Source organism: Lederbergia citrea (assembly GCF_018343525.1).
Taxonomy (GTDB): Bacteria; Bacillota; Bacilli; order Bacillales; family Bacillaceae_C; genus Lederbergia; species Lederbergia citrea.
In genome coordinates, this window is the sequence record NZ_JAGYPH010000005.1 from 57,672 (window position 1) to 115,342 (window position 57,671).

Genomic DNA, 57,671 nt, shown 5'->3' on the forward strand with positions numbered 1-57,671 from the left:
GATACGCAAACAGGATTGCGAGGAATTCCTCATAATGAACTTAAATGGATTACAGAACTTAAAGGCGAACGATACGAGTACGAAATGAATATGTTAATCAATGCAGCGAAAAGAAAGATTAAGATCAACGAGATTCCTATACAAACGCTATACTTTAATAATAATGCAAGTTCTCATTATAACCCGATCATCGATTCTATCATCATTTTTCGTAAACTTATTACAGAATTTTTTCACTCTACCTATACACGTGGACTGCATTTCCAGAAACAATTGAGTGGGAAAAATTATGATAAATAATTATTATGGGCCTTTATTTATTTTTATACGGGGGATATTTAGAATTATTTATCCGAAATATTCAGTACAATTATCGCAGCATATTAACGGTCCCGTCGTGTATGTATCCCACCATCAAAATCTCTTTGGGCCTTTTGTGACAATGCTCTGGTTCCCGAAATTTATTCGAACGTGGATTTTTGATGCTTTACTTGACCAACATAGTTGTTATAAACAATATGTTAATTACACCTTTACGAAAAGATTTGGTTTGAATAAATTCGTGGCTAAAATAATCGCTTTACCATTATCATATATAATTTCCCATCTTCTGCAATCTGGGAGAGGTATCCCTGTATATAGAGGCTCAAGAAAGATCCTGCAAACATTCAATCTTAGCGTTGCAGTACTTTGCAAAGGCGAAAGTATTGTGATATTCCCAGATATTGATTACCGTGATCGTTCTTCACAAACGAAAGAGATGTACGGTGGTTTTCTATTTTTGGAAAAATATTATTTTCAGGCTACTGGCCAACATATTTACTTTGTACCTCTTTACGCCAGCAAAAATAAACGAATGCTAATTGCCGATAAACCCATTTGCTTCAGAAATGAAGCAGACTTTAATACCGAACGGAATGTTGTCTATGAAAAGATACGCGATTGTCTTAATCAGCTAGCTGCAAATTGTAAAGATAACTAATTTTCAAAAAACGGGGCAATTCACCCCCGTTTTTTTGTCTTTTTTACTATTTAATGATTGTCACTTCTCCTGCAAAAATCATAGTATACAGCAAGACCATTCAGCAACAGTATGTTCCTTAGACAAGTTGTAATTGTGTCGATTAAATAATATGGAGGAGTTGTTTAAGTATGAATAAATCGACAGGCATGTGGCTCGGTTGGTTAGGTATTCTTGCTGCTGTTGTAGGATTTTTCTATGCTCCTATTTGGCTAGGCGGTTTAGCTGCTGTTTTAGGGTTAATTGTTTTAGCTTCTCCGCAAAAAGCTCTTGCTTGGTGTTCATTGGTCCTTGGAGTTATTGTTATATTGCTTTCCCTCTTATCATAGCTATCTACCCAACAAACAAAGCCCAAGAGGGTTCCCCTTCCCTTGGGCTTTCATTTTTCCTATTGAACTACTAAAGGCTGTCTTTCCTCTTCCTTGCCTTTCACTCTATCGATTTTATCGACAAACATCTGAAAAACCTTCTTCTTTTCTTCCAAGTCCTTGATTCCCTCTTTTAACTGAATAAATCTTCGTTCAAAAGGCGTGTGGTATAGTTCACGGATGTTTCTAATAATTTCATCGTTTACCGTCGATTGGATCACTTGTTTCGTAATGCTAAATTTATAAGAATAAACTTGCAGTTCTCTTTTTATTTCTTCATATTCTTTATCTATTTCAATTAATAACTCACAAATTTCTTCTTTCCATTCTTCCAGAGATTTTTTTACATGCTCCTCCATACTTAGTCCCCTTTCATTATGTATGCAGTTTGATGGCTATCCTACATTTTACCGTATTCAGTTTTCAATACGATTACTGTTGGATTACAAAAACAACACAACTAAAATAGGAGTAATAATGGATACAATAATTGCGCAAAGGATCATTGCTATAGTACTTGCGGCCCCCTGCTGCACATTCATTTCCATCGATTTTGCCGTTCCAATTGCATGTGAAGCACTGCCCATTCCTAAGCCTTTCGCAAGATGATCATGAACTCCGGCCCATCTTAATATCGTTGGACCCATTACTGCACCACTGATTCCGGCAACCATAACCAAAACGACTGCGAGCGCTGGAGAAGCTCCAATGGAGTAGGCAATATCCATTGCTACTGGCGAAGTAACTGATTTAGGTAAAACTGACTTAATAATGAGCGGATCTAAATTCAGCCACTTCCCCATCATTAAACCACTAAATACCCCAATTACAGAGCCAATAAAAACCCCAACAAAAATGATAAAAGTATATTGTTTAATAATTTCTCTCTGTTGATAAAGAGGATAAGCAAGCGCGACAACCGCAGGACCAAGAAATCGGTCAATCCATTGACCACCTATAAAATACGTATCGTAAGAAATATCGAAAATTAGGAGTCCTGAAGCGATGGCAATTGTTGAAACTAAAACTGGCAAGGTTAAAGGATGAGGAAATTTTCTATTCAACCATCTAGAAGCAAAGAAAATGGTAATGGTAGCTAAGATTGCAAGTACTCCGATCATAAAATTATTCATTTTCTTGCCCCTTTTTCATCATCATCCACTGACTAATTACTCCTGTACATCCCATCACGAGAGCAGTACTAATAAGGACAATAACAATAATGAAAAAACCCTTCCCTGTAAATAAATCCAAAAAAGTAATGATCCCGACTGTTACTGGCAGAAAGAGCAACGGAAGGTATCTAACTAATAGAAGGGAACCCGTTTCGATCCATTCTTGTCTTATCGTCCGCGTAAATAATAAAATTAATAAAAGTAACATTCCAATAATACTGCCGGGAATGAAAAGCTCGAATGTCTTTTGGCTCCAGACACCAGCCATATACATGATAAATAAAAGTGTGATTTGCATGATGATCTTAACTATTTTCAACGTTCGCTCTCCTTATTTTCCCTAAATCTTTACATTCTCACTGTAGTTTACCCAAGCAGCTTTAAACCTACTGCACCAGAGATAATACAAAATAAAAATATAATTCGCTTCCACCCTGCCGACTCCTTAAAAAATAAAATACCCATTATGACTGCTCCTGCCGCACCTAATCCCGTCCATATCGCATAAGCCGTACCTAATGGTATCTCTTTCATCGCAAGTGCAAGAAAAACAAAACCTAGTCCAAATGTAACAACAATCAAAAGGAGCCTACTGAAAGACTTCTTTTGAAGATACAGATTTATACTCATCACTCCGAATATTTCACCAAAACTGGCAATGAACAGATATACCCATTCCATCCTATTTTCCTCCTTGCTCTGTAGACGGGGTGTCTTCTGTCGTCATTTTAATTCCAATCACACCCACAATGATTAAACCAATGAAGATAACTTTAAAAATGGAAAAATCAGCCCCGAAGAGAATGAAGTCAATGAACACAATCGCAGCCGCCCCTGAACCGGTAAATACAGCATAAACAGTTCCTGCAGGCAATTTCTCACATGCCTTGATAATAAAAAAGAAGCTAAACACAATCATTATAATTGTACCGAGCCACTCCCAGACTGTAGTTGAATAGCGTAACCCAATCACCCAAAAGATCTCTACAATAGTCGCAAAAAGAACATATAGCCAAGCCATGAAGATTCTCCTTCCACTAGAAAACATCCACTTAATCCTAACACATTGCGGGTAAAATGGCTTTTGTAAAAAATAAAAAAGCGCGGGATTTCTCCCACGCATCAGCTTGTATTATTATAAGTTAATCCAAAGGTTTAAATTTTGTAAAGACAAATCAATTTTTGGAATGCTTGTTATTTCTTTTTTAGACTTTAGAAAGAAAAGAAAGATTTTAATATCGTTAATCGCCTGGATAAAAGAAATCCTATTGAATTTTTTTGAACGGTGATACTGAAGATATTGAATTAACGTTTCTTGTCGTATAAAGACAAGATAATGAACATCAGTTTCTTCGTATAAAAACGTACGGATTCTTTCCAACGATTGTTTTGTTTTTTCATTTAAATATAAATCACTATATTGAAATTGAGCTAATAACAAATCATATCTAGATTGTTCCTTTAAAGCTCCCATTATTATCACTCCTAAAGCTTAAATTGATGAACTAATCCATTTAGATTTTCAGCTAATTTCGCAAGTTCATCAGAGCTAGCAGCCACCTCTTCCATTGAACTGCTTATTTGTTGAGATGATGCAGAAGTTTGTTCTACTCCTGCTGCTGACTCTTCAGAAATGGCCGCAATATCTGAGATTGCCCCATTCATTATTTCACTGTTGGAAGAAATGGAAGATAAGTTATCTGACACTGTATTAATACTATTCGCCATAGCCAATACCGCCGTACTTATTCCTTCAAAGGTTTGTCGTGTCGTTTTTATTTGGCTTGTTCCTTCTGATACCTCAACATATCCAGCTTGCAGTGATTCTGTAACCATTCCCGTTTCATCCTGAATACCGGATACAATGTTTGTAATATCAGCTACAGATGCTGACACTTGCTCTGCCAATTTTCTCACTTCATCTGCGACAACAGCAAAACCTCTGCCTTGTTCACCAGCTCTTGCAGCTTCAATGGCTGCATTTAGTGCCAAAAGGTTTGTTTGATCAGCAATCTCTTGAATAACAGATACCAAGGTAGATATCTCTTGTGATTTGATGTTTAGACCTTGCACTTTTTCTACTGCGTCTTGGACGATATGATCAATTTTAACCATTTGCTCATTGGAGGATTCCATTAACTGATTTCCCTCATTCGTCAATTGTAAAACTTCATTTGAAGCTAGGTGGATGATCTCTCCATTCGCATTAGCATCTTGAACGATCGTTGAAAAAGTTGACATCACTGAAGCGAGATCACTTGCACTAGTAGCTTGTGATTCGGTCCCAGTCGCTAATTCCTGCATCGTTGCAGCAATTTGTTGGGAACCGGAGTTGACTTCATTTGCTGATTGCGTTAACTCTTCACTTTGACCTGTAATTGATTCAGAAACGTGATTTATTTCACTTAATAATTCACGAATATTAAGATTCATTTCGTTTGTAGCAACAACAAGCTGTCCGATTTCATCACGTGATTTCGATATTAATGGCTCATGACTTAAATCTCCGCTTGCAATTAATTTCATTCGCTCCATTACTTTAATTAAAGGAACTGTAATCGCCCTAGAAGTAAGAAGTGCAGTAACAATACTAACGATAACAACCAAAATACTTACAATCAGCGCTATAATCATTGTTTTTTTTCCGTTTTCAATAATGACTTGCTCCGCTTCGTAAATTAAATTTTCTCTGTTAGTAGCCAATTCCTCATAACCATCCATTAAATCACGTGCGATGGGCGTCAACTCTTCTAGGTTTTTTAGTGCGACTTCTTTATTACCTTTGTCATACTCATCAAATACTTTGGTTGTAATAAACTCCCGCCATGCAACTGTTTGTTTAATGAGTTCATCGAATTTTTCAGAAGCACCTATCTTTCTAACCGTTTCCTCATATTCCTTACCAATTTCCGTATATGCATTAAACCGGTCTTTATAATCGCCCCCATATAGTACATAACCACGGGCTGTTCCAATTCTATTAGCCAAAGAATAAGCTAACTTTTCGTTAGCAATTAACAATGGGAGCTCCTCGTTCTTAATCTTTTCAGCTTCCTTATTGCTTGAGATTATATTTAAATAATTATAAACGCCCAACCCAAACACAAGTAAAATCACAATGGAAAATCCAAAGAGGATTTTCATTTTTATACTTTTAAAATTAAAAAGTTTCTTCATTTCCTAACCCCCGTTATTATCAATCTAAAAGTAAGTAAATCTCCATTTCACCAATATCTTCTAACTTTATTGTCAGTTGAATTGCCTTTTCATAACCTGATAATGTTGTTTCGCCTGACATGATTGTTGGAGAGGTAATATCTGTTTTGATTCCATTTTGGGCGATAACCGTTGAAAGAGATCCAGCAATCATATTGCCTAATTCACCACTAAAAGAGACAAGCATCTCCCCTTCTAACGGCATTCCGAACATAGAACGACCAATTGCTCCAAAAACGGTCGAATCTCCAGCCAAAATCAATTTTCCTTTTAGTTCACCCGTAACCCCAATCAGAACACCGTATTGAAGATATAAGGACTGCCCAAGTAATTTTGGTTTTAAGATATCATGTTTAATAGGAACGATATTTTTAAAAGCTGTAATTGTACCATTCAATAAATGTGTTATATAGTTACTTCTTTCTTCAATGGCAATTGACAAATTGACACCCTCCTTTGTTTTAAACAAAAAAAATAGGCTATTCTAGTGAAATAGAATATGCCAACAGATTTTTCGAACACAAAAAAAATCAAACAATTGGTAACCAGGCGATCATAGTTTAATAGTTATTTACACCTAATTAAACGTTAGACCCTAAGCTTTGCGTCCTATCCTTTCAGATAGTTTGCCTTTGTCTTTGAAATGATATGTATGAACTTTTAACCACTACCTTAGAATCATAAGTCATTTTTCTACTAATTTCAACAAGATTCTACACGTTTTTTCAAATATTGTCGTTTTTCAACTAAATATGTATAATAAGGGAATCTAATAAGCCAGAGCAAATTTAATAGGATAATTTTTAAAACAAACGCTAGATCAAGCAAAGATTAATCATTGATAGATCAATATCTGAAGCATATCTTTCTTCTAACACAGGATAGATCTTATATTAACCCCTTTCGTCCGGGAGATTTTTCCTATAAAATAATAGTAGTTTAGTAGGAGGTTATGTATATGCCTGAAATCGATGAAACGTTAATTTTCATTAAAGAGCTAGGTCGTTTATTGGATGATTATTATCGATCACCCAATGATATAAAGCCTGCTATTGTTGAGGATATTATGCTACTTGGCAGTGCAATAGAACCAACCTCTTCCCTTTTGAGTCCACAAGAGAAATAAGAGAGAGAAAATTAATATATATAAGGCCAAATAAGTTCACGGGTGAACCTGTGAACCTTTTTGGCCCTTGTTGCATTCTAATTGAAGTAGAAATTGTTTCATCTCTGTCCCTCCACGATAACCAGTTATTGCTCCATTTTTCCCAATTACCCGGTGACAGGGAACCTTGATCAAAACTGGATTGGCACCGATCGCCGATCCGACTGCCCGAACCGCTTTAGGCCTTTGAATGAGTTCGGCGATATCTGAATAAGTATATGTTTTTCCATAAGGAATTTGCTTTAATGCGTTCCAAATTTCTTCTTGAAATGGTGTTCCTTTTATATCAACTGGCAATGAGAAAGATTGCCTAGTCCCCCCGAAGTATTCTCGTAATTCGTTTATATATGGCTGCAAGGCTCCTTCACTTTCTATAAGAGTCGCTTTAGGAAAATGTTTATGAATCCAAGCCTGAAACTCCCCATACGACTGACCAGGTGAACCTACATAACAAAGTCCTTTTTCCGTTTTGGCTACATATAATTGCCACTGGTCGTATTCTAGAGTGGACCAGCTAATCATTTGTTCGTTAGTATCCATCCTGATTCCTCCTTTATTTTTGAAACGGGCTGCTATATTAATTGTACCCCACTTCTTTTAAACTTTTAACGAAAAATTACATTTATATTAATTCTCAGTAATATGCGCAAAATACGTTTTTGATAAATTGATAAGGGTAGTTTATTAATGTACAACAAAAAGTTATTGAAGGAGGAATTTAACATGGCAAAGAACAACTCAAACAATAACGGTAAAATGACTGTTGAAGAAGCAGGTCGTAAAGGCGGAGAAGAAACTGCCAGAACACATGGTAGGGAATTCTACGAAGAAATTGGTGAAAAAGGCGGAAAAGCAAGAGCTAAACAGCGCGATAACGACTAATTTCATAAAAAGAGGATATTAATTAATTATAAAAGATAAAAGTTAAAGCTTTTTAAAAAGTAGACGATACCGCTGGATAGCGATATCGTCTACTTTTTTCTTAAACAACCGGCTTCGGTGTTTCTTTATTCGTCACTTCAAGGACATCTAGCAGGAATACAAATACCGGAATCCCGATAATGAGACCCCATACGCCGAAGAAATTTTGTGAAAAAATCAAGACGATAAATGTATAAAAGACAGGTAGGTCAGTCTTGGATGACATTAATTTTGGGTTTAAAATATAGGCTTCTACTGCATGAATAATGGCAATTGCGATAACAACGTAAAGGACTTTTATAAAACCGCCAATTGTGTAAGCGATCAAACATAGAGGTATCATAGAAATAATCGCACCTGCAACCGGGATGAGTCCTAGGAAAAAAATCATGATCGCCAAACCAAATATTTGCGGAAAGCCCATAATAATTAAGGCAATCACTGATAAAACACAGTTGATAATCGCAATGATAAATTGTGCCTCGATTACTTTACCAAATGTGCGTGTAAATTTCCGACCGAAAAATTCAATTTCATAATAGAACGGTGCAATTTTGCTGTTTTTAAATTTAGCAGTGAATTCTTTTAAACGTGGTTTTTCGAGTAAAAAAAACAAGCTTAATATTAACGCAATCAGCACTTGAATACTTGTTTTACTAATGTCAGTAAATGATTTTACTAAAAAAGAAAGGCCATTATCTAAATAGGCAGAAATTTGTTTATTGGAGATAATTGTTTCAATATAATTAATGATGACATTTTCATGAGGTTGCGTATAAAAAGCTGTAATTCGTTTGATTAACTCGCTGATTTCCAGTGTAATGATTGGTAAATATTTCACAAGACCAAACGTCAATAAGCCGACAATAAGCGTATACATAAACAAAACTAGTACCCTTCGGTTTATCGGTACACGCTTAAAAGTAAATTCCACAAGCCGATCCATTAAAAATGCAAATATAAACGTAAGCAAAATTAAATTAATCATGCTTCTCATGCTATACAAAATCAAAACGATCAAACCAAAAATAATGATGCGTTTGACACCCTTTTTTTGAAAAATCCCTTCTATCCCCATTTTAATCATTTCCCCTTACATCTTATCGTCTAATCTCTTACTTTATTATCTCCATGAAATCCCTAGATTACAAGCGAAAATATTGTTTTTATTAAGAATTCCTGCGATGCGTGTATATCCCTTATTCTCCAGTAATAGCCACCCGAAATAGTCCATTGCCATTCAATGGAATGATTGGACTTTTATCCGGAATTAAGCCTGCCTCTGTGGCATTCATTGCTGAATCCACAATCCATTTCGTTAAGTCTGCGACATCCAATGTTCTCATTTCTTCCATACTGAAAAAGCCTGCAGCATCAACTTCAATTTCATCGGGTCTCGCTTCCCCATCTAAATATTCCATCGCAAAAACAAGATAGATGTTATGGATATTAGATGGTTGGTCCCGGATGGCTGTAATGCCTGTTACTCTTGCCTTGATGCCTGTTTCCTCCATGAGCTCTCGTACAATTGTATCTTCAATGAATTCATTCTGCTCGATATAACCGCCAGGATTAGTCCACTTCCCTTTACCGGGTTCTTGTGCTCTGCGCACTAAAAGTACCTTATTGTCTTTAATGACGATTGCACCGACACCAACACTATAGTTACCCCAGTGGACAAAACTACAACTCATGCATGCAAGCCGCTCTGTTCCATCTATATCTCTAATTTCTAATAAATGCCCACAGGACATACAATATTTGACTGACACGCGTTTCCATCCCCCAATATTCCAACTTTTCAATTTACTCAATTTGTATTTGCCTTCCCATTTTTCAATTTTATCATTAAATTTCGAATAAGAGATATGAAATTAACAAAAAGATATTTACCCATTGTATAATTACAATTGAAGCTTTAAAACATAGGAGTGAGGACTTTGAAGCAAAATATTCGAGACGTATACAATTTTAACGCTGGCCCTTCAGCTCTTCCGTTAGCAGTTCTTGAAAAAGCCCAGCAAGAACTTGTTGATTTCCGAGGTACTGGAATGTCGATTATGGAACTGAGCCACCGGAGCCCAGCCTATGAGGAAGTACATAACCAAGCAATTGCTCGTTTAAAAAGCCTTTATTCAATTCCTGAAAATTATGAGGTGCTTTTTCTGCAAGGCGGTGCAAGTCTTCAATTTTCAATGATTCCAATGAACTTTTTGCAACCGGAGAAAAAAGCCGGCTATGTAATGACAGGAGTTTGGTCAGAAAAGGCGTTTGCTGAAGCAAAATTATTTGGAGAACCATATCACGTTGCTAGCACAAAAGAGAGTAATTATCACATTATCCCGAGGATGGACGAACTGCAATATTACGAGAGGGATGCCTATCTTCACCTAACATCTAACAACACGATTTATGGTACCCAGTGGAAGGACTTTCCTGATACAGGCGATGTTCCATTAATTGCGGATATGTCCAGTGATATTATGTCCAAGCCGATAGACGTGAGCAAGTTTGCAATGATTTACGCAGGTGCACAAAAAAACCTTGGTCCTTCTGGGGTTACAGTCGTCATTATTCGCAAAGATATACTCGAAAAAGCGAACCCGAATATACCGACGATGTTAAAATATAGCACTCATGCGAAAAGTAATTCTCTGTACCATACCCCTCCGACTTTTGGTATTTACATGCTCGGAGAAGTGCTTAGTTGGATAGAAGAATCAGGCGGACTAGCGGCCATTGCGAAACAAAATGAAGAAAAAGCTAAGCTAATTTATGATGCAATCGACAACAGCAATGGCTTTTATCTTGGTCATGCTGATTCCGAAAGCCGTTCTCTTATGAACATCACATTCCGACTAGCTGATGAAGAGTTAGAGAAAAAGTTTTTAATGGAAGCGAAAAGTGCAGGATTTGTCGGCTTAAACGGCCATCGTTCTGTTGGTGGATGCCGTGCATCTACGTACAATGCCGTTCCATTGGAAGCTTGTAAGGCGCTTAGCGAATTTATGAAACAATTTCAGAAGAAAAATGGATAACAGAAAGCCCTCATTCTAAGAATGGGGGCCTTCTTCATCAACAACCTTCGACAGGTGACAGGCACGGCCCGAATTTTGTCGAATTTTTATGATAGTATTTCTTTTTTCATTGGCAGCTTGATACTGACTGCCATTTTGTTAACGGCACTAAATAGCGCTTTTATAGAGGAAGTCATGATATCCACGTCAATCCCGCACCCCCAATGGACCGTGCCGTCTGGAGCGGTTATCCCCACATAAGAGACAGCGTTTGATCCAGAGCCTATTTCTTGAGCGTGCTCCTTGTAGACCAAATCTGTATAATCTAAACCCAACTTATTTTGAAGTGCATGGCTAATTGCGTCTAATCTTCCGTTCCCTTCCCCCTTAATTTCATCCACTTCCTCATTGATTCGTATCGATATAGAGGTTTGAAAATCATCGGACTTAGTAAATTTGTAATTGATAAACTCGACGGGTTCTTTAATATTCACATATTCTTTTACAAAAATGTCATGGATTTCAGCAGGCATCAGCTCTTTTTGCAAACGATCTGACATATTTTTAACAATGTAACCGAAGCTTTCACGCATTTTCGGAGGTAGATCGAGCCCATATTGCTGCTCAAGCAGATAGCCAATTCCCCCTTTACCTGACTGACTGTTTATTCGAATGACATCCCCTTCATATTCTCTACCAATATCTTTCGGATCAATTAACAAATAAGGGACCGTCCATTTCTCACATTCTTTTTCCTCACGCCATTTCATTCCTTTGGCAATTGCATCTTGATGCGAACCCGAAAAGGCCGCAAATACAAGCTTACCGGCATATGGCTGTCTCTCATCAACCTTCATTTTCGTCATCCGTTCATAAACATCGATGATTTCAAGGATATTTTCGAACTGTAGCTTCGGATCTACTCCGTGAGAAAACATGTTCAAAGCAAGTGTCACAATGTCCACATTGCCTGTTCTTTCCCCATTTCCAAACAGCGTTCCTTCGATTCTCTGCCCACCAGCCAGCAATCCCAGTTCCGCGTCTGCAACACCGCTTCCTCTATCATTATGTGGATGAAGCGATAAAATAATATTTTCCCTGTAGTTCAGATGATTACTCATGTATTCAATTTGACTTGCATACACGTGCGGCATTGACATAGATACCGTAGCTGGCAAGTTAATAATGACCTTGTTCTCTTTCGTCGGCTGCCATATTTCAAGCACTTGATTACATATATCAAGCGCGAACTCTATTTCGGTTCCTGTAAAACTTTCAGGAGAATACTGAAACTTAAAGTTTCCTTCCGTTTCCGCTGCATACTTTTTAAGTAATTTTGCTCCCGTTACCGCAATATCAATAATCTCTGCTTTTGATTTTTTAAATACTTGCTCACGCTGGGCGACAGAAGTTGAATTGTAAAGATGAACCACTGCACTTTTCGCACCTTGAAGCGATTCAAACGTTTTTTGAATAATATGTTCTCTTGATTGTGTCAAAACTTGAATGGTCACATCATCGGGGATCAAATCTTCTTCGATCAACGTACGCAAAAAAGTATATTCTGTTTCCGATGCTGCTGGAAAGCCAACTTCTATCTCCTTGAAGCCGATCTTCACAAGCATCTGAAAATATTCAAGCTTCTCCTGTAGCGTCATCGGGACGACCAAAGCTTGATTTCCATCCCGAAGATCGACACTACACCATGTTGGAGCCTCAGTAATATACTCCTTTTGGGCCCAATTCATGCTTGTTACAGGAGGCATAAAATAACCTCTATCATACTTTTCGACGTTTTTCATTTTAATGACCGCCCTTCAAATTTGTTTTTTTACATAAAAAAGCCTTTCGTCTCTATATTACAAATAGAGACGAAAGGCTGTTGTCAGCATTCGCGGTACCACTCTAATTCATACCAAAACGGTATGCACTCTAACAGATACGGGTTTTTAAAAACCTTATATCCTCCTACTATAACGGTTAGGCTCCGTCTCCACCTACTCTTCTTTCATTTCAGTGAGCTGCTTCAAGGTGAGTTCAGATTTTATTTACGGCTGTTTCGCACCACCCAACAGCTCTCTGGTCGCTTTAAAACCCTACTATTCCTTTTCGACGCATTTAATATTTAGAATATTATATCAAGTGGGAATCAAGAAATCAAGGAAATTTTAAAAATCTCATTCATGACTGGATTATGATTGATGGGAAGGTCATAAGTATATGACCGAAAAAACGGGCACACAAATGTCTGCCCGTTGATTACATATTCAGCAATTTTCCGCTTTGTTATGATGAAGAGGTGGTGGAACCAACCATCCTTTTTCTTTGTTGAGTCTAAGGACTTTTGCTCCAAGTGCTGCCTTTTGAACATGAAACTGCCCAAACATCATAGCTATGTCTTCTCGAATTGATTGACCCATAATCGTACTACAGGCTACTAATCCAGCCGCGATGTTTGCCGCAAGAAAAGCGGCTATTTCTGGATCTTGAAAACGTGCTCCTACTGGAATATCTTCAATACAAGCTTTAGGTCGTTCAGGTGGAGTTGGAGGTAAGCCAATGCCATTTTCTTTTAATAAAGTTTCAATCTGTTTGGCTTCTTGCTGCCCACCTTGAATAGCTTCCTCCAGTAATTTTTGTAAGTCTTCATCACCCGCATGGTTTAGGTTGGTTTCGTAACCAGCAACTAATCCTTTGACTACCATCAGGAAAGACCATGTACTAAAGACTTCACCATAATGCATAGGTTCATCTGTTGGATTTCCACTTAAAATTCCCATTTTCATCCTCCTTATTATATTCATGTGTAGTGCCACCTTTCTTAACGCACACAGTGATTATGTTGCCTCATAATTTGTTATTTATTCTCAATGATATATCTCTTAATTTGTTATTTTTATTAGAGAAACCAAAAATAACGTCTCACGTTAAGAAAGCGTTGATGGAAAATGGCAGGAAAACCTTTATGTTATTTAGAAAAAGGATGTTAAATGAGGAGCTTGAACGTAGTTATCCTGGATATTTAAAGACGAGGACACAGGGAGTCATTTGTTGATCATATAAACATTCCCGATGGACAGTTTTTGGAACAAAGGCACACTGATTGGAATTAGGAACAGGTAAATAAGCTATCACCTGTTCCAGAAAATTCCTATCAAAAATCAAACATACTCAAGTAGCAATCCACGTTACCTCATTCTGTTCCAGTTTGGCAGACCAGGATGCAGGTAGTTTTTTGTCACTAATAATGACGTCTATCATATTTAAATCAGCAATATGTGAAAAAGATTGCACGCCTATTTTACTATGATCAGCGAGTACAATGACTTCTTTAGATTGGTTGGTTGCAATTTTTGATATCACAGATTCATTTAAGTCATAGTCACTTATACCAGTATGGATTGAGACTCCGCCGACAGAAAGGAAGGCCTTGTCCACATGAAAATTCTTCAACATTTCTTCGCATAAATATCCGCTTACTGACTGCTGATCCGGCGATATTTCACCGCCAAGGATGATTAACTTTCCTCTAAACAATCCTTGAGATAAGGACTCTTTTAACAGACTTGCTGTTGGAAGTGAATTAGTGACAATCGTGAGCCCTCTCTTCCCTTCAATAAATCTTGCGAACTCAAGGATTGTTGTCCCAGTATCCAAAAAAATCGTATTGCCATCTTCAATTAATAATGATGCTTGCTTTCCAATCGCCATTTTCGCGTCACGATTAATAATTTGACGCTCCTGATATGGTGGTTCTCCATCATCATATGATATTTTCACAGCTCCACCGTATACTCTCTTGATTTTCTCGGTTTTAACAAGCGTATCTAGGTCTCGACGAATCGTTTCGCTAGAAACTTGCAGCTGCTCTGCTAAAGCGAGAACTTGTACCTTGCCTTGAGTATCTAGTTCCTCCAATATAATTTTTTTTCTTTCTTCAGCTAACAGTGACAATCATATTCACCTCTCTTTGGAAAAGACGTGGACCAATGGGTCTCACGCCTAAATTTTTCTCAACAGACTATAAACTCAATTGGATGTTTTAGCTTTTTTCTTTGTTTAAAGGTTGTGACTTCATCAATCCCTAATTTCTTCAATATATCTAATTGCTCTGCAGCATAATTTCCGAGATCATCAGGAAAATGAGCGTCGGAGGAAATTGTCATCTCAACCTTATTTTCGGCTAAAATTTTTAAAAATGTAGGACTAGGACACATTTCTTTGATTGGATACCGATAATAGAGTCCAGCGTTGATTTCCGTTGCTAAATCCAGCTCGCTTAATTTTTTTGCGATTCGTTCATAAAAAGGAATTAATTCTTCCTCGTTAGGGCGATAGCCGAATAATTTTATATTATCCAGATGAGCAATAAAATCAAATAACCTAGATGAAATTGCGTTCTCGACCAGATTAAAAAATTCTTCATAAAGTGTATATAAGTCGTGATTTAAAAAGAGTTCTTGTGTTTGTGGATTATCGAATCCCCATCCATCAAGGAAATGAACGGAGCCGATGATATAATCATATTGATTTTCTTTAAGAATCCCAGCTAGTTCTTCCTCTCCATTTAGAAAATAATCTGCTTCCAAACCTAATCGAAGTTCGATTCCTTCTTCCATCCACTTTGGCTTTGCGTTTTCTATTAACTCGATAAAACTTTGAATTGATTCAACACAAACTTTATCTAGCCAGCTTCTTTGAAGCTTACCAAGCTCATCATTTCTTAAATACATATGTTTTTCATAATATGGTTTATATTCTTTGAAGCGGTACAGATGGTCAACAATACCTACTTCCTTAAGGTCCAAACGTTTAGCCTGTTCCAAATATAGATCCAGCCACTCTTCAGAAAACGGTCCATGTTCTATGCGTTTTCCTAATGTTGCCAACGCCTCTTTTAACCATTCACGAGTATGTGCTTCGTGCTGTGAATCATTAAAATGATCGATTGCATCGAATGTTCTTTTTAACCATCTTGAAGAGTATGGCCCTTCTTCAAGATGAAAATGATAATCTACCTTCAAATTACTTCACCCTTTGTAAAATATTTATCCTTTATTTTCACTATGGCTGTAATAAGAAATCTTTTCACCATTATCAAGACGGATCCAAGTATCGAACCTTCTTTCCCCCTCATAAAGTTGAATGATTCTTGCACCACGTTGAAGGTCACCATAGCAGTGATAACCACTGACACGACCGTAGCAAAGGGAGATATTATATAACTTTCCACAATAATCATTGTCATGGTCATGTCCTACAAAAGTTCCCATTACATCTTTCGCTTCCAGCATGGCTGTAAACAATCCACTATTTATTTTTGGCGAAGAAACATCTTCACCTTTATTCCCGGAAAACTTACCATCCTGGAGCAAATATTTATATTCCGGCAATGGAATATGAAAGAATGCTAACGCAGGAATTGGATTGTTTTTTATTGCTTCATATTTTTGTGACTCAGATACGAACCAATTCACCTGATCTTGATGAATCCATTCATAACCTCCAACGGAATCGGGAGCGAGGGCACCGGAATCTAAAAAATATAATATGGCCTCATTATGGTCCGATTCAGAAGATTGAATGGTAAGAGTATAATTGCCTACTCCATTTATTTCCTTTGGACCGCTCTCAGACAGGGACATAGGATAATCTTTTTCAATAGTATGTAATTCAAGTCTTGTGATATTTTCTTCGGAATCATGATTTCCAAATACTACTGCAAACGGTAAATCATATTGAGATACATGATCTAAAACCCTTCTATAAGTAATATCTGGCTCATCAATACCCTCACTCCAAATTTGATCGCCTGTAAAGACAATCAAATCAGGTTTTTCTGCTTGTATGGTATCGTCAATAAGTTTAAAGGTGCGTGCATCTTTTTCGTGATGAATGTCCGGTCCGACATGTAAATCAGTAAACTGGATGATTTTAAATGAATGGTCTTCGCGAAATTGTAGTTTTGATTTCATGTTTATTTTCTCCTTCTTATTCCTTAACAGACCCAATATTGACACCTTTGATGAAATGTTTTTGTAAGAATGGATATACAAGAATAATTGGCGTAACGACAATAACAATCGTCGCCATTTTTAGTGATTCACCTGTAATATGAACTTTTTCTACTAAATCATAGTGAGTAGATGATGAGCGCAGCAATGCTTTTTGCAATGCTTCTTGTCTCGTAAGCATTTCCTGAAGCAAGGTGGACAATGGTTTTAATGATTGGTCACGCACATAGAATGATCCAGAAAACCAGTCATTCCAATGTCCCACTGCATTAAATAAACTAATCGCTGCAATGACTGGGATACTCATCGGCAAGATAATCTTGAAAAAGATCGCTAAATCTGAACATCCATCAATTCTTGCTGCTTCTTCTACACTATCGGGAATTTGATTAAAAAATGTTCTCATAATAATGATATTCCAGACACTATACAACGAGGGAATAATATATACCCATATACTATTAGTTAGATGCAGTTCTTTTAAAACCATATAATAGGGTACGATCCCACCACTAAATAACATCGTGAAAAAGACGAAAAAGGTGATTTGTTTTCTTCCAGGCAATGTTTTGCTTTTTAAAGCATACGCAGCCATGGCCGTTAGAAATACACTTAAAAAGGTACCTAAAATTGTTCTGAATACGGATATATAAAAGCCACTTACGATATTTGACTGCGAAAATACTTCTTTAAAGTTTTCAAGCGTCCATTCTCTTGGCCAGAAATAAACTCCGCCTTTTTGCGCATCCACACCACTATTGAATGATAAGGCAAATATGTTGATGAATGGGAGTATAATCGTTAAACAAAAAACAATGACGATGAAGTAGTTAAAAAATGCAAAAAATCTTTCACCTTTAGACATTTGATAATATTTTTTTTTCACGATTTGTCTCTCCTTGGTTAAGAGAAATTATTTTTAAAGGAAGTTCCTTCTTTTGAGAAGGACGCTTCCCTTTCAAGAGAATAACTATTAATATTTTATTCTAGTTTCTTCATGTTTATCTTTTTCTTCTAAAGTCTGAATATATTCTTTGAGCCCAGCTCTTTCCAATTGTTTGGCAGCTTCCTTCATGATGTCTTTTGCATCTTCCAGGTTTTTGCTGTAAAATGCGCGCAGTAAGCTTTCATTATAATTCTTGAGTGCAATGTCTAAGTCCTCCCCACCTTCAACTTCGAATATAAAGGATCCTGGAGTATAGCCATCTACTATTTTTGCGTCTGCAAATTTTTCATCGTATTTCCACATTTTAATAATATCCGCGGCGGCTTTATTTACATTAGGTGAGACGGCTTCACCGTATTCCGCTTCTCCAAAATCAGCTTCCCGGTCAAGATCGGTATACCCTAAATGTTCAGCCCAATAAGAACGAACACCTCTAAAGCCAAGTTCTTTTGCTGCGTCAGGTTCTTTTTCAAGCAAATCAAGCACTTCCTGTTTCACCAATGGATTCCCATTCTCATCGAGTGTATAATCACGACCTTCTAAGCCATACCAAGATAATAATTTTCCTTCTCGGCTTGCCAAGTAATCCGCAAACTTTACAATATCTTCAGGATTTTTCGTGGTAGATGGAATGGACCAGCCGGAATATCCAGATTTAAAAGCTAATTCCATCTGGTACTCACCTTCGATCGAGTTTAAAGGCCCTAATGGAATATACTTCATATCGCTATTTTCCGGTACAAAATTATGCATATCTGCAACAATGCCAAACGATTTATTAATGACTCCTTCTTTGGCACGATTTTCTTCCATCGTGTAAAATTCAGGATGCATTAATTTTTCTTTCATCAGTTTCTGAACATACTCTATTCTTTTAATCCCATAATCGGTTTGACTCTCGTGCTTGATTTTTCCATCCTTGGGATCACGGAAGAATTTTTCACCACTATTGCCTGTCCAAATCATATCCCTATACCATTGGTCACGATCCGAGCCACCCCAAATTGTCGGACCAATCGGAGTGATATCCCTTCCATTTTCATCCTTAAAATTGCCCGCTTTGATTTTCTTTGCAAGTTCGTACATTTTTTCGGATGTATTGATTTCACTTGGAGTAATTCCCAATTCATCAGCAATATCTTTACGAATATATGGGCCGCCTACATATTTCCTAGATTCATAACCAGCTTCTCGAGGGATTGTCATGTGAACCATATATGTTGAGCCGTCAAATTCAGGACGGAACATAATATTGTTTTTTGTATCCAAAGGAAGATAATCATCTTCAAAATACTTGCTATATATTTTTGAATCTTTCATATACGGTGTTAAATCTGTGAACATTCCTTCTCTGGCAGCTTTCAAAAGGACTTGCATTTCCGGACGTCCACTATTATTTAAATAGTAAGCGATGAAATCCGGTAAATCCCCTGCCGCGATACCCGCCGTTAGTGCCTGCAATGAACTATCCGAAGAAACAGTTTGCAGTTCTAAAGTGATCCCTGTTCTTTTCTTTAACTCAGCAGCAATTTCTGGATTCATTTCTTTTGACGCATCATCATCACTCATAAATACCAAGCCAGTAATCGTCCGATCAGCAATCCAAGTATCAGGCTTATCCCCAGTGTCCTCTGAAGCCTTACTACTAGATTCCTTCTTAGGGCTACAACCCGAAATAAATAACACCGCAACCAACGAAAGAATAAACACCTTACCAAAATTCGACAAAAACCGAGGCGTGCCTGTCACCTGTCGAAATTTTTTCATTTTTTTGTCCCCCTTTTTGTTAAGTTCTCACCATAGTGAGGTATCAAATTTGCGTTTGGAAATTGCATTTACTGCTAATACAAGAATTAATCCAATAACACCCTGCAGCATCCCTACTGCTGTTGCATATCCAAATTGACCGCCTTGGAGACCTACGCGTATCACATAAGTATCAATAATCTCGGCCACCTCAGCATTTCCCGGCGTTTTTAATAAATAAATTTGATCAAATCCTGCAGATAGAATATTTCCTAAAGACAAGATAAACAAAATAATAATGGTCGGTCTTATACCTGGGAGAGTAATATGCCATATTTGTCTCAACTTATTTGCCCCATCCATTTTTGCTGCTTCATAATATTCCGGGTTTATTCCTGCTATCGCTGCAAAATAAATAATTGAGCTCCAGCCAATTTCCTTCCAAACATGACTCCAAAACATAACGGAATAGAAATAATCCTTTTCCATTAAGAAGAACTTATCACCCGCCCCTCCAAAATGTTTAATGACTTGGTTTAATAAACCAATATCAGGTGCTAAAACCCGTTGCAAAAGCCCTACAATAATAACCCAAGATAAAAAGTGAGGAAGATAAGTGATACTTTGAAAGAGGTTTCTCATTTTATTGCTTTTCATTTCATTGAACATTATTGCTAAAAATATTGGAAAGGGAAGTCCTAAAAATAATTTCATGGAACTAATAATTAGTGTATTTTTGATGAATACCCAGCTTTGAGGATCATTAAAAAATCTTTGAAAATATGTAAAACCAACCCATTCTCCTCCCCAAATGCCGGTGTTAAATTTGAATTCTTTAAATGCCAAAACTAGACCAGCCATTGGAAGATAGGAAAAGAGAATAAAAAAAGTGATACATGGGAGTAACATCAAATACAGTTGGTTATGACGCCAAATGCTTTTCCAGCCTAGTTTCATCTTACTTGGGACCTTTACATTAGATGTAAGAGGATACTTTTCTCTAATAGTCTTCACTTTCATCACCTTTCCGCAAACGCATACATGTTTTTAATTAATAAAAGTTCCCTTTTCATCTCTCCTTTGCGTTGTTGTGATATCTTCTTTTTTGTTGTTGTTTTTTGTTGTGTTTTTATTATATATATTTGTTTAATATTCTGTCAAACGGAATTTTAAAACTTTACAGACTCTTAACAATGGATCATTGTCCGTTAATACTAAATTAAACAAAATAAAACAATAGAAAAGTAAACGAATCCACAACAACCACATCATTTTTTATTTAAGAAATAAAAAAAGACTACCCAAGAAAAATTCTCGGGTAGTCTCTTATTTATTTCATTTACTCATTCGATTTGTTATCTTTCGTATTACTATAGTTGTATAGTGATCGATCGACTGGAATGAAGTCTTTAGGAGTGTAGAAGCGTAATAAATCGGCAGTCACTACTCTATCGGAAAGAGATAATTTATATTCTACCGCTTCCTGATATTTTTTAGCTTCTTCCATCCTGTCCTCTTCTAATTCCATTCCCGTCTCTGAATCATAGAATTTACCATCGACTGACGTAATTGTGGAACTGACAAAATCACCATTTCGGAATGGAATAAGTTCGTCGTGGTCTTCAGATAATAAATCTGTACCAAATTGCACATACTCTTTTGTATCTATTCCGAGTAAGTGAAGCAACGTTGGAAGAAGATCTATTTGTCCACCATATTCGTGATTCACGCCACCTTCCATACCTGGGACACGAATGAATAATGGTACTCGTTGTAAACCGGTACTTTCAAATGGTGTAATTTCTTTATCAAGAACTTGTTCCATTGCTTTATTATGATTTTTCGAAATTCCATAATGGTCACCGTACATAATAATAATGGAATTATCGTATAATCCGGATTCCTTCAAGTATACAAAGAATTGCTCTAACGCTTCGTCCGCATAACGAGCTGTCTGGAAATATCTATCTACAGAACCATCACCTGTTGTATGCGGTCCAATCGTTGCATCTTCTTCATCAATTGGATACGGAAAGTGATGCGATACCGTAATAAACTTTGTATAAAATGGTTGAGGCAATGTTTCCAAGAGTGGAATAGATTCCTCGAAAAACGGTTTATCTTTTAAGCCATAAGGTGCCATGTTTTCAGAGTTCATATCATAGTAGCTTGAATCGAAAAAATGGTTAAATCCAAACGATTTATAAATTTCATTACGATTCCAAAAGCTGCCTGAATTCCCATGGAACACTGCTGACGTATAGCCGTGTTGACCTAAAATAGCCGGAGCTGCTTGGTATGTGTTTAAACCTTTTGTTGTAAATGCTGCACCTTGTGGTAATCCATATAATGAATTTTCCAACATAAATTCGGCGTCAGCCGTTTTTCCTTGCGCTGTTTGATGGAAGAAATTATCGAAGTATAATGTATTTCCTTCCTTCGTCAATGAATTTAAGAACGGTGTAACTTCTTCTCCATGCAATTTATAATTAATCAAGAAGTTTTGAATGGATTCAAGATGTAAATAAATCACATTCATTCCTTTGCCGATGCCAAAGTACTCGGGATTAGGCTTAGCATAATTCGATTTTGTATAGTTAATGACTTCTGTCATATCGTCGCTACTTGCCGTAGCCCTTTGAGCGGATGCTTTCGTACTTTGAACCGCATCGTATATTGTGTAATTGTACATACCTAAATATTTCACAATATAATTTCGGTCAAATCCTCTTGTCAATAATTGAGGACGATCCGTTTCAGCTAAACCGAGATTTGCACTAGAAAAAGCCAGTGCCAATAAAAATACCGCTAAAACCTTTTGACGATTCATGTTTTTAACTTCAATTTTCACCACACGAAATGCTAGTAAAGCAATCAAAAGGACAGTATCCAAGAAGAATAAAAAGTCATAAGGCTTTAAAAGAGTAGCTACACTTCCGCTTACATCGCCAAAATTTTGTGTCTGACTTAAAGTTGGTAAAGTGATAAAATCATTAAAGAATCGGTAATACAAAACATTTGCAAATAAAAGGAATGATAAAAAGAAGTGAATGACGATTAAGTAAATATACTTCTTTCGACCTTTAAAAAACATAGAAAAACTTAAAAACAATAAGGAAGATCCTAAAGGATTTATAAACAATAGAAATTTTTGTAATGAATTTTCAACGCCTAAATTAAACTGTGTCAATTGAGTTAAGTATGTCTTCATCCAAAGAAAGAATACTGCAACAAAGAAAAAGCCAATATATTTATTAAAAATACTTTGACCTTTTTCGGACAAGTTATTCATTTTATACCTACCTCCTAGCACATTATTATAACATATTTGGCATTAGTTTTCTAATAGCCAATAAATCTAGTATTTATCTTAACTGTTAAATATGAACAAATTATGAATAAGCAACGAAAAAAAGATAACAAGGGAATTTTACTCCTTTTTATTGAAATGTCAAGCCCTTGAGTAATATTTTCATTGACGTTCATCACTCATTATTGTCTGTGATGAGTTTATTCATGTTCGAGGTGAGTTTGGTCACGTTCAGGCTAAGTATACCCAGTTTTGAGGTAGTTTACTCGCGTTCATATTAGTTTAATAGAAATTTTTATTTATATACCCCTTGCATTATTTTCCAATGTGTAATAGAGTAATAGACAATCAAGTTTTCAAAAAATTTCATATACTTTTATTCTTATCAAGAGAGACTGAGGGATTGGCCCGATGAAGTCTCAGCAACCAGCCTGTTTAAGGCCAAGGTGCTAATTCCAATAGGTTATCCATTGCCTAGAAGATAAGAAGAATGTTTTCGATATTAGGGACCTTCTTCTTTCTTGAGGGTCCCTAATTTTTTTTATCACAGAATTACTAAAACAAAAAAGAAAGAAGGAATTTAACATGACAACAACATTAACGAAAGCACCATTTAAAGCAGATCACGTTGGAAGTTTGTTACGACCAGAGAATTTACATACTGCGAGAAAAGATTTTAAAGAGGGCAAAATATCGGTAGAACAATTACGTGAAGTCGAGACGAAAGAAATTAAACGGATTGTTGACAAGCAAATTGAAGTTGGATTGGAATTAGTTACAGATGGAGAGTTTAGACGTAGATTTTGGCACACAGATTTCCTAGAACATTTGAATGGTATAGAAGGCTATGTTCCTGAAGTAGGATATATTTTTAATGGTAATGAAGAAACAGAAAGATATAACATTCGAAATACAGGAAAAGTATCATTTAATCCCGACCATCCACATGTAAAAGATTTTATTGAATTTAATGAAATCGTTGCTGGCCGTGCGGTTGCCAAACAAACAATCCCGAGCCCTAACCAATTATTTAATATTGGTATCCGCGATGAAAATATCTACCCTGACATTGAGGATTATGCAAATGATATTATCAATGCTTATCGAGATGCTATCAAGGCTTTCTACGATGCGGGAGTTCGTTATTTACAACTAGATGATGTTTATATTGCTGGACTTTCATCTCCTAACATTCCATTTAATGATGGAGCATACACAAGGGAGTATCTAATTGATTTGGCTCTTCGTGTCGTTAATAAAGTGTTGGAAGGAAAACCGGAAGATTTAGTTGTAACAACGCATTTGTGCCGTGGTAACTATCGTTCAAATTGGGCTTTTGAAGGAAGCTATGCACTCATCGCACCAACATTATTCGCAAAAGAAAAAGTAAATGGTTTCTTCTTGGAATATGATGATGAGCGTTCGGGTGACTTTAATCCGTTAGAACATATTCCAAATGGCGGAGCACAAGTAATATTAGGCGTTGTGACATCAAAAAATGGTGAATTAGAAGACAAAGAAGCCATCATCGCACGTATTAAAGAAGCTTCGCAATATGTACCGCTTGACCAACTATGCTTAAGCCCACAATGCGGATTCGCTTCTACTCACCACGGAAATAAACTAACTGAAGAACAACAATGGGAGAAATTGAAATTTATCGTTGATGTTGCGAAGGAGGTTTGGGGGTAATTCAACTTAATATTCATAAAGAGAAACCAGGCCAAAATTAATGCCTGGTTTTTTTGCGGTTATATGACCTTGTTCAGCACACAAGCTGCCATTCTACACTAAAGTCTTCTATATTATAAAATAAATGCATGATATTGAAGTGTACACCTCATTATGCTCGTATATGTTTTAATCCTTCTCTCGTAGCTAAATTCGATAAATCATGATTTTCTATAAAACGGGCAACCGCATCCGGATTCGTTTTAGAATACTCTCTTAACGACCAGCCAATCGCTTTTTGGATAAAAAACTCATTAATATGAGAAGTGCGCTCTATATATGAAAACAATAGTTGTTCTTTCGTTTGATCCTTATATTTTAATTGAAAAAGAATCATGGTCCGCTTTAACCACATATTTTCGGAGTTAAGCCATTTTTCACCACGTTCTTTTATAAAGTGTGGATATTTTAAAAACAGACTGCCAACTAAATGGCTTGCAATCAAATCAACCGTATCCCACCATGATTTTGTTACAATTAAATATTCCAACAAATCGATATCCGCTTCCACTAAATGCTTTTTCTTTTTAATGAGGTAATCCAGCGCTATGTATTGATATTCCCTTTCAGGCAATTCCCATAAATCAGTAATGAAGGGTCGTAAATTCTGATTAGGAATTAATCCAACACTTTTCAGCCACTTCGCGGAAATCTGCCTCCTCTCAGGCGCCCTAATACCGATAAAAGGAAATAAACCCTTCATATACTTCTCCATTGCTATAGCATTTTCCCGATTGCGATGCTCTGAAAATATAAAGGCCAATGATTTAATTGATGCTTTATCACTCATTTTTTTCAACTGCCTTTCAAATCCACATGTATGATCATTATTGTAGCTTGAGTCTTTGAGGCAGTATACTCATATCTTTGTATTATCCTCCGATTTCAGTACGTATGAACACTCCAAACCGATATTTACGGAACATCAATTGTTAAATGTAGAAATTGAGTCTTGTAAAATGCATTTACGGGACTCATCGATATCCCTCCTGTTAAACAAAACTGCCCACTAACTCGGGCGACCGTTTTCTCGTTTCAATCGCATCAATTAGTTCATTCAGTTGCCGCTGTAATCTTAATTCACAATCCACTTCAGCTATCGGGTTGTCGGGATTATTTTTATCAATTAAAGAATCAACGAAGTAAATCCCCTGTGTAGGAATTCCTTTCAAATTATAAATTAGCGGTTTTAATGAAAATTCTACTGCCAGTAAATGGGCTTTACTACCGCCAACCATAAATGGCAATACAGGTAAACCATTGAACGAATCCTCAGGCAACAAATCGAGCAGTGACTTCAGTACGCCAGTGTAAGAAGCTTTATAAACTGGAGATCCAATAATGATTCCGTCTGCACTTTTAATATGATTAATCACTTCTTGAATAGCCGGGCTGTTGAAACGGGCACCTATTAGATCTGCTGGTGGTAAATCGGGCACAGAAACATAAGCTATCGAGAAGCCTTTCTTTTGTAATAACGATTCAACATGCCTCAATACGAGATCCGTTCTTGATGGTGTAAGTGGACTTCCGGAAATAATGACTATTTTACTCATCCTTCAATTCGCTCCCTTTTCTTAATTTTTCTGCTCCAAAACAAGCCGCAAAAAATCCCCCTTCTCGAATGAAAAGAGGGATTAGCTTAAATAGGCCATTACTCTTATCTTCCAAGAAATAATTCTTGCTGGATTTAGCACCTTTCTGCAATGCAGAGGTTGCTGAAGCTTCATCGGGCCAGTCCCTTAGCTTCTCTTGATAAGGATTATGAAGTTGTTAGAATTACTGTAATATACAGATAAAAAAATGTCAAGAAAAAACTGAGTAACACTATCGGAATTGATTTACAATATAGAAAAGTCGATTAGCGCATACGATATCTAAAGTGATTGTTTTCTTATATTTAGGGAAGTATTATAGAGATAAATATTTTATTCATTTCGATTTGTAGTCATTACGAAGGCAAAGGGGATTATAAAAATGGATAAAAGATTAATTGAAATTCAACATAGGGTAACTAAGGAACATAGAGACATTGCAAAGTTCGTAAAACATGTTTTTGATGAGTATGACAAAAAAATAGAAGAACATCGCCGCCTGACTGCATCGAATGCTCTAGCGGGTATAAAGACATCTGGAGTAGAAGAAAAAATATTCTACGATACAATCAACGAAACTAAAAGATGGATGCTTGATGTGTTGGAGCGTACTACACAAGACTTGGAACATACCGGGGATAAAAACTGGAATAAAAATTTTCGTGATGGCGTAAATGAATAGCCAAATTAAAAAATCCGGGGTATCTCAATGAACCCCGGATTTCCATTTGGATGGGAATCTGTGGTATAAATTTTGTTAAATTCTCTATGGAAGTTAGAGGAAACTTTGACACCCCAAAATGAGTACCAAGCAATTATAAGAGACACCTTGAAAAATTTCCTTTCGTTAATTCGGGATCGGCAATTTGCAGGCTATGCGCTTACTCAAGGTTTCATCGTCATTTTATAATGATAAAATCAATAAAAAAACGGAGGTCTACCCATGGCCTCCTTTTTTCAATCACCCTGTAATAACTCTTTCTTTTGGATAATGATATTTTGATTTCTTTTGATTTCCTCCAATGATAAATAAGAACGAAGTTAAACCGATTCTTCCAACGAACATCAAAATCATGAGAACACATTTCCCAAAAATGCTTAGATCTGGGGTTATTCCCGTAGATAAGCCGACCGTTCCGAAGGCAGAGCAAACTTCTAAAAAAATGGCACTAAGCTGCTGCTGTTGATCAGAAACGCTCAAAGCGACAACCGAAATCAAACACATGACAATAGCTAAAAAAGAAATCGCCAGCGATTTCAATATATCATCGTGATGAAGCTCGCGATTAAAGACTTTGATATCACGATCTCCTTTTGCAAAATGATAAATAAATAACATATTTAAAGCAAATGTCGTCGTCCGGATTCCTCCGCCCACAGAATTCGGAGATCCGCCAATAAACATGAAAATACTCATAACTAAGAGTGTCGGCATCGTAAATTCGTTAATATCTAATGTAGTGAGACCAGCACTTCTCGTCGTTGCTGCTTGGAATAAGGCATAGAAAAAGCTTTTATGCCAAGACATATCTTTAAAATAATGTTGAAATTCAAATAGCAAAATAAGGATTGTCCCCAAAACAAGAAGAATTGCATAGGTTAATGTCGTCAACCTTGTAAATAACGAAAACCTCGTCTTTTTCCCATAAATAAATTCCTTCACTTCAATTAAAACAGGGAACCCTATTGCACCAAGAATGATGAGGATAATCGTTATCGTTTGCACAAAATAATCACCTGCATAAGGAGCAAGGGACTCTCCAGTGATATCCATTCCAGCGTTAGTTGTCGCACTGACTGATGCAAACAAGCCTTGAAGAAATGCTTCCTTCCATGTCGGATAATATTTCAAGAAATGAAATCCAAAAACGAGTGCGCCTATCAACTCAATAAGAAGAATAATCTTGATAATTTCTCTAATTAATCTAACGAGTCCTGATAATGCAAACTGGTTATTATCAACCATAATTAGACGACGCTCGCGTAAGCCAATTCTCCCGCCTATAATCATCCAGAAAAAAGTGCTGATGGCCATGATGCCAATACCGCCAAATTGCAATACGAGCATAATGACAAAATACCCAAATACACTAAATGTTTCCGAAATATTAAATACAGACAAACCTGTATCACTTACTACACTGACAGCTGTAAAGACGGTATCAAAAAAATCCACTTTAACCCCGGGTTTATGGACTGCCGGGATACTAAATAATAGAATGGATACAGTTATTGCTAATAAATAATAACCCGTAATAACCTGGGCAGGTGCCCGTTTTTGCAGCCATACTCGTATATTCCCCCACATGGATGACATATCCTTTCAATATTTTGATATTCTTTATCATAAAGAAAATCGGTTATATTGAAAAGAAATATTTTCATAATTTTGATGTCTATTTTATAGATGTACGGGATATGAGCTTATTTCTACGTTATAAAGGAGGCTATCTATAAAGTAATCGTTCATGAAAACTAGAAAGGAGAAAAATAGACAACTCTGTCTTTATGATCAGTTTAGGGGCTTTTTAGACAGCCCTTTGTTAGGCTACTTCCCGTTTCGATTGTTCTACTAGTATGGCCTGTGGAATTTTCCATAGCTGAATCCATTTTTTAATGGAAGTAACGATAATCACAAATCCAAGAATAAGCATGATAATGGAAAGAACACCGTTTAGTACGTTAAAACCTGGGTTTTCTGCATTAAAGTAGACGTTTTTAACCATCCAGTATCCTGCTACGTTTACAGTTGCGTATAGGTAAGCAAGAGGAACTAAACATGTCAGCATGTACCAACGCTTTTCAGCAATCTTGAGGACAACTGTCGCACCAACGATCAAGCCGATCGAAGCCATTAATTGGTTAGAAACTCCGAATAATGCCCATATGGAACTGATGTCACCGGAGTAAAGGAGATATCCCCAGATAAAGCAGGCTAATGCACTGGCAAAAATATTCGCTAGCAGAGAATCAGTACGTTTTAGCGGTTTAATAAAGTCACCAAAGAAATCTTGGATGAGATAACGGGCAACTCTTGTCCCCGAATCTATGGCTGTTAAGATAAAGACAGCCTCAAATAGAATAACAAATTGAAAGAAGTAGGATGCCAGTTTTTCAAAAAGCGGAATTTCTGTGAAGATGTACGTCATCCCTACAGCAAGTGTAACAGCTCCCCCTGTTCTTCCTTCTAGATCCATTCCTATCTCTTCACTTAGTTTTTCTAGATGTACAGTCTCCATTCCGAGAGTTGCGAATTTCTCTGGAGTTGAATTGATTGCAAAATAATCTCCTGGCTGCAAGGATACCGCTGCGATTAAAGCCATGATCGCAACTAAACATTCAACAAGCATTGCACCAAAAGCAACACCTTTCACATCGCTCCATCGATTAATCATCTTCGGTGTTGTACCGGAACCGACGAATGCGTGAAAACCTGAGATCGCCCCACATGCAATCGTAATGGAAATAAATGGCCAAACTGGGCCTGCAATAATTGGACCGCCGCCATTAATAAATTCTGTAAATGCCGGGAATTGAACAGACGGGTTTACAATGAAAACCCCAATGATCAATGCAACGAAAACCCCAATTTTCATGAATGTACTTAAATAATCTCGCGGTGCCAGCAATAACCAGACTGGTAACGCGGCAGCAAAAAACGCATATGTCGGGAGTAGAAGAGCAAGTGTACTTTTTTCAAGTGTTAATAAATCGCCGAACCATGTGCCTTGAATGTTTGGTCCAAAAATGATGGCCAACATAATTAAAGCGAAACCAACAGTTGTCGCAAGTTTTAAGTTTCCTGTTTTTTTATGATACAAACCAACTGCCATTGCGATCGGGATCGTAATTCCTACCGCGAATGTTCCCCATGGATTTCTTTCTAATGCGCTTAGTACCACTAATGACAACCCTGCCATTGTAATAGTGATGATGAATAACATGGCTAATCCTGTACAGAATCCTGCGACAGGACCGAGTTCTTCTTTCGCCACCTCAGATAAAGACTTTCCCTCTCTCCGCATAGATGCAAAAAGAACAACTATATCGTGGACTGCTCCACCGATGACCGCCCCTATTAAAAGCCAAAGCAATCCTGGTAAATAACCGAATTGAGCTGCTAAAATTGGACCAACTAACGGACCTGCTGCGGCGATTGCCGCAAAATGATGGCCAAATGTAACCCATTTGTTCGTAGGTACATAATCTTGCCCATCTTCTAATTTATGGGCCGGAGTCAACTTTGAATCATCAAGCTTCAAAACCTTTGCGGCCATGAAGGTACCATATAAACGATAAGCAATTAAGAGAATACAGATTGAACCAACAACGATTGAAATCGCATTCATTTATTCATTCACCAACCATTCTTTTGTATGTAATTTATCATACAAAATGAAAGCGGATTTATTTCATTTTCATCATAAAATACAAAAATGGAAAGGTGAAGTGCATAAATCGGCAGATGAAATACAAATGATTCAGAAGCCAAGAAGCTGTTTCAATTCCTTTACATAGGTCCGGCTAACCGAAACTTTAGAGCCGTCCTTCATGATTAAATTATATGTTGAGTTAAACCAAGGCTCTATTTCTATGATATGGTCCAAATTTACAATGAAACTACGATGAACACGGAAAAATTGGGCTTTATTTAACTTTTTCTCCAATACGACAAGTGCATCACTAACAATGTATTCTTGTTCTATCGTTTTGATGGTACATTTCCCTTCGCTAGATTCCAAATATAGAATATCTTCATATGTTAATAAAACTATTCTCTCATCTACTAAAATAGCTATTTTTCCATTCCGGTCGTTACTCATAACTGGGTGGCTAGGAGGATCCTCATTGCCGATCTTTTGCATTTTCTTGATTTTTTCTAATGTTTTTTGAATACGACTTTCATCGAATGGCTTTAAAATATAATCGACTGCATTTAATTCAAAAGCTTGCAGCGCATAATCATCATAGGCTGTTGCAAAGACAATGGCTGGATTCGGATCAAGTTTTACTAATTGCTTAGCCAGGCTCAGCCCATTATCCTCAGCCAGTTCAATATCCTCAGCCAGTTCAATATCCAAGAAAACAAGATCTGGTTCTAACGCAGTTATGTCTGCCATTGCATCCTCGATACAATCACTTTCGCCTAATATTTCTACTTCCTTGCTCCGGATAAGCAAGTATTTTAATTCATCTCTTGCTAATGGTTCATCATCCACTATATAAGCTTTCAACATCTCGATCAAAAACTCCCTTACTACCGAGCGGAATGGATATCGATATGGTTGTTCCAAAATCAACTTGACTTTTGATTGTTAAACTGGCTTGACCACTATAAATTCCATTTAGACGCTCGCTTATATTAAAAATTGCCGTTCCATTTCCTTTTTTCGAATTCACTACTTGCTTACCTAGCACTCTGATTCTTTCTTCCGGAATTCCCTTTCCGTTATCGACTACAATAATATGTAATTTATTATCTTTGGTAAAAATCCTGATTGTGATGTCCCCCTGATTTTTGCTGCCTGGAAAACCATAATGAATCGCATTTTCTACTAAGGGCTGTAAAGTAAACGGTGGAATAAGTACTTTATTTAGGTTAGGTTCGATTTGAAAAGTAATGAAGTACTTGTTTGGAAAACGAGTCTGTTCCAATGAGATGTAGGACCTAACATTCTCCAATTCTTTCTCCAAAGGGATGAGCATCTGCCTTGCACCTTGGAGATTTCCGCGAAAAAACGAACCTAACTCTAACAGTAATTTACGAGCTTTATCTACATCTGTGCGGCAAAGTGCTGAGATTGTATTGATACTATTGAATAAAAAGTGCGGATGGATTTGTGCTTGTAAAGCTTTAATTTCTGCATCCCGCAACAGCTTCGTCTGCCGTTCTGCTTCGGCAAGCTCTAGTTGCGTAGAGAATAGATTTCCAAGTCCTTCTGCTAATTGCTGCTGCACCTTATCTAGTTTTTCAGGCTGGGAATAGTACATTTTTAATGTACCGACGATTTTGTTCTTTACCTTTAAAGGTAGAACAATCGCGGCTTCTAAAGGACAGTGACTTTGAAAACAGAATATCTCTTCTTTTGTTTTTGCGACTAATATCTTGCCGCTTTCAAGTGCTCTCTTCGTCAAACCAGTCGCAAGGTTGGCTTTAGGTGTATGGTGATCAGAAGCGGCGCCAACATGTGCCAAGACTTGATGATCATCTGTTACTGCAACCGCATCAGCATCCGTTAGTTCCAGCATAATTTCTGATATTTCCTTGCAAGAATGAGTGTTTAATCCTTGTCGAAAAAAAGGCAGGGTCTGATCGGCAATTTGAAAGGCACGGTTCGTCTGGTTTGCACGTACGCGTACTTCATCCCGCATGATTGATTGAATGATGAACATGAACAGCAATGTTCCAAACCCATTGACGAAAATCATCGGAAAGCCAATGAGTTGGACAAGATTCCACGCTTGTTCATATGGTTTAGCTGTTAAAAGAATAATCAGCATTTGCAGGGCTTCCATTATCATTCCGATCAAGACAGCAAAGGTTGCCGTGATTTTTTTCCCATTCTGTTTTCGTCTTCTTCCCAAATATCCAGCCACAATTCCAGCTATGATTGTAGAAATCCCACAAGAAAACGCAGTGAATCCACCAAGCATATAACGATGGACTCCTGCAATTAGGCCGGCACCGACGCCTACCATGGGTCCTCCCAGCAAACCTCCTATGACGATTCCCATCACCCTTGTATTTGCTAATGCATTCTCAGGCTGTATTTCTGAAAGCCAGCCAGTTTTTGCAATTGTATTTTGAGCAATTTCTACCCCTGTATAATTACTGATGATCCCGAATGCACCAAAGAGGAAAATAAGCATCACTTTCTCTTTTGTATTGTGCTTGTTTTGAATGATTTTACGAAATGATTTCATTTGCGAAAACAAAAAAGCAACAATGACGATAATTCCTACTTTTTCAAGCATTAATGGCACTAAATTAAACATCTTCACCCATCCTTTATTACTCATTCAAAGGGAAATTGAATTGGCTCGGGCAAGTCCTTTATTCATAATTGTGTTCTTTTATATTCGTTAAGTTAAAATACTTCTGTGTAAAATTATATCATGTTTGTTAGAATATATTTTCACAAAACCTAAAAACGGATTGTCGTTAAAAAGTCCACCCACCAGGTCGCAGACTGATGGGTGGACTTCCTATTCTAAAAAATTGGTTATTTATATAGGCTCCACGATTATCAATGGTTAGAATACAATGATTAAAAATTACTCTGATGTTCCATACTCTAATATAGTGAAAAAGGAAAGGGCAAATTTCAGGAGGACAGGATGGAACTATCTTTATTATTAGAGTATGGCTGGGTTTTAATGATCTTGATTCTTTTAGAGGGTTTATTATCCGCCGATAATGCTTTAGTTCTAGCTATAATGGCAAAGCATTTACCAGAAGAACAGCAAAAAAAGGCTATTAATATTGGTTTGCTCTTAGCTTTTATATTTAGAATTGGTGCCATTTTTATTATTTCGTTCCTTTTCCACGTTTGGCAAGTTCAAGCGATTGGAGCTGCTTATTTAATTTTCATCGCTGTAAAACATTTACTAAAAAGGAACAATGAAGATAATAATAAAAAAGGAAAGAGCTATCGTATGACTGTTGCTCAAATTGCCATAGCAGACATCGCGTTCGCTGTTGATTCTATTTTAGCAGCAGTAGCTCTAGTCATTGACCTACCTGACACGCCTATGGGTAATATTGGTGGCATGGATGGCGCTAAATTTATTGTGATTGTAATAGGTGCAATTGCAGGTCTAATTGTTATTAGATTTGCAGCGGGACTCTTCGTTAGGTTATTGACAAAACGCCCAAGTCTTGAAAAAGCCGCCATGTTATTAGTTGGTTGGGTTGGGGTTAAGTTATTAATGCATACTCTTGCTCATCCTTCAGTGAACATTATTTCTCATGATTTTGTCGAAGGAATCATTTGGAAGTCAATCTTTTGGTCAGTGATGCTTCTTATTGCTTTAGGTGGTTGGTTTTTATCTAAAGAGAAAACAGAGGAAGCTAATGAGGAATAATAATTAGCCCGGTCAGCGCCGGGCTTTTTCTAATTAAGTCGATCGACTATAATTTGGGGTCTAATTTGGGGTCTGACCCCCGGTGCGGTAATGTGCTAAAGCATAGGGGACTGGCATATTAATTATTAATGAAAAACGGGTCTATAATTTCGATTAAACATCTCCCTTTTCTGGGCCGTGATCGGTTGTAGGCCTTTCCACTATTTTTTCTAATTCTCCTTTATCCCCTTTTGCGTTAATAATTTCTAATATTTGGTTTAACCCCTCGCTAGTTTGGTCGATGTCATTTTTCGCCATTTTATCCCTCCTTATTTTAAGCCTAATTGTTATGCTCTACTGGTTATTAAATTAACCTTCCCTGCAAGCATGCAAAAATGCACATTGAACGTAATTTTAGTGTAAAAACCACTGCTGATTGATGGAATAAACCTTCAAGTTGAAGATTTAAAACATTTTTTGGGGATTTTTGGAGGAAACAAAATAGCCGAGATAAAGGAACCTGACACCAGCCTTATATCCTATTCAATACCTCCAGCGTTTTTAGGACATGATTAAGAAAAGGAGTAATTTCCCACATGTTATCTTCATTAAGTTTGGACTCGAATTTAACTTCTATGTTATTCATGAGTCCGGAAGATTCTTGCTTATATACGAAGCTCACCGTTTGAGTTAACTGGATATCATTTTCCCAAACTTCGTATAGTGCTTGCCCGATCTGTTCGCACTGGGTGCTTACATTGTGAACGCGCTTGTTAAATCGCAATAATAGGGAACAACCCGGCTTTGCCTCAGGAATCTCTAATATCTCCTCTGCCAAATCCTTTAGGGAAGCTTCCAATACAACTTCGGCTGTTACATCTGGTTGGTCAACCAATGAGAATTGAATGGATAACTCCCTGGCCAGAATAGCAAAGTCCATTCGGTCGGCCCTGTTCACTATCGTAATTTTGCGATCGATATTATCAAGATCATAGATATGATTTTCAAATGCCACTTTTAAATTCTCAAAAATAGTTGGATCAAACATTTTCATTCCCCCGTTGTTTTGCTAAAACAGAAGAGAGCCTTCGCTTTTAAATCTGTTTCAAATATTTTAACCACCCGCGGCTACGTTAAACATGTCACTCTTTTATGAACATAAAAAACCCCTTCCGTCACTATTAGATTGGAAAGAGGTTTTTATAGTTATAGTGGGAGGTGTTAAATCACATCAAGCTATTAATAATTTCCCATGTCGCTGTACTCATGAACGCTCCATGAGTACTGTTTTGTCATGATTTCCCATATTACTGTACTCATGAGAACTTCATGAGTCATGTTTTGTCGTGATTTCGCAAATTACTGTACTCATGAACGCTTCATGAGTCACGTTTGGTCATGATTTCCCATATTACTGTACTCATGAACGCTCCATGAGTCCCGTTTTGTCTCTTTTCAATAGATAACCGTCCTTATAAACGAATCGGCTCCCAAGAAAAAGTGCGATAGTGTTTACTCTACCCCGAAGCCTTCAAATTGCGTAAGTACTGGGACAAGATTTCTATCCCCTCCCCCTTTAAGAAGTTTTTTCCTTCCTCTGCAAAAGCACAGCCGCAATCACAATGATCCCTTTAAATGCCTCCCGCAAAAACGGCGGCACTCCAAATAGATTCAAAAGATTGTTCATCACAGCGATGATCAACATACCATACATGGTTCCTAGGATGAATCCTCTTCCCCCCATCATACTAGTACCACCAACTACAGCTGCTGCAATGGCATCCATTTCCATTCCCCTGCCGGCATTAGAAAAATCCATTGAACCAATTCGAGAAACTTGAATGATCGCCGCAATTGAAACGAGTATTCCCATAAGTGCGTACACACGCAGCTTGACTTTTTCCACATTGACACCGGAAAGTTTTGCAGCTCTTCCATTCGATCCGACTGCAATGATGTGTCTTCCAAAGGTGGTTCGCTTAGATACATAGTAAAGAATATAAGCAATGACCGCCCAATAAATAATCGGCATGATCATGTAATTTCCAATTTTAAAACTAGCAATCTGTAAAAACTCCATTGGTATCTTCGGATTATACCCTTGCATAAAGTGCTGTGTCACACTTCTAAATATCATCATCGCACCCAATGTAGCAATAAAGGGGGGGACATTTCCCCTTGTAATGGTTACACCTATTAGTAACCCAAGCAAATATCCAAAAAGTAGAACTACCATGATGGTAATAACAAATGCTGAAAATCCCGTTATTCCCAAGCTTCCCAAGATTCCTTTCGTACCAGTATCAAGAAGGATCATGGTGAAAGCACCACTCGCAACTAAAGTAGAACCTACGGCTAAATCAATGCCCCCAGTCATGATCACAAAAGTCATGCCTAGAGCAATGATTCCAACCCCCGCATTATTTCTTAAAATGTTTATCCAGTTATTGATCCACGATTGAAACCAACTGCCAACTGAATCATAATCAAAGCCCAAGACCAATGTTTGTAAAATAATCATGATGATAAGTGCAATGGCCGTGCTAAACAGTGGTTCGCTCGTCCATTTATATTTAAACCATTCAAAGAAGCTTCGATGAGTTTTTACACTGACAGAATTCATCATTGGCACTCCTCTCCCATACTCAAGTTAGTTGCCCACCCGTAGCAAGACTCATGATATTATGCTCATTCATTACCTCGCCAGCAACTTCCCCTTGAATGACTCCATGATACATAACAAGTGCCCGATCACATACACGTATAATTTCAGACGCTTCACTGGATAGCACGACTATTGCAATGTTTTCACCCGCAAGTTGCAAAATGATATCGTAAATATCTTCTTTTGCTCCGACATCGACACCTTGGGTGGGGTTGTCTAAAATAAGCAGTTGAGGATTTGACGCTAACCATTTGGCTAGGATAACCTTTTGCTGATTTCCACCAGAAAGACTCGTAATGCTGTCGGTCAGCTTTTCCATCTTTATTCTTAAAGCTTGGCGTTGATTTTCAAATGTTTCCTGATGCTTTTTCGCATTTATAACCCCTCGCTTGGCAAATTTAGGCCAAGTGACAATCGACGCATTCTCTATGATATTCATATCCTTAATGATGGCATTTTCTTTCCTGTTACGTGGAAGATATGCAATTCCTTCATTTATAGCCTGTGTTGTACTTTTGATCGTTACTTTTTTTCCGTTTAACCATATTTCCCCTGATGAAACTTTATTTGCTCCAAAAATAGATTGAAAGAGTTCACTTCTACCATCGCCGAGAAGCCCGGTCACACCAACGATTTCACCCGCTTTGATAGAAATAAAAATATCCCTAAAAGTATATTTGTATGTAAGCCCCTCTACTCGTAAGATCTCAGATCCTAATTTTTTCTCTCTAATTAGCGCTATGTTTCTTACATCATAGCCCACCATAAAACGGGCTAGGGTTTTAGTCGTTACATCACTGACGTTCCCTTCTGCCACAAGATTGCCATCTCGGAGCACAACATATCGATTGCATACGTCCATCACTTCATTTAATTTATGGGAGATAAAAATGATCCCCACATTATGTTCTTTCAACGTTTTCATCATTGTAAAAACGCGTTCAATTTCCGGATCCGTTAATGAAGTGGTAGGCTCATCCATAATGATGATTGATGCATTCGTCATCATCGCCCGGCATATTTCAACGATTTGTTTATAGGAAGCATCAAGGTCGTGAACCATCGTTTTCGGATCCAAGTCCACGTTCATTTTTTTAAACATTTCTTCTGTTTCTTGAAACATCCTATCTAAGTCTAGACTTCCTCTTTTCGTTTTCAATTCCCTGCCTAGGAACATGTTTTCATAGATCGGTAAATCGTTAATCAAATTCAGTTCCTGATGGATGAATGCGATTCCCGTTTCCTGTGATTGTGCTGGGCTGCTAAAATCGACTGATTTTCCATCTATCATGATTGAGCCTGAATCCATTGAAAAAACTCCGCCAAGTATATGCATGAGTGTTGATTTCCCTGCCCCATTTTCACCTAGTAAAGCGCAGATTTCACCGCCTTTTATTGTAAAAGATATGTCTTTAAGTACATCATTGCTTCCGAAGGACTTTCTGATGTTTTTCATCTCAATGATCATGACATCACTTCCATCATTTTGTTAAAAGAGAGGGACTATAGCAGCCCCATAATCCCTCTTTCCTAAGGCTTAGTAAGGAGAATTTCCGTCAAGAAAATCCTGATAGTTATCTCTATCTACTACTGTTGTTGGAATAACCTTCACCTCTTCAACATCTTCACCGTTTAAAAGTTTAAGAGCAACATCGACAGCATCCTTTACCATAGCCGGGCTGTAAAGAGCTGACTCAATCCATATATCTTCATTTTCTGGCATCATGTTAAAATATTCCTGCATACCGCCACCACCAGTTACTACTTTAATATCATTTCTGCCTGCTTCACTGATGGCTTGTAGTACACCGATAGAAGTTTCATCGTCCATAGAGTAAACAGCGTCAATCCTATCATTGCTCGTTAAAATATCAGCGAAATCCTTCAAGCCATCTTCCCTTGTAAACTTAGTAGCGTACATTTCGATTCTCATATCGGGTGCAATTTCTGCCATCGTTTCAACAAAACCTTTTTTCCTTAACTCGGAAACAGAACCCGATGTTGGCACTTCCAATATCACAACATTTCCTTCTTTACCTATCTTGTCTACGATATATTTAGCCCCTTGAATTCCCATGTCCTCGTTGTCTCCGGAAACGCGGTACACACCATCTGCGTCAATCACAATATCAAAGTTCACAACCTTAATACCGGCATCAAGTGCCTTCTGAATAGGAACTTCCATACCCTCCCACTGTGGAAATGCAACAATCGCCTCTGCTCCCCATGTCATTAAATCATCTAATTGTGATGTCATCTCTTCAGCATTAGAACTAGTTTGAATCTGGTAGTCAATATCGTTGGCTAGATCTTTAGCACGAGCTTCTGCATGATATGCAACCGCAGCAACCCAACCGTGTGTAACAGCCGGTGCAAGAATGCCAATTTTGTGCTTTTTATTCCCCGAATCCTTCCCCGCATTATTACCTGTTTTTTCTGAACCACATGCACTAAGAAGTGGTACCATGAACAATAAGAGTAAAACAAATACATTTAAAGCTTTTTTCATAAAAATTAACCTCCTCTGAGGCCCCATGCCAAAAGGCACAAGTCCTAACTTGTTGACATGATTTTATGTATGATTTATTCGCAATATGACCAAGTATGCAATTTCATATTTAATATATGTTGGAGATTGAATTTGCAAATTGGGAAAAAGGGAAAATATTGGTTTGATTTATAAATATCTAAACTTCGAATTTCAATATGTATATGATAGACTAAAGGGAATATTATCGAAGGGAGCGGTTTCATGAATTACATAACATTAAACAATGGAATACGAACGCCACAACTAGGCTATGGTGTATGGAAAATACCTAATGAAGAAGCAGCTAATGCAGTAGAACAAGCACTTGAAACTGGTTATCGTTTGATCGATACGGCAAAAATTTATCGGAATGAACTTGGAGTTGGTGAGGCATTAGCAAATAGCAATGTACCTCGTGAGGAGCTATTCATTACAACCAAATTATGGAATGCGGATCAAGGTTATGAAAATACATTAAAAGCATTTGATGAAAGCCTTGAAAAACTAGGTCTCGATTATGTTGATCTCTATTTAATCCATTGGCCAACACCAAAGTTTGATACGTATGTAGAAACTTACAAAGCATTAGAAAAAATTTATAAGGATGGACGTGCAAAGGCAATTGGTGTTTGCAACTTCGAGATGGAACATTTACAGCGAATCCTGGATGAGTGTGAAGTGGTGCCGGCTGTTAACCAAGTAGAATGCCACCCTTATTTACAACAAAAGGAATTAAAGGAATTTTGTAAACAACATGGCATTTATTTAGAAGCTTATAGCCCATTAATGAATGGTACGAAAGTGATAGAGGATCAAGTGATCAAAGAAATGGCCGAACAATATGGAAAAACACCTGCCCAAGTCATCCTTCGTTGGCATCTTCAAACAGATGTCCTTGTCATTCCAAAAACGGTAACACCTTCACGCATGGAAGAAAATTTGAATGTTTTTGATTTTGAACTTAGTCAGGCAGATATGGATAAGATTGCAGCCTTGGATCGCAATGAACGCCATAATTCAGTGCCTAGTGAGATGAATAAGCGGTAAGAATAGTTCGGTACAAAAAGCTGTAGGTAATGGCCCAGAGTCAACATATAAAAATAAGACGGTTCTCATTCAATTTTTGAATGATAAGCCGTCTTATTTTTAAGAATCCTGTACCTCAAAAAAATGATAAAACGGTTCCTTCTCCAATTCCAGAAGCATCAATTCAAAATCAAACCACTCGCGCTCCTTATTACTCATCATTATTACTTCATATGGGATTTGCCTATTATACGCAATATCCTTAATTTGAAGGGCACTATCAAGTACATCTTCGGAGAGGCTACGGAATTGATAGATAATGTTCTTACCATTTTGGTCTATAAAAATTATTTTCCACATAAATTGTGTTTCATCAGATGGGTCACTTAATTTTCCAATATGCAGGGATGGTTGCACGTAAATTTTTTCAATTTCATCGAATGATTGAACACTCTTCTTACCATTCCAATTTTGAGTAACTAAGCCAAGCTCTTTGTGCACTCCCCGATAATCGGACCACATTATGTATTGAAAACCACCATAAATGAAAATAGTTCCAATAATAATCACACTCATTAGTCGTTTTCTCTTTAACTCAGGACTGAAGAGACGAATAGGTATTAATAAGAGCAGTACCATTAAAAAGCCGATCGAAAGCTCGCCTAAATCACCGGAACTCGGTTCATAAAAAATAAAATTTCCGTCTGATATTGTGGTCCGCTTGCTATCATAGTATTTTTCGTATGTATAGAATATTAACGGAAGAATAATGAAACCAAAGACATAGATTGCTAGCCAACGTTTGCCATTGCGTTTCATTTCCATTTTAGAAGTTCTAAGTAAATGACCGATTATGTACAATGGAAGACTTATGACAAATAATACGACAATGGAGGCGACCATATCCTCTTCGAAGTTTGTTAAACAACCGAGCGCAAGCAATAAGCTAAAAACTATAAAAGTAATTCCTACATATTTTCTCATCACCATCACCTCTTGTAGACTACTACGTGTTTATCTATCCAAAAGATTCAAAGGCCAATTTAAGTGAGATAGTTTTAAGAGTAAAAACAGGCAGAATTAATAAAATTTCTATCTGTTTTTCATTACTTTAAGTAAAAAAATTCACAATCTTTTCTAAAATTTTCATTTGCCATAAATCTTCTTTCGTTCACACCCTTTTTCAAGTTGGGCTAGATTTATATATCAGCCTTCTAATTTTCCAGCTCAATCTGCTGATTATTCATTCGGATAAGGCAGCTTTTGCTTTATCTGATTTGAACCAAATGTCCTTAAAGTCAACCCATCCCCTTGAATTCATATGGACACCTTGGACAGATGGATGAAAAGTGGCACCTAGTTTTTTATGAACGAGAAATAAGACCGCATGGTTTTCCTTTAATAGATTCTCAATGTCCAACAACTTATCCTCTCTCGATGCTGCATTAGGCTCCATTAATAATTCATTTATTTTCATATCCACTTGTCCGGAAATTTCTTCACCTAAATGAAGACGTATAAATCCATTGGAAAACTGATAATCATGTATTTGTGAAATCTCCTTTTCGCCCAATACAACTTCAAATAAAATACAATCTGCATTTTTTATCAACTGGATTTCAGCCATGTCTTCCCAATCTACTATGTTTACCACTAAATTGATGCCATGTTTTAAACATTCTTCTCTTAACCAAAGCGCATCTGGTTCATGTCTTTTGTAACTAAATAAATGAACCTCTTCACCAGAATAACCTGACTTCTGAAGCAGCGGACCAACCTCGGAGCTATTATATTCACGATCAATAACAGAAGGAAGCCCCTTTAATTGAAATCCATTAGATGGGTACATCCGAGGTTCTCCTAAAGTTGAAACCATTTTTGCTCTGTCTATTAATCTATGAAACGCCTTTCTAAAATAAAAGCTGTTTTGCGGTCCCGGTTTCGATAAGTTCAAAGTCAAAACACTGCTTCCAGCATAAATTTCCTCCTTTGTCTGCCACTTTGTATGACGATCATTAAAAGATTCATCATGGTTAACAAACAGGCGTTCAAAATTTTGTTTATCGAGTTTCCATAAATTTGCTTCGTTATCCACCCTTGCAATTTCAATCCTATCCAATTGAGGTCTACCTGCAAAATGCGAGGTAAATGCTTCGAGAAAACAAGTGTCGGAGTTATTTTTAACAACTTCAAATGGACCGGTACCGTTTGGACAAAGTGGAAAATCTTCATTTGTTTTACATAGATCAGCGGGGAGAATGGACATTGGTGTATAGGCTAAATAATTTGAAAACAGATAATTGGGACTATTTAAGTTAATTTGCAACGTATATTTATCATGAATCAGCATTTCCTTAATTGGCTGCACTAACCATCTATGTGGTGAATCGCCTAAACGGGTAAAAGAATACATAACATCTTCCACTGAAAGTTCTCTACCATGATGAAATTGTACACCTTTACGCAAATAAAAAACCCACTTCGTCAGATCTTTATTTGATTCCCAATGATGAGCAAGCCCCCCTCTAATTTCTTGGTAGTTCCTATCATATTCAATCAATGTATTATAAATTTGCTTCGTTATATGTGCATCAAATTCATAATAGATGCGCGCTGGATCAAGGGTAGTGATCGGGCGTGAAATGGGGAAACGAAGTATTTCAATCCGATGATCCTTTTCGTTTTCAACTTTATAACCAAAGTAATCAGATAACCACGACATAATTCTTTCTTTTACATTTGTCTCCTCACCGAATAATTGGATCTGATCAAGCGCCTCTTTTAATTCACCTTGCTTAACAAAATGAATGGCATGGTTAAAAAGAATTTCCTCAAGTGTTTCTTTAAATGTTAATAACGACCGGTTTCCCCGCCCTCTGCCAGAGACAAACTCTACCCATCCATGATTCACCATTTTGGTAACAATTATTTTTGCATTACGAGGTGTACAGAACCAAATATTAGATAGCATATCCATTGAAACAGGGATTGGCTCATTTTCTTTAACATCAATAAAAGCTTTTCGTAACAAGATATAATCATTCGATATTTGGAACATGTTTATCCCCCTTTTATTTGCAGTTGTTAAAAGCTGAAAATTTTTTACCGTTCATTTCAACTTTTCTATACAGTGACATCCTTAAATTCAATATATCATGCAAACAATTTTCAGAATACGAATTATGTATGTTTATTATCCAATTGTTTATTTGAAAAGTAGAAGTATCATGCATAATCTCTGCCATTTTTCAACTTCCATATACTCGTTACAATTATTACAAGAAGTATTGAAAAAGGAGAGATAAAACATGATAAACATTTATATAGAAGAGAAAAGGATGAAGCAAGAAGAACGAAGAAGACAGCACATCGCGAATCAAGCATGGATGCTGCCTAGAAAAAAACAAAGAAGACCTTTTAAAAATGCAATTCTTTCGTTGTTTAACGTTATTCGCCATATCACTTTTTATGTGAAATAGTCGATAATGGATTTTATTCCCGGGGAAATATGACAAAATCCAACAAATCAATATATAGCGTACTCTTCCTAAGCAAAAACCTGATTTGTCATGTTTTTCGTAAGTCTTAGCTAAAAAAACACTTGTGGCTCCTACCGCATTTGGCTGATATATTTAATATTCAAAACAAATATTCAGATACTTAAGTACCGTGAACTTCTTGTTTTTAGTAGGACTCTGTATCTGATTCACTTTCATCCCACAATAAAAGCGACAGACTTTCTTGTTTGGGAGGATTGAAATACAAAAGACGGACCTATTTTTTGAGCCGTCTTTTGTATTGATTATTAGCCGGGATACCAGCCTTGTCAAAAGAAAAAAAGCTAGTCCAAATGAGAAAGCTCATTTGGACTAGCTTCGGATAATATTATACATAATTGCGTTCAGCAGAATATGCTAGTGCATCGACAACGCTATAGAAGCACAACTCTACTAACTTATCGTCCTTTTTGTTTTTAACTAAACAGTAATGGTCATTCATTTTCTGAATAGTTATTTGGTCATTGATTTTAATTTGTTCCATACCGTTCACCCCTTATCTACTTATATATTAACATAAATACCACCTAATATCAAATATTTAATAATAATGATTATCATAAGGGTTAACCGGCACCTAAAATACTATATTTTATAATTAAGCTTTAAATGTGATTTTCATCACAACTATGGCTTTGTTTTTCCATTAAGATTGCATTAATGATACGAAATGGAGGATGAAAACAATGACTCAACTGACAATTGATACTCATGTTGCCGATATCGTTTCGGCACTACCACAAAGTACGGATCTCTTTAGAAAACTGCGCATCGACTTTTGCTGTGGTGGTAAGATTGCGCTAAAGGAAGCCGCCGAGGCGCGGCATCTTAATCCAGCAGAGGTGTTAAATCATATTAAAGAAATAGAAATAAAGCAGGAGCGCCGAGATTCGTTTGATCCTACTTCATTTGGGAATAAAACCCTCGTAGCATACATTCAGGAAAACTATCATGAAAGTTTGCGCGAAGAACTGCCAGCTCTTTCACCATATATTACAAAGGTTGCACGGGTGCACGGGGAGAAATCCCCACATCTCCTATGTGTGCAAGAAATTTTTAGGGAATTACGGACAGAGTTACTTGAACATACGGAAGATGAAGATAAAAACGTTTTCCCCCTCATTCTCGAATTTTTACGTAATCCAACGGACGAACTGAAAGAAGAGTTAAGGCCACGTGTATTTGAACTAGAGGAAGAGCATGAGAATGCTGGGAAATTATTGTTTGAACTACGTGACATCACTAATAATTTTGTTCCTCCAAATGATGCTTGTGGGACATATCGCGCTGTTTATGCACGACTAGAGCAACTTGAAAAAGAAACCTTCAACCATGTTCACCTTGAAAACAACGTCTTATTCGATCGTGTTCGTCAGGCGATTTAGATTTGGCCTTTTCCGACAATCTTACAGATGGCAATCCGGAAAAAGTTATGCAGCCTGAGGATATGGCAGAAGTTATGATCTCTCAATTAAAGCTACACAAGCGTATTCTTGTAAAATCATCAGCAGGATTATGGTCAACGAATCTATAATCTAGCATCTAAATGAAAAGCCTTCCGAATTATTCCCGGAAGGCTTTTTGTTATGATGCATACTCACGATACTGTCAAAAAATCCTACAGTGTTATTTATGCCACCTTGAAATTTCGATAATCCATGAGCGAAGAAAATAAGACCTAAACCTACACGTAAAATAATTTGGCCTATTTCATTTTTAATCATATTCATAATCTCCTTCCTTTGGTTACTTTATGTAAGTAAGTTCACTTAAGTAAATGATCTTTGTCAAGTAACTATAGAATTAAATATTCTATCATAAGGATACACACGTCAAAAAAGACATAAAAAAAGAGGCCCTCCCTAAGTTTGCTCGACGCTGGAAAACCCCTTATTTTATATTCTCTTGTATTTCTTTAATTTATTTTTCCTTGGAAATGGCATTATAATTTTTAAGTTTTGAAGGCAGTTTTTTCTTTTTTAAGTACTTTTCGTTAAGTACAATCACTTTCCCATTATCTGCATTTATATATTTTCGATAAACTGATTTATATTTCTCAAATGCAAAATGCCCTGAAATATAAATGGGTATGATAATGAACATGAGGATGACTAATTGTAGGATCAAATTGAATTCATTCCCAATGATATAAATAGTCATTACAGCATGTGCTCCACAAGAAACCATTAATGTAATAACCACATTACATATATGAAAAGGAACCACATCTTTTTTCTCTCGAAACATTTGCTCCAGTTCATACTTAACAAAAAGTGTAATAAATACTGATATTACAATGACAAAAAGGGAAACTGAATATGTAAGAAAAGTGTACATTTTTCACACCCCTTAATAACATTTATATATCCATTATAACCCAAAAGAAGCTTCCCACAAGTGTACTCAACTTATGAGAAACCTATGGAAAGCCACCGTTAAGTTCCTCTGACGGACAAAAGCCACTTCCTATCTTTTAGCGATCATTCTTAATTCATTTAACGCATTTACCATATGTTCCATTAATTGATTTGCATTGTTTTTGTTTTCTATATAACTTGAAATGTTGATAGTAATTGAATCTTCCAAAAGGATATAAGCAACTCCATGACCATCGTCAACGACAGGGGGAAACATACGATATTTAACATTTTGATATGTCATTCCACTTGTAGATAAGAAGTCGTGGCGCATCGCCAAATATCCTTTGTCTTGAAAGATTTCCGGTAATTCTTTCAAGCCTAGTTCAGTGCCAAATAAATGAGATATTTGTTTAAGACCGTACATATGTCTTTCAACACCGAAGCCTTTTTGACAATCCTTGATCCGCTCGGAATGGGCAGTGCTCACTTTTTGCATAAGAGCGTATAAAGTTTCGTTACTTTCGCTCTCACTTTCTAGCGCTTCCACTAAATTGCGTTTTTCCATACTTGTTGCTCGCGCGCACTCTGTTCTTCCCTCATAAAAGTAACGAACTGACACGGGTTCGTACACGCTTTTTAGCTGCCCATATGTACGATATTGAGCGATTTGTAAAGCCATATGGAAAAAAGCATCGGGACTGAAATTCATATTTTTAATTTCATCTGCCCCGAAGTCGGTAAAAATTTCTGATCGGAGATAATATTTATTTTTTTGCTGGAGATGATCTTCTTGGAATTGGTTTAATATGTCTAGTGTTTCCGTTGAGAGTTCCCATTTTTGCTTTTCAACTAGTGGTTGTTCAAACGTTTGAACAAATTGGGGAAGGTCTTCCTTTAGCCCTTTACTAACGTGGCTGATTACAGCAGAGATTGATGTCCCATCAACAGCGCAATGTTCAACATTAAAACCTAATTCACTCTGTTTTGTAATGATGATTTCGATCGTCTTGTCGAAATACTTATTATTAGCGTTTAACATAAGGTTCCTCAGTGCCTCTTCAGAATCCTTGCTTTCTTCATCGATTGAAATTATAACCAAAGAATCAGCGATTGTTCGGAGTATTTCCGCATTCTCTTTTGATGTATTTAGCATATCGTACACTTCAGCAGCCATGTTTCTCTCTGCCGTTGTAAATATGCCAACGTTTACACCTTCATCTTGCTCCGCTAAAATCGTCGCTTCAATCGCAGCGGCGATATCAAGACTGTGATAAATGACACCATCACGATTTGTTACTTGTACTTTATAAACATTGTTTTTAAAAAGAATGACAACATGATTATTCTTTTTATCAAAATCAGCTACGTGAAATGCATCTCTGTCTAATCTTGGGATACGAACCGAGCGGAAAAAGTTTTTATATTGACTCATATCGAGCGGCTTTCCTCTGACAGTTTCCGGCTCAACTTCCTCATCGATAATCGCGTGGTATAGTTCTGTGACTAAAAAGCTAACTCTTCCAGCCATTTCCGCGATTGTATAGCGATTTTTATAATGATCATTTTTTAATAAAATATTGAAATTCATACTATAAGGCAAGGAATCCCGATGTCTTAAATAAGAATCTTCCCAAAAGGGTGCAAGCCAGCTCCCAGTCCTCATTTGATCCCATTCTTGTAGTTTTGTTTGAAGCTTTTCAGCCTCTCCACCTATCTCAAAGAAACGCTCAATCACATCTGAAGTTTTATTAAATTGTTCCAAACTTACTATAGGCTCAATCCATTCAAGAAGCTTAGATTTTGTGCTGCTTAAAGGTGGAATCGGTAATGATGGTAATTCATTTTGAAAAGAAAATGTTCTGTTTATAGCCGTTATTCCCTTCTAATATTATTTTCTATTGCCGGCATAGTGAACGCCTAGGAACTTATTCCCCTGCCAGTTGAAATACACTTTTTCGTTTTTTATTCGGTGACAATCTTCGTTCAAGCCATGCCATTGCAACGTCTGCAACAACAGCCATTAATGCGGTTGGGATTGCACCTGCTAAAATAATCGCCGTCCCGTCAGTGGCGTTTGTCCCGCGCAATATAATATCGCCTAAACCGCCTGCCCCGATAAAGGTCCCGATTGTCGCAACACCGATGGAAATAACTAAAGCAGTTCGTATACCCGCCATAATGACTGATAACGCAAGCGGCAGCTCAACCATCCAAAGAATTTGGAATTTCGTCATCCCCATCGCTTTTCCAGACTCGATCAAGGCATGATCGACATTAAGAATACCTGTATACGTGTTGTTAATGATAGGAAGCAAGGAATATAAAAAGAGGGCGAGGACTACTGTATTCGTACCAAGCCCCATCACAAGCATTAAGATTGCTAGCATTGCTAGAGCGGGAATCGTTTGGATAATATTTGCGAGTGAAATAACCCAAGTGCTTAATCGATGATAACGCGCAATTAAAATGCCAACTGGAATCGCCACAATCGCTGCGAATAAGACACCATAGATGGACATTAAGAAATGCCGATAAAATTGTTCCCAAACATATGAAGCATTTTGCGAATAATACAATAAAACATCTTGTATTGTTTCCAACATAGTCACCTCCCTATTCAAAAAAATTAGCTGCTTCTAGAAACTCTTTCGCTATAATCGCTGGTTCTTTCATCTTTCCATCGACTTCATAATTCATTGCCCGCATTGTTTCGGTATCAATTTCCCCTGATAATTTCTGTAAAATCCCCTTAAGTTTTGGATGCTTTTCCAATACATCATTCCGGGCTACTAATGATGAATCATAAGGTGGGAAAAAGTGTTTATCGTCCTCTAATACTTGTAAATCAAAAGCCTTTATCCGTCCATCCGTTGTATAAGCAAGCACGACGTCCATCTTTCCGTTAGCCGCTGCTTGGTAAACTAAACCAATTTGCATCGGAAATGTTTCGCCAAATTGGAAACCATATTCTTCTATGAATCCTGGATACCCATCGCCTTTTCGTTTTAACCATGAATTATCAACGCCAAATTTTAAGTCTGCAGCAACTCGTTCTAAATCAGATACGGTTAGCAAGTTCTCTTTTTCAGCTACTTCTTTCCTCACTGTAAAAGCATAGGAATTTGCGAAGCCGTAAGAGTCAAACCACGTTTGATCAAACCTTTCTTGGAATTCACGCTGAACGATTTTTAGTGCTTCCTTAGGATCCTTGACCGGTTCCATCCCTAATGCTCCGGCTAAATCCGTTCCTGTATATCTAGTTGCGGTAATATCTACATCGCCGCTCACCATCGCTTTATGCTGAACGATTGATGATCCTAAATTATTCACCATTGATACCGGTATATCTGTGTAATGTTCAATTAAGGACTTTACGATATGCCCGATAATTTGTGATTCCGATGTGTCAAGCGTGCCAATTGCAATTGTATTTTTAGCAGGTCCGCCAAGTCCAGGAAGAGAGCAGCCGCTTATGATCAGCGACAAGGCAGAACATAAAATAATAAGTAATCGATTTAGTTTAAACATGAAAAATTGCTCCTCCTATTTGACTTCCTTCAAGTTTTTTATTCCATTTGGTGTTGCCCACCCTTCAATTCGCCCTAAAAGGAGGTCAGTTAATAGCGCAAGGATTGTAACTGGAATGGCCCCAGCGATAATAAATTCAGCCTGATATAAATTAAGTCCACTGAAAATATAGTCCCCTAAACCGCCAGCTCCAATATATGATGCGAGTGTTGCCCAGCCAATTAAATAAACGGTTGATAAACGGATCCCCGTCATGATGACTGGAACTGATAATGGTAATTCAACATAAATAATTCTTTCCCACCCAGTCATCCCCATTCCGCGGCCCGCTTCAAGCAAATCGCGACTCACTCCATTTACACCGATATACGTGTTCCTCAAAATAGGCAGGACTGAATAGAAAAATAATGCGATAATTGCCGGTATTTTTCCAACACCAAATATCGGAATAAAAAACGCTAATATCGCAAAGCTAGGGAATGTTTGCACGACACTTAAAATTCCCATTACAATGTTGGCGATTTTCGGAAGTCGTGTTAAAACAATTCCAAGCGGCACAGCGACAATAATTCCCAGTAATGCAGCGATCAATGAAATCCCTATATGTTCCCATGTTTTATATAACATTTCCAAACCATTGCTACTTAAAAAACTAACCATACTTTCCACCAATTTCCCTCCAGTATTACTGTAGTGAATGCTCATCCTCGCTCCAAATGGAGTCATAAACGATATCAACAAGGCTTGCTCTCGTTATTATCCCGATTAAACGTCTATCTTGATCAACCACAGGAATATATTTCATTCCCCTTTTCAAAATTCGGCGGATTGCATCACGAATGAGGGTTCCTTCAGTCACTGTAAACATTTCCGTTTCATATGCATCAGCGACCAAGCTTGTCTTTTTCCGCTTCTGATCAATCATTTCAACATCAATAAACCCTTCAAGTACCTGCTGCTCATCCACAACAAGCAATGCGTCAACTCTTCTTTCTTTCATTAATTGGATCGCTTCCAATAGTGAATGGTCTTTAGTAATTGATATTGGATTTGGATTCATGATTTGTTCAACTGTTTGAATGTTAGGTCTCGCTTGAACAAGCCGATCTTTTCCGATAAATTCCTCAACGAATTCATTGGCGGGATTGCGCAAAATTTCTTCAGGTGTATCACATTGAACTAACTCGCCATCACGTAAAATGACGATCCGGTCCGCAAGCTTAAGTGCTTCATCCATGTCATGGGAAACAAAAACGATTGTTTTTCCTAACTTTTGTTGAAGCTTTTTAAACTCTTCTTGTAAAGAATCACGTGTAATCGGATCGAGTGCGCTGAACGGTTCGTCCATTAAAATAAGCGGCTGATCAGCTGCTAACGCACGTAAAATGCCGATACGCTGCTGTTGCCCGCCACTTAGTTCATGTGGGAAACGATCCAAGTAATCTGGAGTTAGACCGACAAGGCTAATTAATTCCCTTGCCCTTGCCTTCCGCTTATCTTCAGGCCATTTTAATAATTTTAAAACAAGCCCTATGTTTTCCTGTATTGTCATGTGCGGGAACAGGCCTATTTGTTGGATTACATAGCCAATCTCTCGGCGCAGTTGCACCGGGTCCTTATCTAAAATGTTTTCTCCGTTAATATAAATACTTCCAGAAGAAGGCTCAATTAACCGATTAATCATTTTCATCGTTGTCGTTTTACCGCAACCGCTCGGCCCGATAAAACAAATAAATTCTCCTTTTTTAAAGTGTAAAGATAAATCATTAACTGCCTTTTCTCCGCCTTTATACACTTTCGAAACATGTTCAAATTTCAGCAATGATAAAGCACCTCCATTATTTTAAAAAAGCCGATAACTAAATCTTTTAAAATTATGTAAAAAGTAAAAATCATCTTTTGGCTTCGCATATTACATCGGGGTTATACAACCACATACATCCGCATCTTATTTTGCGACTTTAAAGGAATTACGATACATTGATGTTGTTTTAGTAAACATACCGGTCGAAGGCCAAAAGAAAAATCGGGCAATAGCTGCCCGATCCTTTTTTGGTAGAGATTATTCAAAAGCTTTGACTAAAAAGCCTTATACTCCTTAATAATACTCGGGTTTTAGTACTCAAAAAAACAATGGTTCAATTGACCGTAGTGTAGCCTCTTGTTCATCAATAATCCAAACTCATATCTATATTATACCACTATAATTTATTTGACTCTATTTTCATGATTTTTTTATGCCATTTTAACTTTGACTTTAAGGGTGTAGACCCATAAGATTGGTTTTAAAACTAAGAAAAGAGATGAGATCCTAGTTTAAGCCGAAGGAAATGTATTTTAGATTAGAATGGCTTCCTAGGATGCACCTACTCTATTAAACTCAAATGAAGTATCACTAGAAACACCAAAAACGGGAATATTAACATGTAAAATAATTGTGGATGAAGACATTGTAACACAAGAAATAAAAAAGAAGCTTCCCACAAGTTTAGTCAACTTATGGGAAGCTTCCGTTAAAATTCCTTATATGTCAAGGGCTGAGGGTGTTATTACATCATGCCGCCCGTAACGCAGTAAACTTTAAAGTTTTCTATGAAGTGATAAAAACTCAGGTTTTTGTTCCACTATTTGAAACCTTTTAACGTACTCGTAATTATATTGTTTCTTTTTCAGTTCTGAAAAGCTTATTATCCAAAGCGAACAACCGACTTCCACTAATTAAAAGTACAACCGCCATAGACAATAAAGCTAAATCTAATTCATAGCCTGCGGCTTCACTTCCCATAAATCCTGCAGATAATTTTGCTGTAAAGATAGCGCCGATCATCACGAAAGCAATTAATGTTGAGATAATTTTAGTGCCAAAGCCTAATATTAAGGCGATTCCTCCGATAAGTTCAATGAAAGCAACAACATAGCCTAAGAAGCCCATAATACCAATACTCTCAAACCAACCCGCTACATTACCAAGACCCATTTGAAATTTTGCTATTCCATGAACTAGGAACGTAATCCCTAAAACTAAGCGAAGTATTAATAAACTTAATTCATATTTTTGTACCATCTTCAATCTCCTCTATTTATGATTTTTTTATTACTACAATTAGCAAGGATTTCGGCTAAAAATCCGTAATCCTTCTAACTCTAGTTTCTACCTCAATGTTTTTAAGGCTTTACTCCACTCTACAACTTCACCAAGCATTGTATTAACATTATCTAGGTGTAATGATTGAGGTTTAAAATCTGACCCATTTTCAAAATCGGTAAATAAAGATAGAGTTGGATGTGTGCGAACATCAGCAATTTTTAATTCGCCACAGATTCCACGTAAATGTTCCGCTGCACGAGCCCCACCAGTTGAACCATAACTGACGATACCAGCTGCTTTGTTATTCCATGGTTCACGAGCAAAATCAAGTGCATTTTTTAATGCTCCTGTAATACTGTGATTATATTCTTGGACGATAAATACGAATCCATCCAAGTTAGCAAGTTTTTGATTCCAAGCTGCAATTCCTGGTTCTGTACCTTCTGTGGTTCCTAAAAACGGTAATTCAAAATCAGAAATATCTACAATTTCGTAATTTGCATCTCCACGTTGGTCAGCAATCCCTTTTACCCATTCTCCTACTTGAGGACTTACGCGCCCTTGACGTGTGCTTCCTAAAATAATTCCGATATTTATTTTTTCATTTGCCATTGTTACTTCCTCCTTATTTGTACTTCCAAATAATTTATTTAAAAATCCCATTACTAACACCCACCTATGCTTTTTCAATGATTGATTTTTACTTGTAAAAGTTTATTTTCTTGTATCTTTCCGAACGATTGGAGCAATCTCTGTAGCTAATAACTCAATACCTTCGACTACTTTTTTAAACGGTATACCCCCTATGTCAATCTGCGCCATGAAACGTTGATGCCCGAAGAGTTCATATTGTTGAAGGATTTTCTCTACTATTTGTTGCGGGCTGCCTACGAATAATGCAGTATCAGGGGCTGCCATTTGCTCAAAATCTGCTCGTGACATCCTTCCTCCTCCCATCCCCCGCTGGCGGTTAACGTATGACCAGTAATTCGAATAATAAGGATAGTACTCATCCTTGGCTTGTTGAGTTGTCTTTGAAAAATACCCATGACCAGTTATACCTAGCTTTAAATCTTCCAGAACATGTCCAGCTTCGATCCCAGCTTTACGGTATAAATCAACCAATGGCTTAAATCGCATAGGATCACCACCAAGGAGAGCTAAGGTCATCCCAACACCTAACCTGCCAGCACGGATTGCACTGTTTGGAGTTCCTCCAACACCAACCCATATCGGTAACTCCTTCTGAAAAGGGCGTGGTGCAATTTCAGCATTCCTTAATGGCGAACGAAAATGACCATCCCATGTGATTCTCTCGTTTTTGTTTAGCTTTAAAAATAAATCGATGTTTTCAGAGAACAATGCGTCATAGTCATTTGTGTCATAACCGAAAAGAGGGAAGGATTCTATGAACGCCCCACGGCCAGCGATAATTTCCGCACGTCCATCCGATAGTAAATCCAATGTAGCAAAGTCTTCAAACAAACGAACAGGATCAATGGTGCTTAAAACTGTAGTAGCACTTGTCAATTTGATTCGTTTAGTTATTTGGGCTATGGCGGCTAAGACAACAGAAGGCGAGGAAGTCGCATAGTCCAATCGATGATGCTCACCTACCCCAAAAACATCCAGTCCAGCCTCGTCAGCCAGTTTCGCTACTTCAATGATTTCCTTCATTCTTTGTCCTGCACTAATTGTTTTTCCAGTAACCGGATCTGCCTCAATATCTCCAAGTGTATATAGACCAATTTCAATTCCTGAATTTTCAATTTTAGGCATAATCGTATTTATCCCTCCTATACCTTTAAACTCTTAAATAAATACGATTTCCAGAAGGATCTGTAGCAACAATAGAACCTTTTTCTTCAAAGACGGAGGCACCAATTTTGTTCAACTGCGCAATAATTTTATTTTTCTTTTCCTCATTTGGAAGTATTAAAGTAAATGATTCAAGTCCAACACTATTAGGAGATGGTGTTGGAGCGCCAATACCATTCCACGTATTTAAACCAATATGATGATGGTATTTACCATCCGAAATAAACAGTGCCTGCGTTCCAAACCGGTTTACTACTTCAAACCCCAGTCCCTTAGTATAAAACTCTTCTGTCTTTTTTAATTCGGATACATGCAAATGGATATGTCCCATGACCGTGTCAGCTGGTAAACCTCTCCATGACTGTTGTTTTCCGCCAGAAAGGAGGTCAGGGAAGTTTAATGGATCCACTGCCATTTTAACTTCACCATTACTCCAAACCCATTCTGAAGGTTCACGGTCTATATAGATTTCAATTCCATTGCCATCTGGGTCTGTTAAATAAAGAGCTTCACTCACAAGATGATCAGATGAGCCAAATCGCACTCCAGTTTCCATAAAATGCTGCACTATTTTTGCTAAATCAGATCGTTTAGGTATAAGAAGTGCAAAGTGATAAAGTCCCGTTGTTCTTTCTTGCTTAGAGAGAACGTTATTTGGTTGCTCAATGGATAATAATACTGTCTTTCCATCCGCGGTCAAATTAGCTTTTCTTTCAGTTTGCTCCAATACTTTAAAGCCGATTATTTCTTGATAAAATGCTATTGAACGTTCTAAATTTTGTACCTTTAAGTTTACTTGACCTACGAATGTAATAGGCTCACGATGAAAACTCATTTAGTTACCTCCTGGTTATATTTACGTGAACAAAGTATTAGTTAGTTACTTTATGTAAGTTAGTATATACTCATAATTAAATGTAGTCAAGTAAGTTATTTTTAATATGTATTTTAATTACTAATAATAACTATATAAAATATAAGTAAGGAGCTGATTAAATTGGATAAGTCAATTTGTCCAAGATTTGAAATAGCTATGGGTTTATTAAGCCAAAAGTGGATGTTTTTGTGGAAAGTGTAAAGATTTGGAAGGAAATTCTACAATTTTATCAAACAAAAAAGCTTGTAGAGAAAATATGGTACTTTCTCTACAAGCTGTGGAAGGTGTCCTTCACCTTCCTATTTATCACTGTGAATATTATGGATGGCGCCTTGAATATCTAGCTGCTGCGTTTCGCCTTCAATCCTGGCTCTACCGGTAGATCTCTTGCCCGCTTTAATTTTCCACAGCCAACCCGGGTTCCTTTTAGTGCAGCAAAAAAAGGACTTTGGAGATATATGTCTCAATGTAAATGGAATCTTGCTTTACTAGTTCTTAATAATTTCGCGTTTGTTTAAATTCAGAACAGGACGATGGTTATCAGGGAAAATTTGCTGAAATGCTTGAATTTGTTCTTTTGACATTTCAATCGGCTTTTCAAAAACAATCCATTTTACTTCTTCCGTACAAGGTGGTGTCGTTAATGAACCATTATAATGGAAAGATCTTTGATCTGAAGGGAGCAAAGCTTGTAAATCAACAGGTTCTTTTATGAAAATATCTTTTTCTGTTTCATCCTTCGGCAATACATCCCAAACAGATGCTAGTTTTTCATTTTCTTTTCCTTCTTCAATCATCACACCAAGAACAGCAAGTTTACCGTTCGCATCTTGGTGTACAAGGTGCAGTTCCATATCAAAGTGTTGACCATTAAATTGATGCTCGCTTGGTGTATGGAAATGAAATTGAACAAGTTTGTATTCATTTCCCTCTACGACAATGCTATTACTTGGTGTTTCGGCATTAGCCAGCACTGTATAACCGTTATTGATTATTGAAAATGGTGTTGGTTTATATTGAATTTCAATGTTTTCTAATTTTTTACTTGTTTTTACCTGAGAGGATTCGATATTGATGGGTGATTGTTCATTTCCTTGGATACAGGCTGAGAATGAAGGTTCCAATTCCCCCCAATGTTCAGGACCTGTATCTCCTTCGTAAGACCATTGAGCAGTGGGTGTATCATCTGACTTTGCTGCATTATTTTCTTTAGTTTCAGTTACTTCTTTTTCTGGTATAGTTGTTTCCTTCGTCTGATCTGAGCAAGCTCCCAGTACAAAGATTAATGATACAACTAGAAATGGATAAATAAGATACTTTTTCAATTTGGTAAATTCACATCTCCTTATTTTTTCTATCACTTGCATATAAAACACTACTAAAACTCTCAAAAAACACAAAACATTATTTTCCAAAAACGCCTGTATTCCCCAATGTCGTTAATTTTTACTATATGTTTACACGAAAAGTGAATAAAAATATGAATTATCTCTTGGTGCTTAATGACTAGTTTTCACTCTAATTAAAAGCATTTTTGTTTCTCGATTTATAGAGTTAAGATAAACGCATGTAAATGAAAACCGCTTTTTCATACTTAATCCCCCGTTTTAAATAAATAAAAATCCTTAAAAATAAAAGAGAGTACATATTAGTCACTACGTATAATATGTACTCTCCTTTTATTAAATTAAAGTGAGCTATTGTTGAAAATTGCTCATTAAAAAACTCTAAGTAATCTTTATTATTTAATTGGTGCCTTATATTCCCTATAAAATCAACCTCTTACATTATTATCCTAAATTTCCATTTTATCCTCATATATTTTTAGACCGCTTTATGTCGACAATATACTAGTGGATAATTTTTTAGAGAAATATTGGAGGTAACAATGGAAAGAAATATAATAAAAAACGCGGGATTAGTCATTTTTGAT

59 protein-coding genes, 1 pseudogene, 3 riboswitches and 1 other annotated feature (2 of these 64 cut by a window edge) are annotated in these 57,671 nt (G+C 37.0%); of the genes and pseudogenes, 14 read left to right on the forward strand and 46 right to left on the reverse strand.

From position 1 onward, the window contains the following. From KHA88_RS19380 to KHA88_RS19390, 3 genes are all read left to right on the forward strand, one after another. A protein-coding gene (locus KHA88_RS19380) for a glycosyltransferase family 2 protein (RefSeq protein WP_213122671.1) crosses the window boundary here: on the forward strand, positions 1 to 300 show its 3' end. Its footprint begins 456 nt before the window's first position; 300 of the gene's 756 nt are visible here — the last part of the coding sequence; its start codon lies beyond the left edge, outside the window; the stop codon is at positions 298 to 300. Further along, entirely contained in the window at positions 290 to 982 is a 693-nt protein-coding gene (locus KHA88_RS19385; RefSeq protein WP_213122672.1) for a lysophospholipid acyltransferase family protein, read from the forward strand. Before KHA88_RS19380 ends, KHA88_RS19385 begins: the two co-directional genes overlap by 11 nt. Positions 983 to 1,152: 170 nt before the next feature. Continuing rightward, positions 1,153 to 1,350 carry a hypothetical protein gene (locus KHA88_RS19390; RefSeq protein WP_213099920.1) on the forward strand — a complete coding sequence of 66 codons (198 nt, stop codon included), beginning with the start codon at positions 1,153 to 1,155 and terminating at the stop codon, positions 1,348 to 1,350. Positions 1,351 to 1,409: 59 nt separating this feature from the next. Here KHA88_RS19390 and KHA88_RS19395 read toward each other — a convergent pair whose 3' ends face one another. From KHA88_RS19395 to KHA88_RS19430, 8 genes are all read right to left on the reverse strand, one after another. Further along, positions 1,410 to 1,748, reverse strand: coding sequence for a hypothetical protein (locus tag KHA88_RS19395; RefSeq protein WP_213099919.1), 339 nt, complete (start codon positions 1,746 to 1,748; stop codon positions 1,410 to 1,412). Positions 1,749 to 1,832: 84 nt separating this feature from the next. Further along, entirely contained in the window at positions 1,833 to 2,522 is a 690-nt protein-coding gene (locus tag KHA88_RS19400) for an LrgB family protein (protein WP_213099918.1), read from the reverse strand. After that, positions 2,515 to 2,883, reverse strand: a complete 369-nt coding sequence (locus KHA88_RS19405; RefSeq protein ID WP_249313337.1) for a CidA/LrgA family protein — start codon at positions 2,881 to 2,883, stop codon at positions 2,515 to 2,517. Before KHA88_RS19405 ends, KHA88_RS19400 begins: the two co-directional genes overlap by 8 nt. Before the next feature lie 47 nt (positions 2,884 to 2,930). After that, a complete protein-coding gene (locus tag KHA88_RS19410; protein ID WP_213099917.1) occupies positions 2,931 to 3,245 on the reverse strand; it encodes a DMT family transporter in 315 nt (104 codons plus the stop codon). Position 3,246: 1 nt separating this feature from the next. After that, positions 3,247 to 3,585 (reverse strand): DMT family transporter, encoded by a 339-nt coding sequence (locus KHA88_RS19415; RefSeq protein ID WP_213099916.1) that lies wholly within the window; start codon positions 3,583 to 3,585, stop codon positions 3,247 to 3,249. Between the two features lie 114 nt (positions 3,586 to 3,699). After that, positions 3,700 to 4,038 (reverse strand): hypothetical protein, encoded by a 339-nt coding sequence (locus tag KHA88_RS19420; protein WP_213108715.1) that lies wholly within the window; start codon positions 4,036 to 4,038, stop codon positions 3,700 to 3,702. A gap of 11 nt (positions 4,039 to 4,049) precedes the next feature. Continuing rightward, a complete protein-coding gene (locus KHA88_RS19425; RefSeq protein WP_213099914.1) occupies positions 4,050 to 5,741 on the reverse strand; it encodes a methyl-accepting chemotaxis protein in 1,692 nt (563 codons plus the stop codon). Between the two features lie 19 nt (positions 5,742 to 5,760). Further along, a complete protein-coding gene (locus KHA88_RS19430) occupies positions 5,761 to 6,222 on the reverse strand; it encodes a chemotaxis protein CheX (protein WP_213122673.1) in 462 nt (153 codons plus the stop codon). Between the two features lie 95 nt (positions 6,223 to 6,317). Continuing rightward, positions 6,318 to 6,421: riboswitch (cyclic di-GMP riboswitch) on the reverse strand. Positions 6,422 to 6,738: 317 nt separating this feature from the next. Here KHA88_RS19430 and KHA88_RS19435 point away from each other — a divergent pair. Continuing rightward, positions 6,739 to 6,906, forward strand: a complete 168-nt coding sequence (locus KHA88_RS19435; protein WP_213099912.1) for a hypothetical protein — start codon at positions 6,739 to 6,741, stop codon at positions 6,904 to 6,906. 36 nt (positions 6,907 to 6,942) lie between these two features. Here the strand turns inward: KHA88_RS19435 and KHA88_RS19440 are convergent, their stop codons facing one another. Beyond that, on the reverse strand, positions 6,943 to 7,485 hold the full coding sequence (locus KHA88_RS19440; protein ID WP_213122674.1) for a methylated-DNA--[protein]-cysteine S-methyltransferase: 543 nt from the start codon (positions 7,483 to 7,485) through the stop codon (positions 6,943 to 6,945). A gap of 183 nt (positions 7,486 to 7,668) precedes the next feature. On the opposite strand from KHA88_RS19440, the gene KHA88_RS19445 reads away from it, so the two are divergent. After that, positions 7,669 to 7,827 (forward strand): KGG domain-containing protein, encoded by a 159-nt coding sequence (locus KHA88_RS19445; RefSeq protein ID WP_213099910.1) that lies wholly within the window; start codon positions 7,669 to 7,671, stop codon positions 7,825 to 7,827. 100 nt (positions 7,828 to 7,927) lie between these two features. Here KHA88_RS19445 and KHA88_RS19450 read toward each other — a convergent pair whose 3' ends face one another. Together KHA88_RS19450 and KHA88_RS19455 are read right to left on the reverse strand one after the other, a co-directional pair. Beyond that, positions 7,928 to 8,944 carry an AI-2E family transporter gene (locus KHA88_RS19450; RefSeq protein ID WP_213099976.1) on the reverse strand — a complete coding sequence of 339 codons (1,017 nt, stop codon included), beginning with the start codon at positions 8,942 to 8,944 and terminating at the stop codon, positions 7,928 to 7,930. Positions 8,945 to 9,065: 121 nt separating this feature from the next. Further along, a complete protein-coding gene (locus tag KHA88_RS19455; protein ID WP_213099975.1) occupies positions 9,066 to 9,620 on the reverse strand; it encodes an NUDIX domain-containing protein in 555 nt (184 codons plus the stop codon). A gap of 186 nt (positions 9,621 to 9,806) precedes the next feature. Between KHA88_RS19455 and serC the strand changes: the two genes are divergently transcribed. Further along, entirely contained in the window at positions 9,807 to 10,904 is a 1,098-nt protein-coding gene (serC, locus tag KHA88_RS19460) for a 3-phosphoserine/phosphohydroxythreonine transaminase (RefSeq protein ID WP_249313339.1), read from the forward strand. A gap of 86 nt (positions 10,905 to 10,990) precedes the next feature. Here the strand turns inward: serC and KHA88_RS19465 are convergent, their stop codons facing one another. The 9 genes from KHA88_RS19465 to ltaS all read right to left on the reverse strand — a co-directional run bounded on the left by KHA88_RS19465 (position 10,991) and on the right by ltaS (position 22,881). After that, the gene (locus KHA88_RS19465; RefSeq protein ID WP_213122675.1) at positions 10,991 to 12,685 is read right to left on the reverse strand and encodes a 2-isopropylmalate synthase; all 1,695 of its coding nucleotides are present in this window, start codon (positions 12,683 to 12,685) and stop codon (positions 10,991 to 10,993) included. A 62-nt stretch (positions 12,686 to 12,747) separates the two neighbouring features. Further along, positions 12,748 to 13,005 (reverse strand) — a binding site (T-box leader). A 145-nt stretch (positions 13,006 to 13,150) separates the two neighbouring features. Continuing rightward, the gene (locus KHA88_RS19470; RefSeq protein WP_213099974.1) at positions 13,151 to 13,663 is read right to left on the reverse strand and encodes a DUF3231 family protein; all 513 of its coding nucleotides are present in this window, start codon (positions 13,661 to 13,663) and stop codon (positions 13,151 to 13,153) included. Positions 13,664 to 14,054: 391 nt separating this feature from the next. Beyond that, complete coding sequence (locus KHA88_RS19475) at positions 14,055 to 14,837, reverse strand: DeoR/GlpR family DNA-binding transcription regulator (RefSeq protein ID WP_213099907.1); 783 nt, start codon at positions 14,835 to 14,837, stop codon at positions 14,055 to 14,057. A 59-nt stretch (positions 14,838 to 14,896) separates the two neighbouring features. After that, a complete protein-coding gene (locus KHA88_RS19480) occupies positions 14,897 to 15,907 on the reverse strand; it encodes a histidinol phosphate phosphatase domain-containing protein (protein WP_213122676.1) in 1,011 nt (336 codons plus the stop codon). Between the two features lie 24 nt (positions 15,908 to 15,931). Continuing rightward, positions 15,932 to 16,858 carry a metallophosphoesterase family protein gene (locus KHA88_RS19485; protein ID WP_213122677.1) on the reverse strand — a complete coding sequence of 309 codons (927 nt, stop codon included), beginning with the start codon at positions 16,856 to 16,858 and terminating at the stop codon, positions 15,932 to 15,934. 16 nt (positions 16,859 to 16,874) lie between these two features. Then, positions 16,875 to 17,762, reverse strand: a complete 888-nt coding sequence (locus tag KHA88_RS19490; protein WP_213099973.1) for a carbohydrate ABC transporter permease — start codon at positions 17,760 to 17,762, stop codon at positions 16,875 to 16,877. A 108-nt stretch (positions 17,763 to 17,870) separates the two neighbouring features. Beyond that, positions 17,871 to 19,610 carry an extracellular solute-binding protein gene (locus KHA88_RS19495; RefSeq protein ID WP_213122678.1) on the reverse strand — a complete coding sequence of 580 codons (1,740 nt, stop codon included), beginning with the start codon at positions 19,608 to 19,610 and terminating at the stop codon, positions 17,871 to 17,873. Between the two features lie 27 nt (positions 19,611 to 19,637). Then, positions 19,638 to 20,546 (reverse strand): ABC transporter permease, encoded by a 909-nt coding sequence (locus tag KHA88_RS19500; protein ID WP_249313346.1) that lies wholly within the window; start codon positions 20,544 to 20,546, stop codon positions 19,638 to 19,640. A gap of 382 nt (positions 20,547 to 20,928) precedes the next feature. Further along, on the reverse strand, positions 20,929 to 22,881 hold the full coding sequence (gene ltaS, locus KHA88_RS19505) for a lipoteichoic acid synthase (protein ID WP_213099903.1): 1,953 nt from the start codon (positions 22,879 to 22,881) through the stop codon (positions 20,929 to 20,931). Between the two features lie 397 nt (positions 22,882 to 23,278). Then, positions 23,279 to 23,387: riboswitch (SAM riboswitch) on the forward strand. A gap of 97 nt (positions 23,388 to 23,484) precedes the next feature. Here ltaS and KHA88_RS19510 point away from each other — a divergent pair. Further along, the gene (locus KHA88_RS19510) at positions 23,485 to 24,591 is read left to right on the forward strand and encodes a 5-methyltetrahydropteroyltriglutamate--homocysteine S-methyltransferase (protein ID WP_213122679.1); all 1,107 of its coding nucleotides are present in this window, start codon (positions 23,485 to 23,487) and stop codon (positions 24,589 to 24,591) included. Positions 24,592 to 24,742: 151 nt separating this feature from the next. Here KHA88_RS19510 and KHA88_RS19515 read toward each other — a convergent pair whose 3' ends face one another. Both KHA88_RS19515 and ssuE read right to left on the reverse strand, forming a co-directional pair. After that, complete coding sequence (locus KHA88_RS19515; protein ID WP_213122680.1) at positions 24,743 to 25,420, reverse strand: DNA alkylation repair protein; 678 nt, start codon at positions 25,418 to 25,420, stop codon at positions 24,743 to 24,745. A gap of 202 nt (positions 25,421 to 25,622) precedes the next feature. Further along, positions 25,623 to 26,186, reverse strand: coding sequence for an NADPH-dependent FMN reductase (gene ssuE, locus KHA88_RS19520; RefSeq protein ID WP_213122681.1), 564 nt, complete (start codon positions 26,184 to 26,186; stop codon positions 25,623 to 25,625). Positions 26,187 to 26,287: 101 nt separating this feature from the next. After that, positions 26,288 to 26,392, reverse strand: a riboswitch (SAM riboswitch). A gap of 215 nt (positions 26,393 to 26,607) precedes the next feature. Between ssuE and KHA88_RS19525 the strand changes: the two genes are divergently transcribed. Next, complete coding sequence (locus tag KHA88_RS19525; RefSeq protein ID WP_213122682.1) at positions 26,608 to 26,907, forward strand: hypothetical protein; 300 nt, start codon at positions 26,608 to 26,610, stop codon at positions 26,905 to 26,907. Positions 26,908 to 27,186: 279 nt separating this feature from the next. On the opposite strand, the gene KHA88_RS19530 is transcribed toward KHA88_RS19525, so the two are convergent. The 4 genes from KHA88_RS19530 to KHA88_RS19545 all read right to left on the reverse strand — a co-directional run bounded on the left by KHA88_RS19530 (position 27,187) and on the right by KHA88_RS19545 (position 33,221). Continuing rightward, positions 27,187 to 28,533 (reverse strand): TrkH family potassium uptake protein, encoded by a 1,347-nt coding sequence (locus KHA88_RS19530; protein WP_213122683.1) that lies wholly within the window; start codon positions 28,531 to 28,533, stop codon positions 27,187 to 27,189. Positions 28,534 to 28,768: 235 nt separating this feature from the next. After that, the gene (cstA, locus tag KHA88_RS19535) at positions 28,769 to 30,574 is read right to left on the reverse strand and encodes a carbon starvation CstA family protein (RefSeq protein ID WP_213099896.1); all 1,806 of its coding nucleotides are present in this window, start codon (positions 30,572 to 30,574) and stop codon (positions 28,769 to 28,771) included. A 132-nt stretch (positions 30,575 to 30,706) separates the two neighbouring features. Beyond that, positions 30,707 to 31,462, reverse strand: a complete 756-nt coding sequence (locus tag KHA88_RS19540) for a LytR/AlgR family response regulator transcription factor (RefSeq protein ID WP_213122684.1) — start codon at positions 31,460 to 31,462, stop codon at positions 30,707 to 30,709. After that, the gene (locus KHA88_RS19545) at positions 31,437 to 33,221 is read right to left on the reverse strand and encodes a sensor histidine kinase (RefSeq protein WP_213108728.1); all 1,785 of its coding nucleotides are present in this window, start codon (positions 33,219 to 33,221) and stop codon (positions 31,437 to 31,439) included. Before KHA88_RS19545 ends, KHA88_RS19540 begins: the two co-directional genes overlap by 26 nt. A gap of 342 nt (positions 33,222 to 33,563) precedes the next feature. Between KHA88_RS19545 and KHA88_RS19550 the strand changes: the two genes are divergently transcribed. Then, positions 33,564 to 34,310, forward strand: coding sequence for a TerC family protein (locus KHA88_RS19550; RefSeq protein WP_213099893.1), 747 nt, complete (start codon positions 33,564 to 33,566; stop codon positions 34,308 to 34,310). Positions 34,311 to 34,463: 153 nt separating this feature from the next. Here the strand turns inward: KHA88_RS19550 and KHA88_RS19555 are convergent, their stop codons facing one another. From KHA88_RS19555 to KHA88_RS19575, 5 genes are all read right to left on the reverse strand, one after another. Continuing rightward, the gene (locus KHA88_RS19555) at positions 34,464 to 34,607 is read right to left on the reverse strand and encodes a hypothetical protein (protein WP_213108730.1); all 144 of its coding nucleotides are present in this window, start codon (positions 34,605 to 34,607) and stop codon (positions 34,464 to 34,466) included. A 214-nt stretch (positions 34,608 to 34,821) separates the two neighbouring features. Beyond that, on the reverse strand, positions 34,822 to 35,337 hold the full coding sequence (locus KHA88_RS19560) for a hypothetical protein (RefSeq protein ID WP_213122685.1): 516 nt from the start codon (positions 35,335 to 35,337) through the stop codon (positions 34,822 to 34,824). Positions 35,338 to 35,865: 528 nt separating this feature from the next. After that, positions 35,866 to 36,912, reverse strand: a complete 1,047-nt coding sequence (locus tag KHA88_RS19565) for an ABC transporter permease (protein ID WP_213122686.1) — start codon at positions 36,910 to 36,912, stop codon at positions 35,866 to 35,868. 22 nt (positions 36,913 to 36,934) lie between these two features. Beyond that, positions 36,935 to 38,410, reverse strand: coding sequence for a sugar ABC transporter ATP-binding protein (locus KHA88_RS19570; protein WP_249313341.1), 1,476 nt, complete (start codon positions 38,408 to 38,410; stop codon positions 36,935 to 36,937). An 81-nt stretch (positions 38,411 to 38,491) separates the two neighbouring features. Then, complete coding sequence (locus tag KHA88_RS19575; protein WP_213108734.1) at positions 38,492 to 39,463, reverse strand: ABC transporter substrate-binding protein; 972 nt, start codon at positions 39,461 to 39,463, stop codon at positions 38,492 to 38,494. A 243-nt stretch (positions 39,464 to 39,706) separates the two neighbouring features. On the opposite strand from KHA88_RS19575, the gene KHA88_RS19580 reads away from it, so the two are divergent. Then, positions 39,707 to 40,531: an aldo/keto reductase gene (locus tag KHA88_RS19580; RefSeq protein WP_213122688.1), complete on the forward strand. Its 825-nt coding sequence runs from the start codon at positions 39,707 to 39,709 to the stop codon at positions 40,529 to 40,531. Positions 40,532 to 40,630: 99 nt separating this feature from the next. On the opposite strand, the gene KHA88_RS19585 is transcribed toward KHA88_RS19580, so the two are convergent. Both KHA88_RS19585 and KHA88_RS19590 read right to left on the reverse strand, forming a co-directional pair. Further along, positions 40,631 to 41,494: a hypothetical protein gene (locus tag KHA88_RS19585; RefSeq protein ID WP_213122689.1), complete on the reverse strand. Its 864-nt coding sequence runs from the start codon at positions 41,492 to 41,494 to the stop codon at positions 40,631 to 40,633. Between the two features lie 259 nt (positions 41,495 to 41,753). After that, positions 41,754 to 43,568: an ABC transporter substrate-binding protein gene (locus tag KHA88_RS19590; protein ID WP_213122690.1), complete on the reverse strand. Its 1,815-nt coding sequence runs from the start codon at positions 43,566 to 43,568 to the stop codon at positions 41,754 to 41,756. A 250-nt stretch (positions 43,569 to 43,818) separates the two neighbouring features. Here KHA88_RS19590 and KHA88_RS19595 point away from each other — a divergent pair, with 250 nt between their 5' ends. Further along, positions 43,819 to 43,989, forward strand: coding sequence for a hypothetical protein (locus KHA88_RS19595; RefSeq protein ID WP_213108738.1), 171 nt, complete (start codon positions 43,819 to 43,821; stop codon positions 43,987 to 43,989). 406 nt (positions 43,990 to 44,395) lie between these two features. Here KHA88_RS19595 and KHA88_RS19600 read toward each other — a convergent pair whose 3' ends face one another. After that, the gene (locus tag KHA88_RS19600) at positions 44,396 to 44,551 is read right to left on the reverse strand and encodes a hypothetical protein (RefSeq protein WP_213122691.1); all 156 of its coding nucleotides are present in this window, start codon (positions 44,549 to 44,551) and stop codon (positions 44,396 to 44,398) included. A 202-nt stretch (positions 44,552 to 44,753) separates the two neighbouring features. On the opposite strand from KHA88_RS19600, the gene ric reads away from it, so the two are divergent. Together ric and KHA88_RS19610 are read left to right on the forward strand one after the other, a co-directional pair. Next, positions 44,754 to 45,452: an iron-sulfur cluster repair di-iron protein gene (ric, locus tag KHA88_RS19605; protein WP_213122692.1), complete on the forward strand. Its 699-nt coding sequence runs from the start codon at positions 44,754 to 44,756 to the stop codon at positions 45,450 to 45,452. After that, positions 45,452 to 45,601 (forward strand): annotated as a pseudogene (locus KHA88_RS19610) (short chain dehydrogenase); the annotation flags it as partial. The gene ric and the pseudogene KHA88_RS19610, both read left to right, overlap by 1 nt. A gap of 1 nt (position 45,602) precedes the next feature. Here KHA88_RS19610 and KHA88_RS19615 read toward each other — a convergent pair. The 12 genes from KHA88_RS19615 to KHA88_RS19670 all read right to left on the reverse strand — a co-directional run bounded on the left by KHA88_RS19615 (position 45,603) and on the right by KHA88_RS19670 (position 57,063). Beyond that, complete coding sequence (locus KHA88_RS19615; protein WP_213099882.1) at positions 45,603 to 45,791, reverse strand: DoxX family protein; 189 nt, start codon at positions 45,789 to 45,791, stop codon at positions 45,603 to 45,605. Positions 45,792 to 45,987: 196 nt separating this feature from the next. Beyond that, positions 45,988 to 46,404 carry a hypothetical protein gene (locus KHA88_RS19620; protein WP_213099881.1) on the reverse strand — a complete coding sequence of 139 codons (417 nt, stop codon included), beginning with the start codon at positions 46,402 to 46,404 and terminating at the stop codon, positions 45,988 to 45,990. A 129-nt stretch (positions 46,405 to 46,533) separates the two neighbouring features. Next, positions 46,534 to 48,303 (reverse strand): choline/carnitine O-acyltransferase, encoded by a 1,770-nt coding sequence (locus tag KHA88_RS19625; protein ID WP_213122707.1) that lies wholly within the window; start codon positions 48,301 to 48,303, stop codon positions 46,534 to 46,536. A gap of 49 nt (positions 48,304 to 48,352) precedes the next feature. Then, entirely contained in the window at positions 48,353 to 49,030 is a 678-nt protein-coding gene (locus KHA88_RS19630; protein WP_430413722.1) for an ABC transporter permease, read from the reverse strand. A 10-nt stretch (positions 49,031 to 49,040) separates the two neighbouring features. Then, positions 49,041 to 49,955: an osmoprotectant ABC transporter substrate-binding protein gene (locus KHA88_RS19635; protein ID WP_213122694.1), complete on the reverse strand. Its 915-nt coding sequence runs from the start codon at positions 49,953 to 49,955 to the stop codon at positions 49,041 to 49,043. 15 nt (positions 49,956 to 49,970) lie between these two features. After that, positions 49,971 to 50,624, reverse strand: coding sequence for an ABC transporter permease (locus KHA88_RS19640; protein ID WP_213099878.1), 654 nt, complete (start codon positions 50,622 to 50,624; stop codon positions 49,971 to 49,973). A 16-nt stretch (positions 50,625 to 50,640) separates the two neighbouring features. After that, the gene (locus tag KHA88_RS19645) at positions 50,641 to 51,777 is read right to left on the reverse strand and encodes a betaine/proline/choline family ABC transporter ATP-binding protein (protein ID WP_213122695.1); all 1,137 of its coding nucleotides are present in this window, start codon (positions 51,775 to 51,777) and stop codon (positions 50,641 to 50,643) included. Positions 51,778 to 52,608: 831 nt separating this feature from the next. Next, a complete protein-coding gene (locus KHA88_RS19650) occupies positions 52,609 to 53,019 on the reverse strand; it encodes a DoxX family protein (RefSeq protein WP_213108745.1) in 411 nt (136 codons plus the stop codon). A gap of 87 nt (positions 53,020 to 53,106) precedes the next feature. Next, the gene (locus KHA88_RS19655; protein ID WP_213108746.1) at positions 53,107 to 53,706 is read right to left on the reverse strand and encodes an NADPH-dependent FMN reductase; all 600 of its coding nucleotides are present in this window, start codon (positions 53,704 to 53,706) and stop codon (positions 53,107 to 53,109) included. Positions 53,707 to 53,757: 51 nt separating this feature from the next. Then, complete coding sequence (locus KHA88_RS19660; protein WP_213108747.1) at positions 53,758 to 54,822, reverse strand: LLM class flavin-dependent oxidoreductase; 1,065 nt, start codon at positions 54,820 to 54,822, stop codon at positions 53,758 to 53,760. A gap of 25 nt (positions 54,823 to 54,847) precedes the next feature. Then, positions 54,848 to 55,696 carry a VOC family protein gene (locus KHA88_RS19665; protein WP_213122696.1) on the reverse strand — a complete coding sequence of 283 codons (849 nt, stop codon included), beginning with the start codon at positions 55,694 to 55,696 and terminating at the stop codon, positions 54,848 to 54,850. Positions 55,697 to 56,226: 530 nt separating this feature from the next. Beyond that, positions 56,227 to 57,063 (reverse strand): carbonic anhydrase, encoded by an 837-nt coding sequence (locus KHA88_RS19670; RefSeq protein ID WP_249306318.1) that lies wholly within the window; start codon positions 57,061 to 57,063, stop codon positions 56,227 to 56,229. 563 nt (positions 57,064 to 57,626) lie between these two features. Here KHA88_RS19670 and KHA88_RS19675 point away from each other — a divergent pair. Further along, on the forward strand, positions 57,627 to 57,671 hold the beginning of the coding sequence (locus tag KHA88_RS19675; RefSeq protein ID WP_213108749.1) for an HAD family hydrolase. Its footprint extends 798 nt past the window's final position; 45 of the gene's 843 nt are visible here — the first part of the coding sequence; it begins with the start codon at positions 57,627 to 57,629; its stop codon lies beyond the right edge, outside the window.

Bases quoted from the DNA above. Each gene is read 5' to 3' on its own strand.
- KHA88_RS19440 (WP_213122674.1), bottom strand. From the start codon at position 7,485: ATGGATACTAACGAACAAATGATTAGCTGGTCCACTCTAGAATACGAC.
- KHA88_RS19450 (WP_213099976.1), bottom strand. From the start codon at position 8,944: ATGGGGATAGAAGGGATTTTTCAAAAAAAGGGTGTCAAACGCATCATT.
- KHA88_RS19445 (WP_213099910.1), top strand. From the start codon at position 7,669: ATGGCAAAGAACAACTCAAACAATAACGGTAAAATGACTGTTGAAGAA.
- KHA88_RS19630 (WP_430413722.1), bottom strand. From the start codon at position 49,030: ATGTTGGAAACAATACAAGATGTTTTATTGTATTATTCGCAAAATGCT.
- KHA88_RS19500 (WP_249313346.1), bottom strand. From the start codon at position 20,546: ATGAAACTAGGCTGGAAAAGCATTTGGCGTCATAACCAACTGTATTTG.
- KHA88_RS19435 (WP_213099912.1), top strand. From the start codon at position 6,739: ATGCCTGAAATCGATGAAACGTTAATTTTCATTAAAGAGCTAGGTCGT.
- KHA88_RS19470 (WP_213099974.1), bottom strand. From the start codon at position 13,663: ATGGGAATTTTAAGTGGAAATCCAACAGATGAACCTATGCATTATGGT.
- KHA88_RS19540 (WP_213122684.1), bottom strand. From the start codon at position 31,462: ATGTTGAAAGCTTATATAGTGGATGATGAACCATTAGCAAGAGATGAA.
- KHA88_RS19545 (WP_213108728.1), bottom strand. From the start codon at position 33,221: ATGTTTAATTTAGTGCCATTAATGCTTGAAAAAGTAGGAATTATCGTC.
- KHA88_RS19550 (WP_213099893.1), top strand. From the start codon at position 33,564: ATGGAACTATCTTTATTATTAGAGTATGGCTGGGTTTTAATGATCTTG.
- KHA88_RS19420 (WP_213108715.1), bottom strand. From the start codon at position 4,038: ATGGGAGCTTTAAAGGAACAATCTAGATATGATTTGTTATTAGCTCAA.
- KHA88_RS19530 (WP_213122683.1), bottom strand. From the start codon at position 28,533: ATGTGGGGGAATATACGAGTATGGCTGCAAAAACGGGCACCTGCCCAG.
- KHA88_RS19510 (WP_213122679.1), top strand. From the start codon at position 23,485: ATGACAACAACATTAACGAAAGCACCATTTAAAGCAGATCACGTTGGA.
- KHA88_RS19595 (WP_213108738.1), top strand. From the start codon at position 43,819: ATGATAAACATTTATATAGAAGAGAAAAGGATGAAGCAAGAAGAACGA.
- KHA88_RS19490 (WP_213099973.1), bottom strand. From the start codon at position 17,762: ATGTCTAAAGGTGAAAGATTTTTTGCATTTTTTAACTACTTCATCGTC.
- KHA88_RS19635 (WP_213122694.1), bottom strand. From the start codon at position 49,955: ATGTTTAAACTAAATCGATTACTTATTATTTTATGTTCTGCCTTGTCG.
- KHA88_RS19515 (WP_213122680.1), bottom strand. From the start codon at position 25,420: ATGAGTGATAAAGCATCAATTAAATCATTGGCCTTTATATTTTCAGAG.
- KHA88_RS19410 (WP_213099917.1), bottom strand. From the start codon at position 3,245: ATGGAATGGGTATATCTGTTCATTGCCAGTTTTGGTGAAATATTCGGA.
- KHA88_RS19655 (WP_213108746.1), bottom strand. From the start codon at position 53,706: ATGGGATTTTTAAATAAATTATTTGGAAGTACAAATAAGGAGGAAGTA.
- KHA88_RS19455 (WP_213099975.1), bottom strand. From the start codon at position 9,620: ATGTCCTGTGGGCATTTATTAGAAATTAGAGATATAGATGGAACAGAG.
- KHA88_RS19585 (WP_213122689.1), bottom strand. From the start codon at position 41,494: ATGAGAAAATATGTAGGAATTACTTTTATAGTTTTTAGCTTATTGCTT.
- KHA88_RS19570 (WP_249313341.1), bottom strand. From the start codon at position 38,410: ATGAAAAACATCAGAAAGTCCTTCGGAAGCAATGATGTACTTAAAGAC.
- KHA88_RS19555 (WP_213108730.1), bottom strand. From the start codon at position 34,607: ATGGCGAAAAATGACATCGACCAAACTAGCGAGGGGTTAAACCAAATA.
- KHA88_RS19495 (WP_213122678.1), bottom strand. From the start codon at position 19,610: ATGAAAAAATTTCGACAGGTGACAGGCACGCCTCGGTTTTTGTCGAAT.
- KHA88_RS19620 (WP_213099881.1), bottom strand. From the start codon at position 46,404: ATGTACACTTTTCTTACATATTCAGTTTCCCTTTTTGTCATTGTAATA.
- ssuE (WP_213122681.1), bottom strand. From the start codon at position 26,186: ATGAGTAAAATAGTCATTATTTCCGGAAGTCCACTTACACCATCAAGA.
- ric (WP_213122692.1), top strand. From the start codon at position 44,754: ATGACTCAACTGACAATTGATACTCATGTTGCCGATATCGTTTCGGCA.
- KHA88_RS19485 (WP_213122677.1), bottom strand. From the start codon at position 16,858: ATGAAATCAAAACTACAATTTCGCGAAGACCATTCATTTAAAATCATC.
- KHA88_RS19395 (WP_213099919.1), bottom strand. From the start codon at position 1,748: ATGGAGGAGCATGTAAAAAAATCTCTGGAAGAATGGAAAGAAGAAATT.
- KHA88_RS19390 (WP_213099920.1), top strand. From the start codon at position 1,153: ATGAATAAATCGACAGGCATGTGGCTCGGTTGGTTAGGTATTCTTGCT.
- KHA88_RS19650 (WP_213108745.1), bottom strand. From the start codon at position 53,019: ATGGTACAAAAATATGAATTAAGTTTATTAATACTTCGCTTAGTTTTA.
- KHA88_RS19560 (WP_213122685.1), bottom strand. From the start codon at position 35,337: ATGTTTGATCCAACTATTTTTGAGAATTTAAAAGTGGCATTTGAAAAT.
- KHA88_RS19600 (WP_213122691.1), bottom strand. From the start codon at position 44,551: ATGGAACAAATTAAAATCAATGACCAAATAACTATTCAGAAAATGAAT.
- KHA88_RS19465 (WP_213122675.1), bottom strand. From the start codon at position 12,685: ATGAAAAACGTCGAAAAGTATGATAGAGGTTATTTTATGCCTCCTGTA.
- KHA88_RS19575 (WP_213108734.1), bottom strand. From the start codon at position 39,463: ATGAAAAAAGCTTTAAATGTATTTGTTTTACTCTTATTGTTCATGGTA.
- KHA88_RS19565 (WP_213122686.1), bottom strand. From the start codon at position 36,912: ATGAATTCTGTCAGTGTAAAAACTCATCGAAGCTTCTTTGAATGGTTT.
- KHA88_RS19660 (WP_213108747.1), bottom strand. From the start codon at position 54,822: ATGCCTAAAATTGAAAATTCAGGAATTGAAATTGGTCTATATACACTT.
- KHA88_RS19425 (WP_213099914.1), bottom strand. From the start codon at position 5,741: ATGAAGAAACTTTTTAATTTTAAAAGTATAAAAATGAAAATCCTCTTT.
- KHA88_RS19590 (WP_213122690.1), bottom strand. From the start codon at position 43,568: ATGTTCCAAATATCGAATGATTATATCTTGTTACGAAAAGCTTTTATT.
- KHA88_RS19415 (WP_213099916.1), bottom strand. From the start codon at position 3,585: ATGGCTTGGCTATATGTTCTTTTTGCGACTATTGTAGAGATCTTTTGG.
- ltaS (WP_213099903.1), bottom strand. From the start codon at position 22,881: ATGAATAACTTGTCCGAAAAAGGTCAAAGTATTTTTAATAAATATATT.
- KHA88_RS19385 (WP_213122672.1), top strand. From the start codon at position 290: ATGATAAATAATTATTATGGGCCTTTATTTATTTTTATACGGGGGATA.
- KHA88_RS19525 (WP_213122682.1), top strand. From the start codon at position 26,608: ATGGATAAAAGATTAATTGAAATTCAACATAGGGTAACTAAGGAACAT.
- KHA88_RS19665 (WP_213122696.1), bottom strand. From the start codon at position 55,696: ATGAGTTTTCATCGTGAGCCTATTACATTCGTAGGTCAAGTAAACTTA.
- KHA88_RS19400 (WP_213099918.1), bottom strand. From the start codon at position 2,522: ATGAATAATTTTATGATCGGAGTACTTGCAATCTTAGCTACCATTACC.
- KHA88_RS19615 (WP_213099882.1), bottom strand. From the start codon at position 45,791: ATGATTAAAAATGAAATAGGCCAAATTATTTTACGTGTAGGTTTAGGT.
- KHA88_RS19580 (WP_213122688.1), top strand. From the start codon at position 39,707: ATGAATTACATAACATTAAACAATGGAATACGAACGCCACAACTAGGC.
- cstA (WP_213099896.1), bottom strand. From the start codon at position 30,574: ATGAATGCGATTTCAATCGTTGTTGGTTCAATCTGTATTCTCTTAATT.